This window comes from Streptomyces sp. NPDC002671, assembly GCF_053592475.1.
The window spans coordinates 113,884-169,854 of the sequence record NZ_JBSFVU010000021.1 but is presented as its reverse complement, the minus strand read 5'-3'; the positions used below and the strand labels follow the sequence as shown (position 1 = coordinate 169,854).

Sequence of the window (55,971 nt, the reverse complement as noted above, 5' to 3'; positions counted from 1 at the left end):
AGGGGTTCACCAGCTCGGGGTCGATGCCCAGCTGGTCGACGCACGCCAGTGCCTGCGCGGCGAACGCCTCGTTGAACTCGGCCTCCTGGAGGTCGCCGGTCGTCCAGCCGGCGCGGGCCAGCGCCTTGCGGGTCGCAGGCACCGGGCCGATGCCCATCACGTCCGGGTGCACGCCAGCCGAGGCGCCGGCGACGTACCGGCCGAGGGATTCGAGGCCCAGCTCGTTCAGCGCCTCCTCGCTGACCAGCAGCAGCCCGGCGGCGCCGTCGTTCATCGGCGAGGCGTTGCCCGCGGTGACCGTGCCGTCGGCGCGGAACACCGGCTTGAGGCGGGCCAGTTTCTCCAGCGAGGTGTCCTCGCGGACGCACTCGTCCTGCTCGACCACGACGCCGTCCGCCCGCTCCACGGGCAGGATTTCGTCGTCGAAGTGGCCGTTCTTGCGCGCTGCGGCGGCCAGTTGGTGGCTGCGCAGGGCGAACTCGTCCTGCCGGTCGCGGGAGATGCCGTAGCGCTCGGCGACCTCCTCGGCGGTCTCGCCCATGGACAGCAGGCCGTGCAGCTCCTTCATGGCCGGGTTGACCAGGCGCCAGCCGAGGCGGGTGTCGTACGTCTCGATGCGGTGGGGCAGGGCCTCGTCGGGGCGGGGCAGCACGAAGGGGGCGCGGCTCATCGACTCCGAGCCGCCCGCGATGACGATGTCGGCCTCGCCCGCCGCGATCGTACGGGCCGCGGTCGTGACCGCCTCCAGGCCGGAGGCGCACAGCCGGTTGACGGTGGCGCCGGGCACGGACTCGGGCAGTCCGGCGAGCAGGGCTGCCATGCGGGCGACGTTGCGGTTGTCCTCGCCGGCCTGGTTGGCCGCGCCCCAGTAGACGTCGTCGATCCGGGCGGGGTCGAGCGCGGGCACGTCGGCGACCAGGTGGCGGACCACGGTGGCCGCCAGATCGTCGGGACGCACGGTGGACAGGGCTCCGCGCAGCTTGCCGATGGGCGTGCGGCGGGCGGCTGCGAAGTGGACGGGACGCACGGCTTGGACTCCTGACCTACGACGCTGTGGATCAGCACAGACCTCAGTGGACACGGACCTCGGTGGACGCGGACCGGGTTGTCTTGGACCACGGTCGCACGGGACCGAATTAATTAGCACTGCTAGTTTTGGACTATAGACCGCCCACCCGCTCCCTGGGAAGATCTTCCCCGACGTTCACCCAGACACGCCGAGGCAGCCGGAGGAGACATGGCCGAGATCCGCGAGCACACCCTCGACGGCACCCGGGGGGCGATCGCCGTCCGGGAGTGGCCGCACGCCGGCCCCCGCTACCTGGCCCTGCTGGTGCACGGTTACGGCGAGCACGCGGGCCGGTACGACGGGCCGGCCGCCGTCCTCACCGGGCACGGGGCCGCCGTGTACGCGCCCGATCACACGGGGCACGGGAAGTCGGCCGGCGAACGGGTGGTGATCGAGGACTTCGAGGACGTCGTCACGGACGTCCACCGCGTGGCCGACCTGGCCCGCGCTGCCCACCCCGGCCTGCCGCTCGTCATGGTCGGCCACTCGATGGGCGGCCTGATCGCGTCGCGCTACGCCCAGCGGTACGGCGACGAGCTGACCGCGCTGGTGCTCTCCGGCCCGGTGATCGGCGCCTGGGAGCTGCCCGGCCGACTGCTCGCCCTGGACGAGATCCCGGACATCCCGATCAGCCCGGCCGCACTCTCCCGCGACCCGGCGGTGGGCGCCGCGTACGCCGCCGATCCGCTGGTCTGGCACGGGCCGATGAAGCGGCCGACGCTGGAGGCGTTCGCCCGCACTCTGGAGACCGTCGACAAGGGCGGTGACGTGGGCGCACTGCCGGTGCTGTGGCTGCACGGGGACGACGACCGGCTGGTGCCGCTGCCCGGGAGCCGGATCGGCGTGGAGCGGCTGAGCGGCGGCCGGCTGACCGAGCGGATCTTCACCGGGGCCCGGCACGAGGTGTTCCACGAGACGGACCGGGCGGCGGTCTTCGCGGAGCTGATCCGCTTCCTGGACGCGGCACTTCCGCGTTGACCGGGCACGCGGGAGCGGGGTGGCCGAATCCCGCCCGGGCCGGGCCGCGTGACCATGCCACACTGCTCCCCGTGCGCCCCGGGATTACGACTGGTTCCTCGGCGGCAAGGACAACTACCCCGTCGACGAGCAACTCGGCCGCCAGATAGCGGAGATCGACCAGGACGTCGTACGACAGGCGCGCGCCAACCGTGCCTTCATGCGCCGGGCCACCCGCGTGATGGCCGCGGGGCGGGGCATCCGCCAGTTCCTGGACGTCGGCAGCGGCATGACGGCCGACCTGGAGCCCTAGAAGGTGGCCAAGGGCGTCGCGGCGTACCGGGCGGGCGGCGTGACCCTGGTGGGCGGGCATGTCCTTCTTCCGGTCGGGGAGAGATACGGGTGAGGCGCGGGTACATGTACGGGGTCCGGTGTTCCTGACGGCACGACGACGGCGGACCACCGCACTGCGGAGCACCCACACGAGAAGGGCGGCGACGTGAGCGAGAGCCAACCCCCGGCGGATGCCTCGGCGAGGCTGGACACCTCCGTGGCACACAACGCGCGGGTGTGGAACTACTGGATCGGCGGCAAGGACAACTACGAGGTCGACCAGCAGGTCGGCGAGCACGTCGCCGGGATGTTCCCGGTGATCCGGGCGGTGGCCCGCGCGGACCGGGAATTCCTGCGGCGGGCGGTGCGGTACCTGGCCGCCGACCAGGGGATCCGGCAGTTCCTCGACATCGGCACGGGTCTGCCGACGGTCGACAACACGCACGAGATAGCGCAGCGCATCGCCCCCGAGTCACGGATCGTGTACGTCGACAACGACCCGATCGTGCTCGTCCACGCCCGTTCGCTGCTCACCAGCTCCCCCGAGGGCGTGACCGACTACGTCGACGCCGACGTGCGCGACCCGGACACCATCGTGCTGCGCGCCGCGGACACCCTGAACCTGACCCGGCCGGTCGGCGTGATGATGCTCGGCATCCTCAACTTCGTCCTCGACACGGACGAAGCCCGGGACATCGTGCGGCGGCTCATGGCGGCGGTGCCCTCCGGCAGCCACCTGGCGCTCACCCACCCCACCTACGACGCCGACGTCGGCGGCGAGGGCAACATCGCGGCGATGGAGTTCTGGAACGCCCACGCGACGCCGCCGATCTGCGCCCGCAGCCGGGACGAGATCGCCTCGTTCCTGGACGGGCTCGACCTGGTCGAGCCGGGCCTGGTGCCGTGCTCGCAGTGGCGCGCGGAGTCCGACGCGGCGGCGGTACCGCAGTTCGGCGCGGTGGCCGTGAAACCCTGACCCCGCCCGCCCCCGGCCGTCGAGGAGGGCCCTCGGCCGCCGGGGGCCCGTCGAGGAGGACGTATGACCACCCTTGCCGACCCCGTACCCGGCGGGCGCCCCGGCGACCTCGGCCGGGTCGCCGCGCTCAGCGCCGGTCTCGCCGCGCGCGGCGTCCGCGGGATCGTGCTCGCGTACGTGGACACCGCGGGCGTCGGCCGGGTGAAGACGATCCCGACGGCGCGGCTGGAGGCGGCGGTCTCCTGGGGTGTCGGGATGTCGCCGGTGTTCGACACGTTCCTCGCCGACGACTCCATCGTCACCACCGACGTCCTCGGCTCCCCGGACGGAGACCTGCGGCTCTATCCCGACCTCGACCGGCTGGTGGTCCTCGCGGCCCAGCCCGGCTGGGCCTGGGCGCCCGTCGACCGGATCACCCAGGAGGGCGAGCGGCACCCCGGCTGCGCCCGGACCTTTCTGCGCCGGATGGTCACGGACGCCGCCGAGCGGCACGGCCTCTCCTTCGAGGCGGCCATCGAGGTCGAATGGGTGCTCGGGCTCGGCTCGGCGCCCGCCGGGGAGTTCGTCCCGGCCTGCTCGGGACCGGCGTACGGCGCGACCCGGCAGGTCGAGCTGAGCGACCTGACCGCCGACCTGCTGGCCGCGTGCGCGGAGCAGGGCGTGGACGTCCGCCAGATCCATCCCGAGTACGCGGCGGGGCAGTTCGAGATCTCGGTGGGCGCGCTGGACCCGGTGGCGGCGGCCGACCTGAGCGTGCTGGTGCGCCAGACGATCCGGGCGGTCGCCCAGCGGCACGGCCTGCGGGTGTCCTTCGCGCCCGCCGTGTCCGCCGAGGGCGTCGGCAACGGCGGCCATCTGCACCTGTCCTGCCGGCGCGCCGGGGTCAACCTGCACGCCGGCGGCCCGGGCCGGTACGGCATGACGGCCGAGGCGGAGTCCTTCGTGGCCGGCGTGCTCGCGCATCTGCCCGCCCTGACCGCGGTCACCGCGCCGAGCCCGGCCAGCTATCTGCGGCTCAAGCCCTCGCAGTGGGCGGGGGTGTTCACCGCCTGGGGCCGGGAGACCCGCGAGGCCGCGCTGCGGATGGTGACCGGTTCGGCGGGCCGCCAGGACCGGGAGGCCAACATGGAGATCAAGCCGGTCGACCTGGCCGCCAACCCGTACCTGGCGCTCGGCTGCGTCATCGCCGCGGGACTCGACGGGCTGACGGCGGCGCTGCCGCTGCCCAAGGAGATCACCGGGGACCCGGCCCGCCTCGGCCCCGAGGAGGCGGCGGCCCTCGGGGTGCGGCGGCTGCCGGTGTCGTTGCCGGAGGCCGCCCGGGAGTTCCGCGCCGACCAGGTGCTGCGGGCCGCGCTGGGCCCGGTCCTGGCGGACGCGGTGAGCGCCGTACGGCTCGGGGAGGCCGCCGCGGTGGCGGGCCTCGACGACGCGCAGGTGGCGGCGGCCTACCGCTGGGTGTACTGACCATGGCCGCCGCACCGGGACCGGTCCACGAGGCCCTCGCCGCGCTGCCGCTGGTGGACCACCACTGCCACGGCGCCGTCACCGCCGATCTCGACCCCGACCAGTTCGAGTCGCTGATCACCGAGGGCGCGGCCTGGCCCGGGATCTCGCCCTTCGACAGCCCGGTCGGCACGGCCGTACGCCGGCACTGCGCACCCCTGCTGGACCTCCCCCGGCACGCGCCGCCCGCCGACTATCTGGCCCGGCGCGCCGCGCTCGGCTGGCAGGAGGTCAACCGGCGCTTCCTGACGGCGTCCGGCACGGAAGTCTTCTGCGTGGACACCGGCTACGCCCCGCTCCCGTTCACCTCCCCCGCCGAACTGGCCCGGGCCGCCGGGGCCGCCGCCTACGAGGTCGTCCGGCTGGAACAGGTCGCGGAGGCGGTGCTCGCGCGGGGTGTGGAGGCGGGCGAGTACCCGGCGGTGTTCCGGGCCGCCGCCGAGCAGGCCGTACGGCGGCCGGGCGTGGTGGCCGTGAAGTCGGTCGCCGCCTACCGCACCGGCTTCGTCCTGGACCCGGCCCGCCCCACGGAGGCCGAGGTGACCGAGGCGGCTCGGCGGTGGCTCGCGCACGGGAGCCGGCTGACCGACCCGGTGCTGGTACGGCACCTGCTGTGGACCGCCGTCGACCTCGGCCTGCCCCTGCAACTGCACACCGGCTTCGGCGACGCCGACGTACGGCTGCACCGCGCCGACCCCGCGCTGCTGACCGACTGGCTGCACCTGACCGCGGGCACGATCCCGGTCCTGCTGCTGCACTGCTGGCCGTACCAGCGTCAGGCCGCCTATCTGGCCGCGGTGTTCGAGCAGGTGTACCTGGACGTCGGGCTGGCCCTGCACTACACCGGCCCGGCCCGCGCGCGAGCGGTGCTGGAGGAGGCGCTGGAAATCACCCCGTACCGCAAGCTGCTGTACAGCTCCGACGCCTGTGGCGTGGCCGAATTCCACCACCTGGGTGCACTGTCCTTCCGGCAGGGACTGGCCGGACTGCTCCAAGCCCGGGTGGACGCCGACGAGTTGAGCCTGCCCGACGCCCTGCGCATCGCGGTCTGGGCGGGCGGCGACAACGCCCGCCGGCTCTACGGACCACCCCTATCCGATTCGGCCCGTCACTGAGCGGACGCCCCACCCGGAAAGTATGATCAAGCAATGTCTGACATGACCGAAACCACGCCCGGCTGGCTGACCACCGACGAGCTGGAAATGGCCAGGGCCCACATGCCGATCCTGTACGTCGAGGCCGTGCCCGTGCGCGTGGACGACAGCGGCGAAGTCACCAGCATCGGGCTGCTGTTGCGCATCGGCCCGGACGGAACGGTCAGCCGGACCCTGGTCTCCGGCCGCGTCCTGCACCACGAGCGGGTCCGCGACGCGCTGCTGCGCCACCTGGAGAAGGACCTCGGCCCGGTCGCCCTGCCGCGCATCCCGGCCTCCCTGCAGCCCTTCACCGTCGCGGAGTACTTCCCGACGGCGGGCATCACGCCCTACCACGACCCGCGCCAGCACGCGGTGTCCCTCGCCTACGTCGTGCCGGTGACCGGCGACTGCCGGCCCCGGCAGGACGCGCTGGACCTGGTGTGGTTCAGCCCGCAGGAGGCCGCCTCGGCGGCGCTGCAGAGCGAGATGCCAGGCGGGCACGGGGTGCTGCTGAAGCAGGCCCTCGCGCACGTCGGCGCGCTCTCCTGACACCCGCGCCCCCGCCACCGGTCAACTGATCTTGGTACCAGCCCTTCCGCGGCGCTGACCAGGGGTTTCCGGGAAGCGTTCAGGTTGCGGTCAGGCTCGCGGAGGGCTCGGGCAACACCTGCACCAGAGGCCCCAAAGCAATGGCAAAGGGGGCTGGGGAAAGGACAGTTGGCCGTGCGAGGGTGCGACTCATGAGCACAGAGCACGTCCTCGACCGACGGCCCCGCGGCCATGCCCGCGTCCGCGCCCGCGAGAGCGCGAACAAGGTACCGGAGGTCACCGTCTACTTCTGGATCATCAAGGTCCTCACCACCGGCATGGGCGAGACCGCGTCGGACTTCCTGGCCCACCTGTTCGGCCCGGTCCCGGCGGTCGGTCTCGGCGCCGTCGCCTTCACGGCCTCGCTGGTGCTCCAGTTCGCCGTGCGCCGGTACGTCGCCTGGATCTACTGGACGGCGATCGTCATGGTCAGCGTGTTCGGCACGATGGCCGCCGACGTGCTCCACGTGGGCCTGGGCGTCCCCTACGCCCTCTCCACCCCGCTCTTCATGACCGCCCTGGCGGCCGTCTTCGCCCTCTGGTACGCCAGCGAGCGGACCCTGTCGATCCACAGCATCCGCACCCGCCGCCGCGAGGTCTTCTACTGGGCGGCCGTGCTCGCCACCTTCGCGCTCGGCACCGCGGCGGGCGACCTCACCGCGACCGCCGGCCTGGGCTATCTGGGCTCGGTCGTCCTGTTCGCGGCGGCGATCTGCGTCCCGGCCCTCGCCCACCGGGCGGGCGCCCTCGGCGCGGTGGCCGCGTTCTGGACGGCGTACGTCATCACCCGCCCGCTCGGCGCCTCGATCGCCGACTGGATGGCCCTGCCCGGCTCCCGCGGCGGCCTGGGGTGGGGGCTCGGCCCGGTCACCCTGTCCTGGACGGTGGCGATCCTGGGCTTCGTCGCGTACCTGACGGCGTCACGCCGGGACACCGAGGCGGCATGATCGAGGGCCCTGCCTCACCACAGTGAAACAGGGCCCTCATCTGCAACGACGGAGAAAAAACTCCAGTCGGGACGACAGGATTTGAACCTGCGACCCCTTGACCCCCAGTCAAGTGCGCTACCAAGCTGCGCCACGTCCCGTTGCCGTTTGACCTGGGGTTTCCCCGGTCGAAACGCGCAGGGAAACAATACCGCACTCGGGTCGGTGGTCACGCCCCCTTATCGCCCGCCCGGCAGACCCAGCTCGGGGTGGGCGTCCAGGAGCCGCGGCGGGGCCGCCTGGCGCCAGGAGTCGACGAGGATGTCCCGCAGCTCGTCCTCGTCCTCCAGCGCGGCGAGCCGGGCTCGCACCCAGGCGAACTGGGCCTCGTGGTCGGCGATCCAGAACTTCTCCGGCTCGGCCATGACCAGTTCGTTGCGCTCCTCCTTCGGGCAGCGCACGGCGATGGACGTCTCGTCCTCGGGCAGGGTGGCGAACATCTTCCCCGCCACCCGGAACGTGGGCATGCTCCAGGCGATCTTCTCCGTGGTGTCCGGCAGGGACAGGGCGATACGGCGTACGTCTTCTGCGTCCGGCATGCCACGCACCGTAACCCGTGCCACTGACAGTCAGCCCTGGGCGGCCTGGCCCAGGGCCTCCAGCACCGGGCGGATCAGCGGATGCCCCTCGGCTCCGCGCCGGACGGCCGCGAAGACGCGGCGGGTGGGGGCCACGCCGTCGACCGGGCGGACGACCACGCCCGTGAGGTCCACGCCGCGCAGCGCGGAGCGGGGCACGAGGGCCACGCCCGCGTCGGCGGAGGCCAGGGCGATGACGGCACGGAAGTCGTCGGAGGAGTGTTCGAGGCTGGGCTGGAAGCCGGCGTTCTCGCAGGCGAGGACGACCACGTCGTGGCACGGGTTGCCCGGGTACGGGCCGATCCAGGGGTCCTTCGCCAGCTCGGCGAGCGGCACTTCGGGGGCGTCCGCGAGGCGGTGGCCGACCGGGACGACCGCGTCGAAGGGTTCGGCGTACAGCGGGACGTGGGTGAGCCGGGGGTCGTCGGCGGACGGTGCGCCCCGGTACTCGACGGCCACGGCCACGTCCACCTGCCGGTCCAGGACCATCGGCAGGCTGGCGTCGCCCTCGGCGTCCCGTACCCGGATACGTATGCCGGGCGAGATGGCGGCGAGCCGGGCCACGGCCGGGGCCACCACCTGGGCGATGCCGGTCGCGAAGGCCGCCACGGTGACCGTGCCCGCCTCCCCCGAGCCGTACGCGGCCAGCTCCGCCTCCGCGCGCTCCAGCTGGGCGAGGACCGCGTTGGTGTGGCTGAGCAGGATCTCGCCGGCCGGGGTGAGCCGGACGCCCTTGGCGCCGCGCTCGACCAGGCGGTGGCCGGTCTCCTGCTCCAGGGCCGTCAGCTGCTGCGAGACGGCCGAGGGGGTGAGATAGAGCGCGGCAGCAGCCGCGGTCACCGTACGGTGGTCGGCCACCGCACGGAGGATGTGGAGCCGCCGCGCTTCGATCATGGGTGAATTATCGCAAGCCGGACGGGTTGGTCAGCCCTCCAGCTCGGCGCGGGCCGCGACGAAGGCGTCCACGGCACGGTTGACGTCGTCCGTCGAGTGCGCGGCGGACAGCTGGACGCGGATGCGGGCCTGGCCCTGCGGGACGACCGGGTAGGAGAAGCCGATCACGTAGACGCCCCGCTCCAGCAGCAGCTCGGCCATGCGGGCCGCCTTCGCCGCGTCGCCGATCATGACGGGCGCGATGGCGTGGTCACCGGGGAGGATGTCGAAGCCCTCGTCGGTCATCCGGCGGCGGAACAGGGCGGTGTTCTCGTTCAGGCGCACGCGCAGGTCGTCGGCCGCCTCCAGCAGGTCGAGGACCTTGAGCGAGGCCGCCGCGATGACCGGGGCGAGCGTGTTCGAGAAGAGGTACGGCCGCGAGCGCTGGCGCAGCAGCGCGACGATCTCGGCGCGGGCGGCCACGTAGCCGCCGGAGGCGCCGCCGAGGGCCTTGCCGAGGGTGCCGGTGATGATGTCGACGCGGTCCATCACGCCGTGCAGCTCGGGGGTGCCGCGGCCGGTGGGGCCGACGAAGCCTACGGCGTGCGAGTCGTCGACCATGACCATGGCGTCGTAGCGGTCGGCGAGGTCGCAGATCTCGGCGAGCGGGGCGACGTAGCCGTCCATGGAGAAGACGCCGTCGGTGACGATCAGCTTGCGCCGGACGCCGCCCTCCGTCGCCTCCTTGAGCTTGGCCTCCAGGTCCGCCATGTCGCGGTTGGCGTAGCGGAAGCGGCGGGCCTTGGACAGGCGGATGCCGTCGATGATGGAGGCGTGGTTGAGGGCGTCGGAGATCACCGCGTCCTCCTCGCCGAGCAGCGTCTCGAAGACACCGCCGTTGGCGTCGAAGCAGGAGGAGTACAGGATCGTGTCCTCCTGGCCGAGGAAGGCCGCGAGGCGGGACTCCAGCTCCTTGTGCACCTCCTGGGTGCCGCAGATGAAGCGCACGGAGGCCATGCCGTAGCCCCAGCGGTCCAGGGCCTCGTGGGCGGCGGCGATCACCTCGGGGTGGTCGGCGAGGCCGAGGTAGTTGTTGGCGCAGAAGTTGAGGACCTCGCCGGGACGGCCGCCGGCGGTGACGTTGACGGTCGCGGACTGCGGGGTGTCGATGACGCGCTCGGGCTTGTGCAGTCCGGCGGCGCGGATCTCGTCGAGGGTGACGCGCAGGTCGTCACGGACAGAGGCGAACATGAGGGGCTCCATCAAGTACGGGGGCGAGTGGACCGGAGGGGCTTGTGCGCCCCGGAGGCGAACCGAGCCTGAAGATCAGACGGTCCAGTCGAGGATGACCTTGCCGCCCTTGCCGCTGGCGGCGTCGGCGAAGGCCGCCTCGTAGTCGCGGTAGTCGTAGCGGCCGGTGATCACGGGGGCGAGGTCGAGGCCGCCCTCCAGCAGCACCGACATGGCGTACCAGGTCTCGAACATCTCGCGGCCGTAGATGCCCTTGATGGTGATCATCGAGGTGACGACGCTGGCCCAGTCGACCGCGAACTCCTCGGCCGGCAGGCCGAGCATGGCGATCCGGCCGCCGTGCGTCATGTTGGCGATCATGTCGCGCATGGCCTCGGGCCGGCCGGACATCTCCAGGCCGATGTCGAAGCCCTCGCGCAGGCCCAGCTCCCGCTGTCCGTCGGCGATCGAGGTCCGCGAGACGTTCAGGGCGAGGCTCACGCCGATCTTGCGGGCCAGGTCCAGGCGCTCCTCGCTGACGTCGGTGATGACGACGTTACGGGCGCCCGCGTGCCGGGCCACGGCGGCGGCCATCAGGCCGATGGGGCCCGCGCCGGTGATCAGGACGTCCTCGCCGACCAGCGGGAAGGACAGCGCGGTGTGCACGGCGTTGCCGAACGGGTCGAAGATCGCGGCGACGTCGAGGTCGACGGGGACGCGGTGCACCCAGACGTTGGACGCGGGCAGCGCGACGTACTCCGCGAAGGCGCCGTCGCGGCCGACGCCGAGGCCGATGGTGGCCCGGCACAGATGACGGCGGCCGGCCAGGCAGTTGCGGCACTTGCCGCACACCAGGTGGCCCTCGCCGCTGACCCGGTCGCCGATCCGGATCTCCGTGACGTCACGCCCGACCTCGACGACCTGCCCGACGAACTCGTGGCCCACCACGAGCGGGGTGCGGATCGCCTGCTGGGCCCAGCCGTCCCAGGCACGGATGTGCAGGTCGGTGCCGCAGATACCGGTCCGCATGACCTTGATCAGCACATCGCCGGGACCGATCTCGGGCTCCGGGACGTCCGTGAGCCAGAGCCCTGGCTCCGCCTTCTCCTTGACCAGCGCCTTCAACGCTACGGCTCCTGTGGGTGAGGTCCCGGGACGCGGGCATGGCGAAGCAGCCCGCACCGGGGAAGAGGAGTGGAATCACTACGCAATCTGCCGTATGCGCGGGCCGGAATCCATCGAGCTTTTCTTAACCGTCGCCTCAGCTTTCCTTCACGCCTCCCGTTTCCCCAGGCAGCAGGCCGCCCTTCGATTCACAGGGGCAGCCCGCCCTCGGCGCTTCGTTCGAGTCGTACGACGAGATCGGCAGCGAGTGTCTTGACGGTGTCCAGGACGTTCCTCCCCCACGCCCTGGGCGCCCTGTCGGCCACACACACGGTGCCGAGCGCCATGCCGGAGCTGTCGATGAGCGGGGCACCCAGGTACGCGTGGATGCCGTAGTCGTCCACGACCGGATTCCCGGCGAACCTCGGGTAGTCACGGACGTCCTCCAGCACCAAGGCCTTGCGGCGGACCACCACATGGGGGCAGAACCCATGCGCGCGCGGGAGGACCCGGCCCACCTCGGCGCTGCTGCCGTCCGCCCGGACGGCCGGGGTGGCGGGGGTGACGAGGCCCGCGAAGAACTGGTGTTCCTCGCCGATGAAGTTGACCATTCCGTACGGCGCTCCGACCAGCCGGGCGAGGTGGTCGGCGAAGGCGTCGAGCGCGGGTTCGGGCCGGTCCACCAGGCCGAGTCGGCGCAGCCGGTGGACGCGGGCGGGGGCTTCCTTGTCCTCGGGGGTGAGCAGCAGACCCCTGACCGGCCGGGGCGGCTCGTAGCTCATGGCCGTACTCCGTCTGGCCCTGGTCCGCTGTCTGGTCGTGCTCTGTCTGGCCATGTTCCGTCGCTGTGGACGTTTCTCATAGGGCGGCTCCGTGGGCAGTGTGGCCGGATCACATGTGGGCGCCATGGCTGGGCGCGGGCTCAGGGGTGTGGGCGAGGAGGTGATGGACGAGGGTGAGCAGGGTCTGCACGCCGGAGCTGGAGATGCGCGCGTCACAGTGGACGACCGGGACCTCCGGGTCGAGGTCGATGGCGGCACGCACCTCGTCGGGGTCGTAACGGTGGGCGCCATCGAACTCGTTGACGGCGATGACGAAGGCGAGGCCGCGCTCCTCGAAGAAGTCCACGGCGGCGAAGCAGTCCGCCAGGCGCCGGGTGTCGGCGAGGATCACCGCGCCGAGCGCGCCCTCGGACAGCTCGTCCCACATGAACCAGAACCGCTCCTGGCCGGGCGTGCCGAACAGGTACAGCACGTGTTGCGGATCGAGGGTGATCCGGCCGAAGTCCATGGCCACCGTCGTCTCGACCTTGTTCTCGATGCCGTCGAGACTGTCCGTCGCCGCGCTGACCGTGGTGAGCAGCTCCTCCGTGCTCAGCGGGGCGATCTCGCTGACCGCGCCCACGAAGGTCGTCTTACCGACCCCGAACCCGCCCGCCACGAGAATCTTGAGCGCGGTGGGGAACGGGTCAGAGCTGTCGTCGTAGTCCATCGAGCACTGCCTCCAGCAGGGACCGGTCAGTCGGGTTGTGGTGGTACGCGGGCGGCTTGGTGGTGAGCGCCCCGCAGTCGACGAGGTCCGAGAGCAGCACCTTGGTGACCACCGCCGGCAGTTTGAGCTGCGCGGCGGCCTCAGCGACCGAGACGGGCGCCCGGCACAGGTCGAGTGCCTGGACGTGCTCGGGGCCGAGGTAGCCGAGCGGGGTGACGCCGGTGGCCATCACCTGGGACATCAGGTCGAGGGCGATGCTGGGCTCGGTACGGCCGTTGCTGACCGTGAACGGGCGCACCAGGCGGCCGGCGGCGTCGTCCAGCCAGGGCCCGTCGCCGGCTGCGGCGGCCCTCAAGGCCTCATCGCCGTGGGTTCGACGGCGTGCTGCCGGGGCGCGGTCATCAGGTAGGGGCGGACGCTCTTGACGAGCATCGCCATCTCGTAGCCGAGGACGGCCGCGTCGGCCTCGCGGCCGGCGAGGACGGCGAGGCAGGTGCCCGAGCCGGCGGTGGTGACGAACAGCAGCGTCGAGTCGAGTTCGACGACGACCTGCCGTACGTCCCCGCCGTCGCCGAACCGGACGCCCGCGCTGCGGCCGAGGGAGTACAGGCCGGAGGCCAGGGCCGCCATGTGGTCGGCGCTGTCGGGATCGAGTCCGTGTACGGACTTCACCAGTCCGTCGCAGGACAGGAGAACCGCGCTGCTGGTGTGCGGTACCCGCTGCACGAGGCCGCTCAGCAGCCAGTCGAGGTCGGATGCGTGGGTGGTCGGCGCATCGCTCGCCATGGTGGATCGACTCCTTGGGGTACGAAGGTCTGCCGGAGCGCGGGGGACGGGGGTGGGACGGGACAGGGTGGTCATCCGGCCGGTGCGCTCCCGTCGGGTCGGCCGGTGCCGTGGCTGTCGTGGGACGGCGGCACATGGGCATAGGGCTCCGCTATGGCGGCCGGATCCATATGTCCCGCACCCTCAAAAGCCGTTGACTCCTCGTGGGCCGACTCCAACTGCTGCTGGGCCTCCGCGAGTCCGATCCCGCGCTGGAAGGCGGCCATCAGTCCGGGGTCGTGGCCCGCGACGGTGTCGCCGTCCTGGCGCGGGGCGGGGCCGCCGCGGAGCTGGGGCACGAGGTGCTCCTGGGCGCGGCGGCGCGGCAGTCGGGGCTTCTCCAGGGTGCCGTGCACCGTCTCGCCGCGCGGGCTGGGCAGGATGCCCGCGTTCGCCTCGACGGCGGCCCGGTGCTCGGGACCGATACCGGGTACGGCCTGGGCGGGGGTGCGCCGGTCGTCATGGGCACCGCGCACGGGCAACGGCGCCGGCGCCTCTTCGCGCGGTCGCGGCGCGTCGACGGAGGCGTACGGCTGCTGGGGCCGGCGGTGCGGCTGCTCGTGCTCCTGCGGTCGCTGATGCTGTTGCGGCTGCTGGTGCTCGCGGGACGGCGGTGTCGGCGACGCGGCCGACAGGGCTCCGGCCTCGGCCCCCTCCCCGGCGGCGGAGCCCGGTGCCCCCGGCTCACCCGGCGCCGTACCCAACAGCGCCTGCGGGACCACGAGTACGGCCTGCACACCGCCGTAGATGTTGGTCTGGAGCCGCACGGTGATGCCGTGCCGCCGGGCGAGTTGGGAGACGACGTACAGGCCGATGCGGCCGTCGGCGAGCAGCCGCGCGACGTTCACCTGGTCGGGGTCTGCGAGCAGGTCGTTCATCCTGCTCTGCTCGCCGACGGGCATGCCGAGCCCGCGGTCCTCGACCTCCACGGCGAGCCCGGAGGTGACGAGGTTGGCGCGCAGCAGCACTTGGGTGTGCGGGGCGGAGAACACCGTGGCGTTCTCCACGAGTTCGGCGAGCAAGTGGATGAAGTCGGCGACGGCGTGCCCGCGCAGCTCGCCGTCCACGGGCGGCACCAGCTTCACCCGGGAGTACTGCTCGACCTCGGCGATGGCGGAGCGCAGCACCTCGGTCATGCTGACCGGGTTGCTCCACTGCCGCCGCGAGACGGCACCGCCGAGCACGGCGAGGTTCTCGGCGTGCCGCCGGATGCGGGTGGCGAGGTGGTCCACGTGGAAGAGGCCCTTGAGCAGGTCGGGGTCCTCGATCTCGTGCTCCAGCTCGTCGAGGATCGAGATCTCCCGGTGCACGAGGGACTGAAGCCGGCGTGCGAGGTTGACGAAGACTTCGAGTTTCTGCTCGCTGCCCGTCTGGCTGGAGAGCTGGGCGGCCTGGACGACGGCGGTGACGGCGCCGTCGTGCGCGCGGGCCAGGTCGGCGGCGAGGAGTTCGAAGTCGTCGGCGTCCTCGGGCGGGCGGCGGCGGGTCTTCCGTTGCGGCGGGGTCTGCCCCTTGCGCAGCGCGTCGACGAGTTCGTGCAGGTCGGCCTCGCCGCGGGCGGTGCCACGGCGCAGCGCGTCGATGCGGTCGCTCACCGAGCGGGCGGCGCGGTCGGCGGCCACGGCGGCGATGAGGATGCCCGCGACGGTCACCGTCACCGCTCCGGCGAGCACGGCCCACAGGGCAGGGCCGGTGCGTGCGCCGGTGGAGCGGACGCTGAACAGGACGGCCGCGCCTGCGCTGAGCGCGACGGCGACCGGCGGGAGCACGGCGAGCCGCATGAGCTGCGGCCGTATGTGCGTCTCGGGCAGTGCGGGAGCGGTTCGGGCGACCGGCCGCCCGTGTCGGCCGCCTTCTCGGCGGTCGGCTCGGGTGGCCGGTGCACGGAGCTGAGACATCTACGTCCTCGTACTGGTCCGTCGGGCCGGTTTTGTTCGCGCGGCGTACGAAGTGGTCACGCGCGGCGGACACTCACAGTAGTTGCCTGAGCATCATGTGCGGTGGGCAGTTGACAAACTCCCCCGGGGAGCATCCCGCTCTGGTATTAAGCCTCGCACTACAGACCGATAACAGCGCCGTATTGCCCGGACAAAGGAAAAGCGATTCGGTCCAACTCGATCAGAAACAGCCAGGAACGGGCGGAGGGCCGAGGCACACCACGGCGTGCGCGCCGGCCCTCGGCAGAAGCGGCGAAAGAACGGGACGAGCACCGAGCGAGCTCCGATCCGTTCTCGAACGCCCCTCCAGAATTTCCAGCCATGAAATTCCGTCGGGATCACCCTTTCTCCAGGGCACCTGAGCACCGCACGTCGCCGCCCTGGCCTCCGTCACCTTCCGTCACAGACAGCCGGCCCTCGCCCATGCGTCTGCGAGAATCGAAGGCCGTTCTCGAAGCGCCGTAGTACGCGGTGCCCGTCGCCCAACAGGAGCACGCACGGTGTCGTCACAGCACGGAGTCCCCTCTCCCACCGGCCAGGACCGCAAGGACCTGCAGGCCGACTGCGCCGACTGCTTCGGCCTGTGCTGCGCGGCCCTGCCCTTCGCCCGCTCGGCCGACTTCGCCGTCAACAAGCCCGCCGGGCAGCCGTGTTCGAACCTCCAGCCGGACTTCCGGTGTGGCATCCACGCACAGCTGCGCGACAAGGGCTACCCCGGCTGCACCGTCTTCGACTGCTTCGGCGCCGGGCAGAAGGTGTCCCAGGTCACCTTCGGCGGCACCGACTGGCGCCAGGCGCCGAAGACGGCGCGCTCCATGTTCGAGGTCTTCCCCGTCATGCGGCAGCTGCACGAGCTGCTCTGGTACGTCACCGAGGCCCTGGACCTCGGACCGGCCCGCCCCGTCCACAAGGAGCTGCGGCGGGCGCTGGCCCACATCGACAGCCTGACCCGCGGCAGCGCCGAGTCGATCACCGGGCTGGACGTGAACGCGCTGCGCGGCGAGGTCAACACGCTGCTGCTGAAGTCCAGCGAGCTCGTCCGGGCCCAGGTCCCGGGCCGCAAGAAGAACCACCGCGGAGCCGATCTGATCGGCGCGAAGCTGTCCGGCGCCGACCTCAGGGGCGCGAGCCTGCGCGGTGCCCTGCTCGTCGCCGCCGACCTCAGCGGGGCCGATCTGCGCGACGCCGACCTGATCGGGGCCGACCTGCGCGACGCCGACCTGAGCGGCGCCCGCCTGACCGGCGCCCTCTTCCTCACCCAGGCGCAGCTGAACGCCGCCAAGGGCGACGCGGCGACCGAGTTGCCTGCCGCGCTCGGCCGCCCCGCGCACTGGCGTGCATGAGTGAATCACCTACGCACCTCTGTCTATTGACTGACCATCACGTATTCGCACGGTGATACGATCACCGCGCACGTGGGCGGGCGGATGAGCTCAAGACACCTCCGACTTCGAGGGGCGGTTCGAGCGGCCTCCCGATGCGGGTGGTCCGCCGGTCCGCCCGCGTTGACGGGAATTCAGCAACTGGCCGTCGGTCGCCTGAAGAGAGTCTTATGACGGATTACGTACAGAACCCTGTGCTCTGGGCTCTGTTGGTCCTCGTTCTTGCCGCCATCGCCGTCATCGTCCGCCAGCGCAGGGCGGCTCGGAGCTTGCGACAGGAGTTCGACGGGCTCAGGACCCACTACTCCAACCTGGAGAACCACTACACACAGTCCGTGGAGGCGGCCCAGGAGCAGGCCGAGGAGGGGACGAAGACCGTCCTCAAGTCCGCCATGCGGACGCTTCAGGGCCTCGCCGCCGAGCAGCAGCTGATCATCTCCCGGCTGCAGAACAAGTACGGCGAGTCCGCCATGCTCCAGGACCTGCTCGAAATCGACCACACCAACTCGCAGTTCGGCCGGCGCGCGCAGTCGATCGCCGTCCTCTGCGACGGCTGGCTGGGCCGGCAGCGCGACGTCGCCTCGGTGTACGACGTGGTCCGCAGCGCCCAGGGCAGGATCCGTCACTTCCGGCGCGTGGAGATCCTCTCCCGGGTCGACTTCGGCATCACCAGCCGGGCCGTCGAACCGGTGGCGCTGACGCTCGCCGAGCTCCTCGACAACGCCACCAGCTACTCGAGCCCGGACACCGTCGTCGAGATCAACGCCCGGACCGTGCCCAAGGGCATCTGCATCGTCGTCGACGACGCCGGTGTCGGCATGAACGACGAGGAGCGGGCCCGGGCCGAGAAGCTCCTGTCCAGCAACCGGGTCTCGGGCGTCTCCGGGCTCGGCAACCCGCCGCAGTTCGGTTTCGCGGTGATCGGCGTGCTGTGCGAGCGCTTCGGCTTCGAAGTGTCGGTGGACTCCTCCTCCCCGTACGGAGGCGTGCGCGCCGTGGTGCTGCTGCCGCACGACCTGCTCACCGGCGTGCCGGAGCAGAAGACGCCGGCGCCGGCCGTGGCCGACACCGCCGTACCGCATCAGACCGCTGTACTGCAGCAGAGCGGACCCGAAACCGTGTCGGAGACCTCCCCGACCGCCGACGGCCTGCCGAAACGGCGCCGCAAGCGGCCGATGACCATCGTGCCGAGCAGTGCGCCGTCCGCGCAGGCTCCGGGCCGCTCCGGCGCGGAGGCGGCGGCGATCATGGGCGCCTTCCAGCGGGGCACGCGGTCCGGCCGGGCCGCGGATCCAGACGCCGTGGACCGGACAAGCAGCACACCTGGCGCAAGCAGCGAAGGACATGAGGTTTCGTGAACGACGATCTGTCATGGATGCTCGACAGCGCCCTGGAGATTCCCGGGGCCCTGCACGCTGTCCTGATATCCGCCGACGGTCTGTTGATGGCCCGGTCGAAGGACTACGACAAGGACAATGCGGACCGGGTCGCCGCCGCGATGAGCGGGGTGCAGTCGCTCAGCCGCTCGCTCGGGTTCTTCTGTGAGGACCCGCGCGCACGGTGGCGGCAGACCCTGGTCGAGTTCGACGGCGGCTGGGTCTTCCTGATCTCCGCGGGCGAGGGCGCCTACCTCGCTGTCTCCGCCGCCCCGGACGTCGACATGGCGGACATCACCTTCCGGATGCAGCAGCTCGTCGGCCAGCTCGGCAAGGTGCTGATGACGCCGCCGCGCGAGAACCTCGGCGCGCGCTCATGACCGGCCGCGACGAGTGGGCGTCCGAGTCCGCGGAATTAGTGCGACCGTACGTCATCACCAAAGGGCGCGACCTGCCCGACGAGGAGCAGCTCTCCCTGATCACGCTGGTGACGGCGGCGCCGGAGGAACGGCAGCTGCCGACCCGGCTGTCACCCGAGGAGCAGCGGCTGCTGGACATCTGCTCCGCCGGCTACCTCACGGTGGCCGAGATCGCGGGGCACACCCGGCTGCCGCTGGGCGTGGTGAAGATCGTCCTCGCCTCCCTCGCCGAAGGCGGCTACCTCATCACCCGCCCGCCGGTGGAGCGCGCCGCCCTCACCGACAAGGAGATCCTGGAGGAGGTACTCAATGGTCTCCGCGCCAAGTTTGGCTGAACAGCTCTACGTTCGCGACGGAGCGACGCAGATCCCGGTGAAGATCCTCGTCGTCGGGCACTTCGCGGTGGGCAAGACCACGTTCATCGGGTCGATCTCCGAGATCGAGCCGTTGTCGACCGAGGAGACGATGACGCGCGCCGCGGAGCACGTCGACGATCTCAAGGGGGTCCGGAGCAAGACCACCACCACGGTGGCCATGGACTTCGGACGCCTGACCATCAGCGACCGCATCGTGCTGTACCTGTTTGGGACCCCCGGCCAGAACAGGTTCGTGCAGATGTGGGAGGACCTCGCCCGCGGCGCCCTCGGGGCACTGATCCTCATCGACCCCGAGCGCCTCGCGGACTCCTTCGCGGTCATCGACCTGATCGAGCAGTACGGACTCGACTACGCCATCGCCGTCAACCGTTTCGACGGCACACCCCTGCGCGGCGAAGCGGCTCTGCGTGAGGCACTGGATCTGCTCGACGACACCCCCGTCGTCACCTGCGACGCACGCGACGAGAAGTCGTCCGCCGCAGCACTGACCACCCTCGTCCGCTTTTTGCTGGACCGTGCCCAACAGGAGCAGTAAGCCCCCATGGACGCTCAGACCCCCGCTCCGGTGCCCCCGCCCGGATGCCCTGCCCACGCCTTCGGCGGCCGGATTCCGCTGTACGGAGCGGAGTTCGCGGCTGACCCCCAGGCGTACTACGCCTATCTGCGCCACTACGGGCCGACCGCGCCCGTGGAACTCGCTCCGGGCGTGGACGCCACCCTCGTCACCGACTACCCGACCGCGCTGCAACTGCTCCAGGACAACGGCTCCTTCCGCAAGGACGCGCGTCGCTGGCGGGCCTTCACCGAAGGCCGGATTCCGCCGGACAGCCCGGTCGCACCCCTCCTTGCGTACCGTCCGAACTGCATGTTCAGTGACGGCGCCGAGCATCTGAGGCTGCGCCAGGCGATCACCGACAGCATGGCCCGCGTCGACTCGCACCAGCTGAGCCGGACCACCGAGCAGATCTCCAACTACCTCATCGCCCAGTTCGGCCCGCGCGGTTCGGCCGATCTGCTCGGCGACTACGCCAAGCAGCTGCCGCTGTTCGTGTTCAACCAGCTCTTCGGCTGCCCGGCGGACATCGGCGACCGCGTCCTGTTCGGCATCTCCGGGATGTTCGACGGCATCAACGCGGAGAAGGCCACCGAGGTGCTCTTCGGAGCCGTGGGGGAACTGGTCGCCCTCAAGCGGTCCCGGCCCGGCGACGACGTCACCTCGTGGCTGATGCAGCACCAGGCACGGCTGACGGACGAGGAGATGGTGCACCAGCTCGCGCTGCTCCTCGGCGCGGGCGCGGAGCCGCTGCGCAACCTCATCGGCAACACTCTGCACCGGCTGCTCACCGACGACCGCTACGCCGACGGGGGCGGCCTGATCGAGGAAGCCCTCGACGACACACTGTGGGACAACCCGCCCATGGCGAACTACGCGCCGCACTACCCGGCCGCCGACATGGAGTTCGCGGGGCAGAAAGTGCAGGCAGGCGAGCTCATGCTGGTCAGCTTCGCCGCGGCCAACACCGGCCCGGCGCTGGCGGCCTCGCGTCAGGCCGGCAGCAACCGGTCCCACCTGGCGTGGAGCGCGGGCCCGCACGGCTGCCCGTCCAAGGAGCCGGCGCGGCAGATCACTGTCACCGCCATCGAGAACCTGCTGAACCAGCTGCCGGACGTGGAACTCGCCGTCCCGGAGGACAGCCTGATCTGGCGCCCCGGCCCCTTCAACCGGGCCCTGGCCACTCTGCCCGCGCGTTTCACCCCCGTCCACTCGGCCCGGCGGACCGGTGTGCAGGCCACTCCGGAGGCGCCGGTGCGTCAGGAACATCCGGGCGAGGCCGCCAAGGCCGAAGGCAAGGGACTCTGGAGCCAGTTCCTGAACTGGCTGACGAAATAGCCCGCCCGCGCACTCAGCCCCCAGGAACGGTTGACGACCAGCACAGGTGCGCGTGAAGCCCATGCCATCGTGAAGTGATCCACACATCATCCGCCACTTCCTCACCACTGCATGACGGTTCTACCGCGGGGGTACTGATCCCCGCGGTATCCGTGTTGCGTACGAGGAAAAGGAGTTGTTGTGGACCACATATCCACCGGGCAGGTATCTTCCTGCGCCCCCCTGATCGCGGCGGGGGGCCGGTGACCGGCTCGCTCTTCGACGCCCCGCGGCATCCGGGAGCCGGTACGCTCGGCGGATTCACGGCGGACCAGCTGCTGCGCCTGTGCGAGGTCGTGGGGCTGGGTCCGGCCGACGCGGAGACGTACGCGCACACCCTGGTCGCGACGCTGGGTCCCGCCGCCGAACGGCCGCTTGACCTGCCGCCTCCCACCCCTAGCTTCCTCTCCGACGACCATACGCCGGTGGAGTTCTCCCTCTCCTTCACCGTCGGCAAGCCCCCGGCGCTGCGCGTGCTGCTGGAACCGGGCTGTGGCGCGGCCAGCCTGGCGGAGAACGGACGAGTCGGCCTGGACGTCCTCCGCGCGATGGCCCGGCGCTGGCACTTCTCCACCGACCGGCTGGACGAACTGGCGGATCTCTTCTTCCCGTCCACGCCCCACGGCACCTTCGCGCTGTGGTGCGCGCTGGAGTTGCGGCCCGGCGGCGTACCCAAGGTCAAGGTGTATCTGAATCCGGCCGCGTCAGGGGCGGAACGTTCCGCCGAGACGGTACGGCAGGCGCTGCGCCGGCTCGGCCACCGGCGGGCGTACGCGGCGCTGCCGGAGGCCGACGGCTGTCCGTTCCTCGCCCTGGACCTGGGCGACTGGGCGGTGCCACGGGTGAAGGTGTACCTCCGGCACCTCGGCCTGTCTGCCGCCGAGGCGGGCGGCCTGTCCCGGATGGGCCCGGGCCCCGGAAAGAGCGAGATCCGTGAGTTCTTCCGCATCGCCTCCGGGTACGTTGACGCCGACGACGAGCGGGGCCTGCCGCTCGACCGACGGCCGGGCCTGACCTGCCATGCCCTGACCGAGACCGGCCCGCCCAGCGGCTTCACCGTCCACATCCCGGTGCGCGACTACGCCCGCCACGACGGGGAAGCCCTCGAACGCGCCGGGACCCTGCTCCGTCACTACGGCATGGACACCACCCCGCTCCTCGGGGCCCTGTCCGCCCTCACCACGCGGCGGCTGTCGGACGGCGTGGGCCTCATCGCCTACTTGGCGCTGGCCCATCAGCAAGGCTGTCCGCCGCGGGTGACCGCCTACGTCTCCTCGGAGGCGTACGCCGTCAGGCCGCCGGCCGCCGTGCCGGCCCTCGGGCTCGCAGCAGCGCACTAGCCGCTTACCGGCCGCGGCCCGTGAGCAGGAGGCTCCTGGTGGACGTCCACCAGGAGCTTCCTGTAGGCCGACAGGGCCTAAGCGTCCTGCAGCTCCCGCATCTCCCGCAGATAGGGGCCGACGTCGACCTGGATGGACGTGCCGCCCTCCGCCGTGCCGTACCGTCCGGCGATGCCGTTCAGGTACGCGGCGATCTCCTCGCGCATGACGTCCGTGGACGGCAGGACGGCCTCGCCGGCAACGATCCGGGCGACCCAGCTCGACTGGGCCTCCACGAGGCGGGTGATCGAGCCCATCGGGCGGACCAGGCCGATGAAGTGCAGGCCGGGATGATCGGGGGCGACGACCCGTCGGTACAGCTCGACCGCTCCCCGCGGCCCGGCCGGACACCCGGCGGGCAGGAACGGGAAGGACATGCGGTAGCCGGTGCAGTAGACGATCGCGTCGGCCTCCTCCGACGTCCCGTCGGTGAAGACGACCCGTCGTCCGTCGAGGAAGTCGATCGCCGGCCTGGGGTGCACGGCGCCGTGGCGTATTCGGCTGAGGAGTTCGTCCGAGATGGTGACCGGAGAGGAGAAGAGCGGATGGTCGGGCTCGGGCAGGCCGTAGTCGGCGAGTCTGCCCCGGGCGACGAGCAGGGCCTGCTCGCAAAAGCGGATCTGCTCGGCGAACGACATGCTGGTGAACCAGGGCGCTTCGGCCATCTCGTCGACCGACATGCCGTAGAGCTGCTTGGGAACGATGTGCAGTCCCCGGCGCACCGAGAGCACGGTCCGCGCAGCGTGCCGGGAGAGGTCCGCGGCGATGTCCACCGCGGACGCGCCGAGGCCCACGACGACGACTCGCTGCCCGCTGAAGTCGCTGCCGTCGCGGTAGTCGAGCGCGTGCAGAATCGTGCCGGTGAACGCGTCGGAACCCGGCGGCGCCGGTTTCGGCAGCGCCGGCTCCGTGTTGTGGCCGGAGGCGACGACCACATGCGCGAAACGCCGGGACGTCATCGCCCCGCCCGCGTCCCGGCTGACGACCGTCCATGACAGGTCGGGCTCCTGACGCACCGAGACCACTTCTGTGCCGAGCTCGATGCGGTCCAGCACCCCGGCCCACTCCGCGAAGGACCGCAGATAGGCGGCGACGTCGCTGTGCCGGGGGTAAAGGGGAAAGGCGTCGGGCATCGGGAAGCCTCTGTAACCCGTGAGGTGCTTCGCGGTGTTCAGATGCAGCGACAGATAGCCGGGCCCGGTCTCTCCGGCCTGCGGCTGACGCCAGATTCCTCCGACGTCCACCGCCCGCTCCAGACAGACGAACTCGATCCCGCTTTCCGCGAGAGCGTGCGCAGCCGCCAGTCCCGACAGGCCCGCACCGATCACGCACACACTCAACGTTGCCCCCACACCACAGAAACCCTCCGTTCTGAACAGTCCTTGACTTCCCAGCCGGCCCACGCCTCACACCAGCAACACGGACTCAGGGCACGGATCACATCGACGGGGACACGGTGCGCCACCAGGGGTCCATGGGCAGCTGCCCGGCCGGCTCGAAGGGCTCGCGGGCGACTGATGTCGCAGCGCCGACGGCTCGCCGGGCTGCAGTTGCGTCCTGACCGCGGGCACCGCACGCTGCCCGTATGTACCAGACTTCGGATGCCGGCGTACTGCCCGTTCTGGTGACGGGCGCGGCGGGCAGTGTCGGCGCCGTCGGGCGGTCCGTGGTCGAAGGCCTCCGGCAGCGGGGCCTGCCCGTCCGGGCCATGGTGCGGCGCGATGACGAGCGGGCGCAGGCGCTGCGCGCGACCGGTGCCGAGGTCGTCGTCGGAGACCTGACGCGTGCGGGCGACATCGCCGACGCCCTGACCGGCTGCGGACGCATGTACTTCGGGATGGGCGTGTCGGCGCAGTATCTGGAGGCTGCTGCGACGGCGGCGGCCGTAGCGCGCGCGTGCGGGCGCCTGGAAGCGTTCGTGAACATGTCGCAGCTGACGGTCTCCGAGATGGACCTCACCAGCACCTCCGAGTCGGTGCAGCAGCGGGAGCAGTGGCTGGTCGAGCAGGTCCTCGACTGGTCAGGCCTGCCCGTCGTCCAGATCAGGCCCACCGTGTTCATGGAGAACCCGCTCTTCCGCGTCGGCTTCTCCTCGATCGCAAGCGACGGCACCATCAGACTGCCCTTCGGTCAGGCGAAGACCTCCCCGGTGGCGGCCGGCGACGTCGCCGCGGTCGTGGAGGAGATCCTGGCCGACCCGGCCCCGCACATCGGCCGGATCTACGAGCTGACCGGCCCCCGCTCGGAGGACATCGCCGCCATGGCCGCGGAGGTCTCCACAGCTCTTGGCCGACCGGTCAGCTACACCGACGTCCCACTGCAGGAATGGATCGACGACGATCTCAGGCCGCTGGGGCTGCCGGAGCACGTCTTCCAGCACATCTCCACCATGGCTCGCCTTCATGCGGAGAATCGCTATGACCGCAAGGCGGACGGGGTCGAGCAGGTCACCGGGCGGCCTCCTTCGGGGGTGGCGGATTACGTCCGCAAGAACCCCGGCCTGTTCACCCGCTGAACTTCCCACGCCGGAGCCGCCCGGAAAGGACCCGGCCCATGAGTGACGAACCACCCATCCGGACGTGCGGGTCCGCGAGATCGAACCGTGGCGCGAGGCCGGGCAGACCTGGCGGCGCGCCGCCGAGTCTTCCGCCGCAACCCCGACAACAGCGTCAACCTCAACCTCCCTTCCATCACGCCCGACATCCACGACGTCGAACTCGTCCGCTCTGACGACGAACAGGCACAGCCATGACCGTGGACACCGCCGTCATCGACCACCCCGCCCGGCGGCTCGTTGTGGCGCTCCCCCATCGCCGAACGCATGTTCCGCCACGACCCGTCGGTCATGCTGCACGCACCACTGCGGACCCTGCTCTACGCCGACCCCGACGGCGACACCAAACTCGCCGTCGACCAGCCCAGCCTGCTGTTCGCCAGCTACGGCAACCCGCGGATCGCCGACGTCGGCCGCGAACTCGACGCCCTCCTGGCCCAGCTGATCACTCTCCTCGGCGGAGACGTACCTCCCCAACTGTGACTCCGGATCGACAGACTCCAGCCTCAGACTTGAGCCATGCCGCCGTCGACGCTCAGGTCCATGCCTGCGCAGAAGCTGCTCTCGTCGGATGCCAGGAAGAGGGCGGCCTCGGCGACTTCCCCGGGGCGTCCCAGGCGTCCGAGGGGGATGACCGATGCGAAGGCAGCTCTGATCGCGTCCGCGCCTTCCTTGGAGTCTGCTTGGCTGTCCATGATCGGGGTGTCGATCGGACCGGGGCTGAGGGTGTTGACCCGGATGCCGCGGTCCCCCAGCTCCTTGGTCCACGTGCGGGCGTAGGAGTGCTCGGCGGCTTTGGTGGCGCTGTACGTGGTGTACCCGGCGACGCCGGTGTAGGCGGCGATCGATCCGACGAGGATGATCGAGCCGCCGTCTTTCATCAGGGGCAGCGCTCCTTGGGCGGTGAAGAGGGTGCCGCGGGCGTTGAGGTCGAAGGTACGGGCGAAGCTCTCCTCGGTGATCTGGCCGAACTCCTGCGGTTCGGCCAGACCCGAGTTGGCGACGACGACGTCGATCTTCCCCTTCTCCCTCTCGATGGCCTGGCAGAGCCGGCCGAGGTCGGCGGGGACAGTGACGTCGCCCTGAACTGCGGTGACGTTCCTACCGATCTCGTCCTTCGCCTTGTCCAGTTCGGGCCGGCGCCGCCCGGTGATGAACACGTAGGCACCTTCCTCCACGAACCTCTGCGCGATCGCGAATCCGATACCGCTGCTGCCGCCGGTGACGAGGGCAACCTTGCCGTCCAGTCTGTTCATGACTGTGACCATTCACGTGTGAGTCGTGGGAGATCCGGTATCCGCTCCCCGCTGTACCGCCGCGGGATGGCGGTGTGGTCGTCGAACGCGCGCGCAGACGGCAGTGCGCCGAGGATGGCAGTGTGCCGACAAGGATTCTGCTCGAAGGACGCCCGGGCGTGGGCAAGACGACCGCCATGCGGCGGCTCGCGGTGCTGCTGCGCAATCGCGAGGCGGTCGGCTTCACCACGGAGGAGATCCGGGAGGCCGGCGCCCGGGTCGGTTTCGCCCTGGAGACACTGACGGGCCGGCGGGCGGTCCTCGCCCACACGGACTTCCCGGGCCCGACTCGTGTCGGGCGGTACGGGGTCGACCTGAGCGTCATGGAACGGCTGGCCGTCCCCTCGATCCAGCCGATGGCGGCACCCGGGCGGCTCGTTCTCATCGACGAACTCGGCCGGATGGAGCTGGCCTGCACCCCGTTCCGGGACGCGGTCCAGGCGTTGTTCGACTCGGACGCGGACATCGTCGCCACGGTTCACGCGCACCGCGACCCCTTCACCGACGCCCTCGGACGGCGGCCCGACGTCGAGGTCGTCCACCTCACCCCGGCCAACCGGGACAACCTGCCCGAGGCACTCGCGGCCCGGCTGGAACGCAGGCCCTCATGAACCGTCCTGGGCCTGAAAACCGGCTCCCACGCCCTCTGGAGGCAGGGTTCACAGCCCGTGCCGGTCGAGGATGCTCATCAGCTTGCGCCTCCGCTTCAGCTCCGCCCGCAGGGCAACGAGGTAGGCGGTGAACTCGGCCTCGGTGCCCAGCGCCTGGTGGCAGTCACGGGCGTTGAGCAGCAACTGCGCCATGCGGTCGTAGACGCGGTCCCCGGTCGGCTCCTTCAGCGGTTCGATCAATCGCAGGTACACCGCGAGTGCATCGGCCGGGCGCCTCTCGCGCGAGAGGTCGGCGAGCCGCTGCCACTGCCGGTCGTCGGCACGGTCGGCCGCCTCCCGCCAGGCGGCATCCAGATCGCCGTCATCCAGCAGCGCGTCAATCAGCACAGCGCCGCGGTACCAGCCGCCGCGCTCCCCGCGGGCGTCGTGCCGCAGGGCCGCGAGCGCCGCCTCCCGCTCCGTCTCCCAGCAGCCTGCGTCCCGCGCGACGCTGCGCAGCTGCTGGTAGGCGGCGAGCGAGCGCTCCGCCCGGAAGCGGTCCCGGCGGACCGCGACCGCGTCGGCCGTCCGGCCCGCCCGCACGTAGCGGGCGCACACGTAGTCGGCCAGACGGCCGTCGACGTGAGCCTCGGACACGGTGTCCCGCAGCCCGCGCTCCGCCCACGCCAGCGCCTCGTCCTCGCGACCCGCAGCGTCCAGCTCCTCGGCGATGCGCAGATGCGTGGCGCCGGACGGAATCAAGTCCTTCGCATACAGAGCGACCAGCGCGTCCACATCGCCCTCCGCCCTGACCAGGCGCTCCATCAGATACCGCTCCGCCCAGCCGTGCGGGCTGCGCCGCCGCGCCTCGGCCGCCAGCTGCCGCATGCGGGCCAGCCCGGCCGGCCCCAGGACACGGGCGTAGTCGAGCGGATCGAGGTCCGTCGCGTCATTCCAGTCGCCGAGCACATGGCCGACCAGCCACTCGGCCAGCCGCCCGGGATCCGGCCGCGCCGTTCGGCACGCCTCCAGGTGGGCCTCGGCCACCACGGCAACGGCCTGCCCGACCACGCCGTCCGAGTCGTCGATCTCCGCGTAGGCCTCGCCGAGCGCCCGGATCGCCTCCTCGGCCAGGCCGACCGCCCGCGCCGCCTGCCCACCGGCGGTCAGGGCGCGCAGTGCGTCCGCCGCCTCCGCGACCTGCCGCGCGTACCCGGGGGCATCGGCGTACTCGACGTACCCGTACCGGGCGAACCGCCGCGGATCGATCAGCGCCATAAGGCGCTCCCGGACCGTGTCGAGGTCAGAGCGCGCGGCTGCGGCCCGCAGCTCCAGCCTCCGCCTCAGCTCCCGGTCACCAGCGACCAGTTCCCGCACCAGCGCGAGGAGTTCGGCTTGGGTCAGCGCCGTGAGCCAGATCTCAAAGCCGGCGGCTCGCATCCGGGCGGCGGCCCGCTGACGCGGAATCGCCTCCGACTGCCGCAGCACGGTCAGACCCACCGCCACGCAGTGCTTGCAGAAGTTGCCCTCCTGCCCGTACGGGCAGTCGCACCACCCGGAGACTCCGACGCCCTCGCCGAGGGTGAGCTGCACCTCGTAGACACCTGTGCCGTGTACGACGGCGGTGACCGACCCGTCGCCCACCTCCAGGCCACTCACCGCGTCCAGATACCCCAGCCCTCGATCGAAGGACCGAGCCCCGGCCAGGGCCCGCAGATCGTCCTCGCCGAAACCCACTGCTTTCCATGCCACACCGGCATTCAACCGCTCCCGCAGAGTGGCGGGTGCGAGATCCGCCGACCTCACCAGAAACGCCGGAGTGCTACATCGCGCGGTCGCGCTCTGCACCGGGACACCGGCTCAACATCTCTGTGATCCGGCCGATTTCATGCTCGCTCGATGTCACACCTCGCCTGCGAAGTCGAGATCGTCCTCTCGGGCCTCGGCAGCAGCCTGTACGGGCTGGGGCCGAAGCCACGGGCGGGCGACGGACGGGGACGCGGCGCGCCACCAGGGGGCCGTGGGCAGCTGCCCGGCCGGCTCGAAGGGCTCGCCGGGCCGGGGCAGCGCCACCGCCTGGCCGGCCGCCTCCGCGGCGTCCTTGGTCCACTCCCCCGGCTCGGCCCAGGCGTGCGGGGCGAGGTTGAAGGTGCCCCAGTGGATGGGCAGCAGCGCGCCGTGCGGGGCTCCGCCCTGGAGGTCGAGGTGGGCGCGCAGGCCCTCCTCCGGGGTCATGTGGATGTCGGGCCAGAAGTCGCTGTACGCCCCGATCTGGATCATCGTGGCGTCGAACGGACCGTGCGCGGCGCCGATGTCCCGGAAGCCGTCGAAGTACCCGGTGTCGCCGCTGTGGTAGATCCGGTGCTCGTCACCGGCCACGGCCCAGGACGCCCAGAGGGTGTGCTGGGTGTTGCGCAGGCCGCGTCCGCAGAAGTGGCGGGCCGGGGCCGCGGTGAGGGTGAGGCCGCCGACCCGGGTCGACTCGTGCCAGTCCAGTTCGCGCAGCCGGTCCGCCGAAACGCCCCAGTGCTCCAGGTGCGCACCGACCCCGAGCGGCACGGCGAACACGGTGTCGGTACCGGCCAGCTCCTTGATCGTGGGCATGTCCAGGTGGTCGTAGTGGTCGTGCGAGATGACGACGACGTCGACCGGGCCGAGCGCGGCCAGCGGCAGCGGCACCGGGTGCAGCCGCTTGGGCCCGGCGAACGGGAACGGGGAGCAGCGCTCACCCCATACGGGGTCGAACAGGACGCGGTGGCCGTCGATCTCCGCGAGCACGCTGGAGTGGCCCATCCAGGTCACCCGCAGCCCCGTGGCGGGCGGCTTGGCGAGGTCGGCGAGGGTCGTGGGGTGCACCGGGACGGTCCCCTTGGGGGCGCGCAGGGGCCGCGTGTCCTTGTCGAAGAAGACCTTCGCGAACTCCAGCATGGAGCCGGAGGGCCGGGTGCGGGCGAGGCCGCCCGGGTTCTGGAAGACGCCGTCCTTGAAGTGGGGGGAGCGGCGGATGCGCGCCAGGCGTTCCCCGCCGGGGTCCGCGCCGAAGGCCGCGGGCCGCAGCATGCTGAGCCCGGGGCTCTGGGAACGCAAACCGGTCACGGTACCTCCAGGTGGCGTCGCTCGGGTGGAGTCGCTGAGGCCCTCCATTATGGTCGGCCCCTCCGACAGACCGGGGGCCCCGGGGGTCGGTACGGTTCCGCGGGGCCCTACCGGATATCCGTTCAGCACATCGAGAAGGCGAAGCGGACCCGGGATACCGACTCTCGGTTCAGGAGCTGCTGCGGGACGCGGTGCGCTGGTACGCGCCCACGGGCCAGGCCAAGGGCTGGCGGCGGCGCGGCGGGCGGGAGCACACCGCACTCGAAGGTTCGCGGCCCGCACACGTGGAAGTGCCCTGTGCCGAAGCACCCGCCGCCGACTCACGTGGTTGCACCCCGCGCCGAGAGGCCTCACGGCCCCGCGCGCACGGCCGCGCCCCGCACCGAAAAGCTCTCGGTACGGGGCACGGGCCCCCGCCGTCGGCTCAGGCCACCGAAGCGATCCGGGTCTTGATGTCGTCCGGCGACAGCGTGCCCTTCGCCGTGACGTGGTCGCCGGAGGATTCGCCGCGCAGACGGCGGCCGATCCACGGGACGAGGTACTCGCGGGCCCAGTGGACGTCGTCGCGGCGGATGTCGAGCGTGCCGCGGGGCGGGAGCGGCGGCCAGGGCTGCTCCGGGTCGGCGGGGACGTCGAGGCCGAGAGACTGGCCGGCGCGCAGCGCCACCCGTGTGTGCCCCTCCGGAGAGAGGTGGAGCCGGTCGTCGTCCCAGGCCCGGCGGTCCTGGACGGACTTGAGGGACCACAGGTCGATCACGGGGCAGCCGTACCGGTCGGCGATGGCACGGACGTGCCCGTTGTAGGTGGCGATCTTGCCCCGCAGGTGCTTGAGCAAGGGAACGCCACGCGTGTCGAAGCCGGTCGTCACCAGCACCGTGCCCGCGGCCTCCGCGAGCCGGGCCACGGCCCGCTCGAACCGCTCGGCCACCTCGTCCGGGTCGGTGCCGGGCCGGATGATGTCATTGCCGCCCGCGCAGAAGGAGACGAGGTCCGGGGCCAGTTCCACGGCCTTCGGGAGCTGGTCGGCCACGATCTGGTCGAGCAGTTTTCCGCGCACAGCAAGGTTCGTGTACGCGAAGTCGCCCTCGGGCTGCCGGTCGGCGAGCAGGACCGCGAACCGGTCGGCCCAGCCGACGAACGCCCCGTCCGGGCCGGGGTCGCCGACGCCCTCGGTGAAGCTGTCCCCCACCGCCACGTACGACCCGATCACTGATCTTTTGTCATTCTTCGAATCGTCTGCCACGTCGGACCATGATTCCCCTTGGGATGTGACCTACGCGACCGTAGGCGGGGGTTGACGAACGGTGAGATGAGCCACGCTCATATCGTTGTCCGATCCGGAATACAACGCCTGTCCACGGTGTTGAAAGTGCGATCTACCGGATGCGGCGCAGACGGACAACCGTCGCATCCAGGTCGCCCCGCAGTCCGGTGCGCAGCCCGTGATGCAGGAGCACCGCACCTCGGTGCACTTCGCCCGTTTCACAGCATTCATACGACGCCGTCGGATCCAGCCCGCGCAGCCGCACCGTCGGTACGGGTTCGCCGTAGCTCTGCGCCCGGAGGCAGGCGAGGACCACGGCCTCGTCGCCGAGGACGTACTGGACGGCACTGAGACCGCCCGTCGGGGGCCGCAGCCGGTAGAGGTCGCCACGCTGGACCAGCGGGCGGATCTCCTTGTAGAGGGCCACCCACTTCCCGGCCTCGGCCAGCTCCTCCTCCGTCCACTCGGTGAGGTCGCCGCCGACGCCGAGGACGCCGGCCATCGAGCTGACAAAACGGAACCGCAGCGGACTGACACGCCCGTTGAGCTGGGTGTTCGGGCTGTCGGTGACCCAGGCGGCCATCACACGCGCGGGGTGGATCTGGCTGAAGCCGTGCTGGATGGCGAGGCGGTCGACGGGGTCGGTGTTGTCGGAGGTCCACACCTGGTCGGTACGGCTGATCACCCCGAGGTCGATCCGGCCGCCGCCGCCCGAGCAGGACTCGAAGGCGACCCCGGGGTGGGCCGCGCGCAGCCGGTCCAGCAGGGCATACAGGGCGCGGACATGGTCGACCCACAGGCGCTGCGGGTACGGCTCCCCGAGCCAGCCCGCGTCGGTGAAGCAGCGGTTGAAGTCCCACTTCACGTAGTCGACGGGGGCGCTGGACAGGACGGCGTCCAGCTGCCCCCAGAGATAGTCCCGGACGTCCTCGCGGGCCAGGTTGAGCACGAGCTGGTTGCGAAATTCCGTCCGCTTTCGTCCCGGTTGGTACTGCACCCAGTCGGGGTGGGCGCGGTACAGCTCGCTGTCCGGGTTGACCATCTCGGGCTCGACCCAGATGCCGAACTGCATACCGAGGCCGTGCACCTGGTCGGCGAGGGGCTTGAGGCCCTGCGGGAACCGGTCGGGGTTGGGCGTCCAGTCGCCGAGTCCGGCGCGGTCACTGGTGCGGGCGCCGAACCAGCCGTCGTCGACGACGAACAGCTCGACGCCGATCGCGGCGGCCCGCCGGGCGAGGGCGGCCTGCTGCTCCTCGGAGATGTCGAAGTTCGTCGCCTCCCAGGAGTTGAAGAGCACCGGCCGGTCCCGGTCCGCGTCCGGGACCACGTACGCGCGCTGGTACGCGTGCCAGGCGCGGCTCGCGCTGCCGAAGCCGCCGTCGGACCAGAGGCCCGCGAAGACCGGGCTCGTGTACGACTCCGCCGCCTCCAGCATCAGCAGGCCCGAGTCGTCGTGGCCGGCGCCGCCGGTGATCTGCACACGCGCGTCGGGGAGTTGGGCGACCGCGATGCGCCAGGTGCCGGACCAGGCGAGCGCGCAGCCGTAGACCTCGCCATGCTCCTCGCCGGCGTCGGTGTCGAGCGCGACCCAGGGCAGGTGCTGGTGGCCGGTGTGGCCGCGCCGGCTGCCGATGACCTTCTCGCCGTAGGTGAGGGGGGCGGCGGTGAGCCGGGACTCGGCGGCCCAGCGGCCGTGCAGCTGGGACAGCCGCCAGCCCTCGCGGTCCGGCAGGGTCCAGGTGGCCGCGTCGGCGCGCAGCAGCTCCACGCGCGCGTGCCCGCCGTTCGCCACGGTCACCCAGCGCTCCACGACGTCCCCGCGCATCCGGTAGTGCAGGGTGACGGCCAGGCCGTCGTCCTCGAAGCGGAGCCGCAGCTCGGTGCCTTCTCCGTCGCCTTCGGTGTCGTACGACACATAGCGCCACTCGGTGCCGCGCCGCTCCTCGGTGCGCACGGACAGGGCGGGGCGGACGAAGCGGGGGCCGCCCTCGACGGGGTACTCCTCGCGGCCGTCGAGCGGGGACTCGAAGGGCCGGTAGCCGGGCAGCGGGTCGGCCGCCAGGGCCTCGGCGTCCACGAGGGCGATCCGTGGCCCCCAGTGGAGGTGCAGGAGTTCGTCCCGCGGCGTGAGATGCAGGGCATAGCTGCTGGTCGGCCCCGACAGGAGCCACGTACGTCCGTCTTCGGCGATATCCACTATCGAGACCTCACAGGTGTCAACAGTTCCGCTCAAGTGCCAACATCATCACGGGCCGCGACCCCCGCTGGCAATGCCTGTGGATAACTGAATGCCCGAGGAAACCGATGTCGTATCGTCGTCAGAGCGCCCGTCGACGAACAGCGGCGGCGGGGCCGACCGGGAGGAGCCCCCGTGACCCAGCAGGTCCCGTCGACCGAGCCCGAACTGGCCGGGATTCGCAACTTCCGTGACGTGGGTGGACTGCCGACCGTGGACGGTCGCCGGGTGCGGCAGGGAGTGCTGTTCCGCAGCGGGCACCTCGCCCACGCGACCGACGAGGACGCGGCCTTCCTCTCCTCCCTGGGCCTGCACACGATCTTCGACTTCCGCAACGCGGCCGACCAGAAGCTGGAGGGCCCGGACGTCGAGCTGCCCGGCGTGCGGAACGTGAACCTGCCGCTGAGCGACCCGGCGGACGGCGCCGAGTTCTGGAAGATGGTCCGCGACGGCGACATCGAGCAACTGCGCGGCATCCTCGGCGAGGGCAAGGCGGCGGGCCGGATGATCGCCTCCTACCGGATGATCGTGAGGGACCGCACCGCCGAGCACTCCCGGGTGCTGCACGCGATCGCCGAGGACAGCGTGCCCGCGCTGATGCACTGCGCGGCGGGCAAGGACCGCGCGGGTATCTCCATAGCCGTCACGCTCCTCGCCGTGGGCGTGGAGCGCGAGGCGATCGTCACCGACTACCTGGAGTCCAACGCCAAGCACCGCCGCTACAAGGTGCGGCGCAACGGGGATGCCACGACGGCGTACACCCCCGAGGTGATGGAGCTGCTCAGCCCGCTCTTCGACGCGCGGGCCGAGTACCTGGCGGCGGCCTTCGAGAGCATCGACGAGGCCTGGGGCGGCGTCGACACCTACCTGGAGCGGGGCCTCGGCCTCACGCCCGAGACGCGTGAGCGGCTGCGCGAGCGCCTGCTGGACTGACGGACGGACCGACGGTCCCGCCCCCGCCTAGCCCTTGCCGCCGACCGCGAACAGCAGGTAGAGGAAGGCGGCGAAGATGTGGCCGACGGCGATGTAGATGATCAGCCGCACCCACAGGGCGCGGGGGAACTTTTCCTCAAGGTTGGTCATGGCAGCTCTCCGGTCGACGGGCCCAGGCACAGGGTGGCTGTGGGGCTCTGCAGCAGGGTGTGGAGGAACAGCAGCTCGACGCCGTCCGGGTCCGCGGCGGCGAGCCGGTGCGGGGTGAGCGAGTCGAAGTGCGCGCTGTCGCCGGGCGCGAGCAGGTGCACGGTGTCGCCGAGGCGCAACCGCAGCCGCCCCTTGAGGACGTACAGCCATTCCTCGCCGGGGTGGACGCGCACGATGTCGCCCTGCGTGCCGTACGGCACGCGCACGCGCAGGGCCTGCATGCCCCGGCCGGGCGCCCCGGCCTGGAAGTACGTCCAGCCGCCCGCCGGGGTCGGCTCCATGTCCGCGGCGCGCACGATCGCGTCCCGGTCGGCGACCGTCTCCCCGAGCAGCTCGGAGACGGTCGTACCGTAGATACGGGCGAGCGCGAGCAGCATCGGCAGCGAGGGCTGGCGCTGCCCGGTCTCCAGCCGGGAGAGGTGGGCGGGCGAGAGCCCGGCGGAGGAGGCGGCGGCCTCCAGGGTGAGGCCGGCGCGCCGGCGCAGGGCACGCAGCTGCGGCGCCACGGCGGGCAGGTCGTTGCCCTGGCCCGGCGGTGGCACGGCGTCTGAGGCGTTCATGCCTCCATTGAGCCGCAGTATTGCCTCACTGGCAATTTTCTTGCCTCAGAGGCAAAAACTGACCGGCACAGCTCAGCGGCCGGTGTCAGCGGTTGGCCACCGCCTGCTTGATCAGGGTCTTGCCGAAGTCCCACAGCAGCCCGCCGCCACTGTGCGCGTCGTCCATGACCTGGGTGAAGGCGTCTACGAACCGGTTCACGTCCGCCTCGTCCACGACCAGCGGCGGAATCAGCTTGATCACCTCCAGGTGGTCGCCGGAGACCTGGGTGAGGATCCGGTGGCGTTGCAGCAGCGGGACGACGACCATCTGCGCGAACAGGCCCTTGCGGGCGGCCTGGAGCATGGTCCAGCGGCTGCGCAGCTTGAGCGAGGAGGGCCTGCCGAACTCGATGCCGATCATCAGGCCCCGGCCTCGCACATCCGCGAGCAGCTCGTACTTGTCGATCAGCGCGGTCAGGCGGGATTTCAGCAGCTCGCCGGTCGTCCGCACCCCGGCGACGATCTCCTCGTTCTCCATCACCGACAGGACGGCCAGGCCGGCGGCCATCGCCTGCGCGTTGGACCCGAAGCTCGCCGAGTGGACGAGGACGCGGTCCATGGACGAGTAGACCTTCTTGAAGATCCAGTCCTTGCCGAGCGTGGCGCCCACGGGGACGTAGCCGCCGGAGAGCGCCTTGGCCACGCACACCAGGTCCGGTTCGACGCCTTCCTCGTGCTGGTAGGCGTAGAAGTCACCGGTGCGGCCGAGGCCGGTCTGCACCTCGTCGGCGATGAGCAGCGCCTTGTGCTTGTGCAGCAGCTCCTGCGCGGCCCGCAGCCAGCCGGGCGGTGCCTCGTGCACACCCTTGCCCTGGATCGGCTCCACGATCAGGGCGGCCACGTCGCCCTTCTTCAGCTCCCTGGCCAGGGCGTCGAGATCGCCGAGCGGTACGGCGGTGTCGGGCAGCAGCGGGGCGAAGCCGTCCCGGAAGCCGTCCTCGCCGTTGACCGACAGGGAGCCCGTGGTCAGGCCGTGGAAGGCGTGGTCGCAGTACAGGACGCGCGGCTTGCCGGTGGCGTACCGGGCGAACTTCAGGGCGGTCTCGACGGCCTCCGTGCCGCTGTTGCCGAAGAACACCCGGTCCAGGTGCGGACTGTGGGCCAGCAGCCGCTCGGCGAGCAGGCCGGGCAGCGGCTGGCAGTCGAAGCGGGTCAGGTCGGCGAGGGAGGCGTCGAGGACGTCGTGCAGCGCCTTGCGGACGACCGGGTGGTGCCGGCCGAGGCCCATCACCCCGAACCCGGCGAGCATGTCCAGGTAGTCGTTGCCCTCGGCGTCGTAGAAGTGGGCGCCCTCCGCCCGCTCGTAGACCTTGTCGAAGCCGATGGTGTGCAGCATGCGAGGGAGCTGCGGGTTGAGGTATCTCGCATGCAGCTCGTAGCGCTCGGCTCCGCGCTCGGCGAGGAGGGCGCCGAGGTCGAACTCCGTGGTCATTCAGCTGTCTCCTTGACTGTGCCGTTGCCGTCGACGCGCCTGACGGCCAGGCTCGCGCCGATCCGTCCGGCGATCTCGACGGGCGTGAGGCCGATGTCGGCCAGTACCTCGCTGCGTTTGGCGTGCGCGAGGAACTGCTCCGGGATGCCGAACCGCCGTACCGGCACGTCCACGTCGGCGTCGCCGAGGGCCAGCGCCACGGCCGAACCGACGCCGCCCGCACGGCTGTTGTCCTCCACGACGGCCACCAGCCGGTGTCCGGCGGCCAGGCCCGGCAGCGCGGAGTCGACGGGCTTGACCCAACGGGGGTCCACGACCGTGCAGTTGATCCCCCGCGCCGCCAGCAGCTCGGCGGCCTGGAGGCACACCGGCGCCATCACGCCTACGGCCACCAGGAGCACGTCGGGGTGCTCGGCGCGGTGCAGGACGTCCATGCCACCGACCTGGCCGACCGCGGGGATCTGCGGGCCGGCGGACTCCTTCGGGAAGCGGACCAGGGTGGGCGCGTCGTCCACGGCGACGGCCTCGCGCAACTGGGCGCGCAGCTGGTCGGGGTCGCGCGGGGCGGCGATGCGCAGGCCCGGTACGACCTGGAGGACGGACAGGTCCCACATGCCGTTGTGGGAAGCCCCGTCCACACCGGTCACGCCGGCCCGGTCGAGGACGAAGGTGACCCCGCAGCGGTGCAGGGCCACGTCCATCAGGAGCTGGTCGAAGGCGCGGTTGAGGAAGGTGGCGTAGACGGCGACGACCGGGTGCAGCCCGCCGGTGGCGAGTCCGGCCGCGGAGACCGTCGCGTGCTGCTCGGCGATGCCCACGTCCCACACCCGGCCGGGGAAGCGTTCGGCGAACCTGCCGAGGCCCACCGGGTGCAGCATGGCCGCCGTGATGGCGACGACGTCCTCGCGTTCCTCCCCGATCCGCACCATCTCCTCACCGAACACCGAGGTCCAGGAAGGCCCGTTGGAAGGAGCGATCGGTTCGCAGGTCAGCGGGTCCATCACGCCGACGGTGTGGAAGTGGTCCTCCTCGTGGGCGAGGGCGGGCTCGTAGCCGCGGCCCTTGAGCGTGAGGCAGTGGACCAGGACCGGGCCGTGGAACCGCTTGGCGCGGCGCAGCGCCGACTCGACGGCCTTGATGTCGTGCCCGTCGATCGGGCCGACGTACTTCAGGCCCAGGTCCTCGAACATGCCCTGCGGGGCGAAGGCGTCCTTGAAGCCCTTCTTCGCGCCGTGCAGGGACTCGTAGACGGTGGTGCCGACGACGGGCGTGCGCAGCAGGACGTCCTTGCCCCAGGCGAGGACCTTCTCGTAGCTGTCGGTCGTACGCAGGGTCGCGAGGTGGTTGGCGAGGCCGCCGATGGTCGGGGCGTAGGACCGCTCGTTGTCGTTGACGACGATGATCAGCGGCCGGTTCTTGGCCGCCGCGATGTTGTTCAGGGCCTCCCAGGCCATGCCGCCGGTCAGCGCGCCGTCGCCGATGACCGCGACGACGTGGCCCTTCTCCCCCTGCACCTGATGGGCCTTGGCAAGGCCGTCGGCCCAGCCGAGCGCCGTGGAGGCGTGGCTGTTCTCGATGACGTCGTGCTCGGACTCCTCGCGCGAGGGATAGCCGGACAGACCGCCCTTGCCGCGCAGCTTGGAGAAGTCCTGACGGCCCGTCAGCAGCTTGTGGACATAGCTCTGGTGGCCGGTGTCCCACAGGATGCGGTCCACCGGTGACTCGAAGACCCGGTGGAGCGCGATGGAGAGTTCCACCACCCCCAGATTGGGCCCGAGGTGACCGCCGGTCCTGGCCACCGCCTGCACCAGGAACTCCCTGATTTCGTCGGACAGTTCGCGAAGTTCCGCCTCGGACAGCGCCTTCAGGTCGCGTGGTCCCCGGATGTTCTCCAGAATCGTCACGCTCGGGCCCCCTCTCGGTCCGTGCCTTGCCTCAACTCACTTGGGGCTCAATCCGCTTGGGCATCGACTCACCAACCAGCACCGGAGCTCCGCCCCCGACCGCCACCGGCCCGGCCCGGATCCGCCGCGAGACGCGTCGCGGCGCGATGGGCCGGGCCGGCACCCCGGGGAGTCCCGAGGGAACGGCGGTCATGACCTCAGTCCCGGCTCCCGGAGACGGTCTCGCGCATCGCCCGCAGCGACTCCTTCAGAGAGCCCATGGTGGCGAGGACGGCGGTGGGTTCGTAGCCGCAGTGCGCCATGCAGTTGGCGCAGCGCGGGTCCTTGCCGCGGCCGTACTTGTCCCAGTCGGTCTTCTCGATGAGTTCGCGGTACGTCGGCACGTACCCGTCGCTCATCAGGTAGCAGGGGCGCTGCCAGCCGAAGAGCGAGTAGTTCGGGATCGCCCAGGCGGTGCACGGGAAATCGATCCTGCCCTCCAGGAAGTCCAGGAAGAGCGGGGAGTGGTTGAGCCGCCAGCGCGCCCGGTTGCCGCCCGCGAAGGCCTTCTTGAACAGCTCCCGGGTCTGCTCGACGCCGAGGAAGTGCTCCTGGTCGGGTGCCTTCTCGTAGGCGTAGGCGGGCGAGATCATCATCTCGTCGACCTTCAGCTCGTCATTGAGGAAGTTGAGCACCTCGACGACCGTCTGCGGGGTGTCGGTGTTGAAGAAGGTCGAGTTGGTGGTCACCCGGAAGCCGCGCCGCTTGGCCTCCTTGATGGCCTCCACGGCCTCGTCGAACACACCCTCCTTCGCCACGGACTCGTCGTGCCGCTCGCGCAGCCCGTCGATGTGCACCGCGAAGGCGAAGTACGGGGAGGGCTTGAACTTGTCCATCTTCTTGCGCAGCAGCATGGCGTTGGTGCACAGGAAGACGTACTTCCTGCGCTCCACCAACTGGCGCACGATCTCGTCGATCTGAGGATGCATCAGCGGTTCGCCGCCGGCGATGGACACCATCGGCGCACCGGACTCCAGCACTGCGCCCACGGCCTGGGCCACCGGCATGCGCTGCTTGAGCACCCCTGCCGGATGCTGGATCTTGCCGCAGCCCTCGCACTTCAGGTTGCAGGCGAAAAGCGGCTCCAGCTCCACGATCAGCGGGAACTTGTCCCGCCTGCGGAGCTTCTGTTCAACCAGGTATGCAGCGACCTTGATGGACTGACGCAACGGCATGGCCATCTGGCTCACCTCCGGGGGAGCAGCAAAGAACGGTGCCATTCGAAAAAAGCGGGAAGGACAGAACGAAGAACGCGGAAAGCTGATATTCCACCGCGCACCGTGCCGATTCTGACGAGTTCATGTTCTGGAGCGTCCACGACCACCCGTACGGCCGCAACCGGGCGCTCGCCGGCGCGTACGGCACTCAGGAGCGTGGCCGCCGATTCCATGTCGACCGCGATCGCGCCGGTCGCGAGCAGCTCGGACCGCTCCGGGCCCCGCACCACATGGTCGGAGCCGGTGAGCGGGCCGGTGTGGACGGTGCGCCCGGGCAGGATGCGCACGAGTTCCTTGACCAGCAGCTCCGTGCCCACACAGGGCACGGTGCCGTGGGCGTCGCGGGTCTTCTCGGCGACGACCAGGTCGCCGGGGTGCATGCCGGGGGCGAGCCCGGCGCAGAACCCGGTGGCCAGCACGGCAGCGTCGGCCAGCGCCGGGTCGGCCAGCCGCCGGGTGAGGGAGCGTTCCGCCGCGCGGGGGCCCATGCCCGTGCGGAGGAAGGTGACCGGCCCGCCCGCGCCGCCCCGGTCGCCGGTGCGCAGGGCGAGGTGCTCGATGCCGAGCGCGCAGGCGATCAGCAGCGGGGCCGGGGCGGGCTGGGCGCTCATTCAGCTCCCTTGACCTCGGAGAGCGGCTTGCCGGAAAGCGGCCTCTCGGACACCGGCTTCCTGGCGAGGAGGTCGCGCTCGAAGGGGTCGCCGTGCAGGTACCGGCCGAGCGCGGTGAGCGGGAAGACCTGCCGGTAGAGGTGGTAGTTGATGGAGAAGTCCCAGGGGAAGCCGGTGCCCGTGAAGTACGGCTCGTCCCAGCTGCCGTCGGCCCGCTGGGTCTCGACCAGCCACCGGACGCCGCGCTCGACGGTCTTGGAGCCCTTCTCCCCCGCCGCGAGCAGCGCCATCAGTGCCCACGCGGTCTGCGAGGCGGTGGAGGCGCCGCGACCGCTCCACTCCTTGACGTACTTGTAGGAGCGCAGGTCCTCGCCCCAGCCTCCGTCGTCGTTCTGGACGCTCTCCAGCCAGGCCACCGCCCGCCGGATCGCCGGGTGGGAGCCGGGCAGGCCGGCCGCCGTGAGCGCGGGCACCACCGAGCCGGTGCCGTAGAGGTAGTTGACGCCCCAGCGGCCGAACCACGAGCCGTCCGGCTCCTGTTCGGCGAGCAGCCAGTCGATGCCCCGCCGGGTGCGCGGGTCGTGCGCGAGGCCCTCGGCGGCGAGCATCTCCACCACGTGCGCGGTGACGTCCGCGGACGGCGGGTCGATGACCTCGCCGAAGTCGCAGAACGGCAGCCGGTTCGGGAACGGGCTGGTGTTGTCGACGTCGAAGGCGCCCCACGCGCCGTTCCGCGACTGCATCCCGAGGTTCCAGCGCACCGCCCGGCCGATCGCCCCGTCCACGCGCTCCGGATCGTGGTGCCGGACCCGGCGCAGCGCGAGGCCGACCTCGGCGGTGTCGTCGATGTCGGGGTAGTTGTCGTTGTGGAACTCGAACGCCCAGCCGCCCGGCGGAAGTTGGGGGCGCTTCACGGCCCAGTCGCCGGGCCGGACGATCTCCTCGCCGAGCATCCAGTCGGCCGCCTTGACCAGTTGCGGGTGGTCGGCGGGCAGACCCGCGTCGACGAGCGCGATGGTGGCGAGGCAGGTGTCCCACACCGGGGACTGGCAGGCCTCGATCATCCGGGCGCCGTCCTCGCGCCACACGGCGAAACGGTCCAGCGACTCAAGTCCCGCGCGCATCACGGGGTGTTCGAGGTCGTAGCCGAGCAGGTGCAGGGCGATGACCGAGTACACGGCCGGCGGCTGGATGCCGCCCCAGCAGCCGTCGTTCTCCTGTCGCTCGATGATCCAGCGGGCGGCGGAGTTCATCGCGGCCCTGCGCAGCCCGCGCGGGGCGACCTTGCGCAGCTGGTGCAGCGCCTTGTCCAGGCGCTGGAAGGCACCGTCCCAACTGGCCGCGGAAGCAAGGGGCTTGGGCGGGTTGGGGTGCTCGGGGTCGGTGTGCAGCTCGTCCAGCGGGAAGGGTGCCGGGCGGACCGGGCGCTTGGCGGAGACGATGGTCAGCGGGACGATCGTCTGCCGGGCCCAGCACCCGAAGTCGTAGATGTTGAGGGGCATCCAGGAGGGGAACCAGATCAGCTCCGGCGGGAGTTCGGGCAGGTCCTCCCACTTCCACCAGCCGAACAGGGCGAGCCAGATCCGGGTGAAGACCCGGGCCGCGGCGATGCCGCCGCGCTCGCGGATCCAGGCCGAGGCCCGCGCCATGTGCGGGGCGTCGGGCGCGTCACCGGCCAGGCGCAGCGCGACGTACGCCTCGATGGTGGCGGACAGTTCGCCGGGTCCGCCGTAGAAGGTGGCCCAGGCGCCGTCCTCGCGCTGCTCGCCGCGGATGAACAGGGCGGCGGCCCTGGTCGTGGCCTCGTCGCGGATGCCCAGGAACTGACGCAGGAGCAGGTCCTCGGCGTCCATGGTGACGTTGGTCTCCAGGTCGCCCTTCCACCAGCCCTCGGCGTCCTGCCGCGCGAGCAGGAAGTCGGTGGCGCGCCGGGCGGCACGTGCGGCGGCTTCGGACACCCCGGCCGCCTCGGGGATCGTGATGTCGGTGTCGCTGGCCGCGGAAGCGTGTGGCGGCAGGGCCGCTCCGGTGCTTCCGTCGGTCGTCGCTGTCATGGCTTCCCCTTCGTGCAGTCGTGCGAGTCGTGCTGCTGCGGGTCCGCCGTCGGCCGGTGTCCGTCACCTCCGGACACCGGCCGGCGACTATGCGAGAGTCCTTCGACCGATGGTGCTCATCTCTTCCGCACGACGACGAAGTCGGCGAGCGCCACGAAGGAGGCCCGTACCCGGTCGGGCATGTCGACCGCGCCGAGGGCCTCGATCGCGACGGCGTGCTGACGGCGCGCCTCCTGCGCCGTCCACTCACGGCCGCCCGCCTGCTCGATGAGGGCGGCGCGGGCCGCGAACTCCTCCTCGGAGAAGTTCTCGAAGTCGCTGCTCTTCGCGTCGGCCGCGAGGATCTCCCCGAGCCGGTCGGAGGCGCTGCCGCCCGCCGCGAGCGCGGCCACCACCGGCAGGGACTTCTTGCGCTGGCGCAGGTCGCTCCAGGTCTGCTTGCCGGTGGCCACCGGGTCGCCCCAGATGCCGAGCAGGTCGTCGACGGCCTGGAAGGCGAGGCCGAGGTGGTAGCCGTACCTCTCCAGCGCGTCCGCGGTCCGGTCGTCCGCGCCGCCGAGGACGGCGCCGATGGACGAGGCGCTGGCGAGCAGCGCGCCGGTCTTGTTGCCCTCCATCTCCAGGCACTCCTCGACGCTGACGCGGTCGCGGTGCTCGTAGGAGATGTCCTGCGCCTGACCGTCGATCAGGGCGCGGGAGGCGGCGGTCAGCCGGCGGGTGGCACGGGCCGCCTCGGCGCTGCCGATCTCCAGCAGCAGCTCGTTGGCGAGGGCGAACAGGGCGTCGCCGACCAGGATGGCCTGGGCGGGGCCGTGCACCTTCCAGACGGTGTCGCGGTGCCGGCGCTGCTCGTCGCCGTCCATCAGGTCGTCGTGCAGCAGCGAGAAGTTGTGCACGAGTTCGACGGCGACGGCGCCCGGGACGCCGACCTCCGGCGCGGCGCCCGTGACCTCGGCGGAGAGCACCGCGAGGGCCGGGCGGACGGCCTTGCCGCCGTCGCCGTCGGCAGGGTTGCCGGCGGCGTCGATCCAGCCGAAGTGGTAGGCGGCGACAGTGTCTATCGGCGGCGCCAGGCGCTCGACGGCCGCACGCAGGACCGGTGTGGCCAGGGTCCGGCCGCGCTCCAGGAGCGCGAGCACGTCCACCGCGTCGGCGGCCGTCGAGGCCGGGGGCACAGCGGGCACAGTCTCTCCTCTTTCTGCGGTACCGGAGGTGCGGGGGCCCGCCGCGGTCTGCTGATCGAGCATCAGGCCGCCTCCTCGAAAGCCGGGAGTCGGCTGGGGCGGGGCCGGCCCAGGGCGGCGAGGGCGGCGTCGGCCGCGCTCACGCCGCTGCGGACCGCACTCTCCAAAGTCGCGGGCCACCCGGTGGCGGTCCACGCTCCGGCCAGGTACAGGCCGGGGGTCTTGGTGCGGGCGCCGGGCCGCAGCCGCCCGACGCCGGGGCTGGGGGCGAACGTCGCCGTGCGCTCCCGGGTCACGAAGAAGTCCTTCACCTCGGCGCCGCGCGTGCCCGGGATCAGCCGCTCCAGCTCGGGCAGGTAGCGCTCGCGGAGCGCGGCCACCGGCGCGTCGATGTCGCCGTGCGCGGCCGACTGGGACAGTGCCAGGTACTGCCCGGTGCGCAGTCCGGACGCGTCGGTGCGGTCGAAGACCCACTGCACGGGGGTGCCGAGGGCGGCGAAGAAGGGCCGGGCGAGCACCTTGCGGTCGTAGACGACGTGCACGTTGAGGATGGGCGCGGTGCCGATCTCCAGGAGCCGTTCGGGGGCGTCGAGGGCGCCGGGCGGCAGCAGGTCGTGGGCCTCGCGCTGCGGTACGGCGAGGACGACGGCGTCGGCGGCGAGCGTCTCGCCGGGAACCTGAACGCTCCAGGCCCCGTTTTCGTTGAGAGAGACGGAGGTGACGCGTGTACGGACCTCGGTACGCACGCCCGCGGAGTCGAGCGCCCTGCGGGCCAGCCGGTCGTGCAGTTCGCCCAGCGGGACGCGCGCGAAGCCGATGTCGGCCGCGCCCGGGTCGGACAGCAGACCGGTCTTGAACACCATCGCGGCGAGCCCCAGCGAGGAGTCGCCCGCGACCGCGTTGAGGCTGGCGATACCGACCAGGTTCCACAGGGCTTGGACGGCGCGCGCCGACTGGCCGTGCGCAGCGAGCCAGCTGCCGAAGTTCTGGGCGTCCAGGGCCGGATCGGCGAGGTCGAGCCGCTTGAGCGCGAGCGCGGCCCGGCCGACCGCGGCACGCTCGGCGAGCGAGAGGTGCGGGTAGAGGGCCAGGCTGCGCCCCAGGTGGAGGGGGACGGGCAGCGGGTCGCGGCTGATCCGGCCGAGCCGCCGCCCCTCGGGCTTGGCGGCGTCCACGACGGGTACGTTCAGGCGGTCCTGCAGCGGTGCCAGTGCCGCGCCCTCGATCCGGTCGAGGAACCAGCGGTAGGCGGTGCAGCAGCGCAGGTACACGTGCTGGCCGTTGTCGACGGTCAGCTCGCCGCGCTGGAAGGAGCAGGCGAGCCCGCCGAGCCTGGGCCTGCCTTCGAGGAGGGTGACCTTGACGCCCGCGTCGGCGAGTGCGAGCGCCGCGGTGATCCCGGCCAGCCCGCCGCCGACCACGACGGCACTGCGTCCCGCGGTCGCCTGGGTGTCGGCGAGCGCCCCCGCGGGGCGCGAACGGTCGCTCATCGCGTGTCCTTCCGTGCGTGCCGGCCATGCTGGTGGAACGGTGCACGAGCGGCCGGCCGAGACAGGGACGCCACGCCGCGGCACGGGGTTGCCTGCCGGGCCGGGCCGGTCGGACCGCCCGGGTCCACGGGGCCCATCAGGCACGCCTCCTGACGCTCTGCCGGGACACGTGCCGGGCGTCGAGGCCGGACAGGCCGCGCACGGCGACGTAGGCCTTCTCGCGTCCGGGCAGCGAGACCCGGCCGCGCAGCACGGCCTCCGGGTCGCGCTCGATGCGGTCGAGCAGCCGACGGTAGATGCCGGCCATGGCGGCCACACAAGCGCCGCTGCGCCGGTCGAGCATGGGCAGCAGCCGGTAGCCCTCGGCGAAGAGGGCGCGGGCCCGTCGCACTTCGAAGTGGACGAGGCCCGCGAAGTCGGAGCCCTCCGGTGGGGTCGGCCCGTGGAACCCGGCCGAGCAGCCGAACTTGGCCAGGTCGTCGGCGGGCAGGTAGGTACGGCCGCCCTCGGCGTCCTCGCGGATGTCCCTGAGGATGTTGGTCAGCTGCAGCGCGAGGCCGAGCGTGTCGGCGTACTCGGCGGCGCGCTCGGCGCCGCGCGCGCCCGGTTCCGTGCCGAACACGCCGAGTGAGAGCCGGCCGATGGCACCCGCGACACACCGGCAGTAGACCTTCAGGTCGTCCCAGGTCTCGTAGGTCTCCCCGCGCACGTCCATCTGGACGCCGTCGATCAGCTCGTCCAGGCCGTCGAGCGGGATCGGGAAGGCACGCGCGGCATGGTTGAGGGCGACGGCGACCGGGTCGATGTCGTCGTCCGCGACCACGCCCTCGCGCATGCGCGCGAGCAGCGCCCGGGTGTCATCGAGGCGCGCCTCCTTGGTGGCACGGGGCAGGTCGCCGTCGCCGATGTCGTCCACTCGCCGGGAGAACGCGTACAGCGCCGACATGGCGCGGCGCTTGGATGTCGGCAGCAGCCGGATGCCGTAGGCGAAGTTGCGGGCCTGCTGCCCGGTGACGGCCTCGCAGTAGCTGTAGGCGGCGAGTACCGGCGCGGACACGTACAGCGGAGAATCCACGGTCCGGATCACCCCTCTCCTCGCAGGATCACGCCCGCCTCACGCAGCAGCCGGCCCTTGCCGGGTCTGGGCGGGCCGGGAAGTACGTCGTATTCGGCGGCGGCGATCGCGCGGACCGCCGCCCTTCCCCCTGCCACGAACCCCGCGAGCAGCAGCCTGAGCCTGCCGTGGACGCTACCCACAAGGGGGGCGCCTTCATTCAGCAGATCCCAGGCGCGTTCCGCTTCGTACGCGACCAGGGCGCGCACCGATGCGCCCGCGGTTTCCGCGGCGAGGTCGCTTTCGCGGACGTGGAAGCGCTTCATGTCCTCGGCGGGGAGATAGATCCGGTCACGGCCGAGGTCCTCGGCGACGTCCTGGAGGTGCTCCACGATCTGCAGGGCGGTGCAGATCGCGTCGGACAGACGGATCCGTTCGGGGCTCGCGGGGCCGGTGACGGCGAGGACGAGGCGGCCGACGGGGTTGGCGGACAGTTCGCAGTAGGCGAGGAGGTCGTCGTAGGTCTCGTACCGGGTGACGAGCTGGTCCTGGCGGTTGGCGGCGATCAGGCCGAGGAAGGGCTCGGGGGTGAGGGAGCGGCGGCGGACGGTGGGCTGGAGGCGGCGCAGCAGGGGGTGGCGGGGGCTGCCGTCGAAGACGCGGCGCAGGTCGGCCTCGAAGGCGTCGAGGAGGAGCAGGCGGTCTTCGGCCTCGGCAGCCGACACGCCGAGGATGCGGGCGTCGGCCCCGCCGGGGGCCAGGTCGCCGTCGCCGATGTCGTCCACGAGGCGGGCGAAGCCGTAGACCGCCATGAGGTCGTCGCGCCAGGCCCTGGGCAGGAAGAACGGGGCCACGGGGAAGTTCTCGCTCGCGGCCTTGTCCAGTGTGGTGCGCTCCAAGCCGGGCGCCGTGGCGGTGCCCGTCACCGCGCGCTGCCCGGGGCGGGGACGGCGCGTGCTGCGTTGAGCTGGGGAGTTTCCGTAGCCATCGCCGTCACATCTCCCGTTCTACACTGCCGACCCAATACACACTATTTCGGACACGCCGCCCGGCAATCCGCGGGCCGACCCGGCCAGAGGTGACGCGCATTATGGCCCTACTTGCCGCTTTCCGGCACTGGTACAGCTTACGTTGTACAACGCACGGCGGTTCGCCGGGGTGTCCTGCACATCACAACAACACACCGATTGGCGTCAAGATTCCTTAAGCCAGACCGAGTTGACGATTCTTTTGCGGGTGTGGAGTCCCGCGGAAATCGTTCCGGACGGACCGTGGCCGAAACCGGTGGGGTCCCTTACTTGCCCGTGAACTTCTCGTACTCCTTGAGGACCTCTTCGGTGGGCCCGTCCATGCGGAGTTCGCCGCGTTCCAGCCACAGGACGCGGTTGCAGGTGTCGCGGATGGACTTGTTGTTGTGGCTGACCAGGAACACCGTGCCGGCTTCCTTGCGCAGTTCCCGGATGCGCTCCTCGGAGCGCTTCTGGAAGGAGCGGTCGCCGGTGGCCAGGGCTTCGTCGATCATGAGGACGTCGTGGTCCTTGGCGGCGGCGATGGAGAACCGCAGACGGGCGGCCATACCGGAGGAGTACGTGCGCATGGGCAGCGTGATGAAGTCGCCCTTCTCGTTGATCCCGGAGAAGTCGACGATGCTCTGGTAGCGCTCCCTGACCTGCTCGCGGGACATGCCCATGGCGAGGCCGCCGAGGATGACGTTGCGCTCGCCGGTGAGGTCGTTCATCAGGGCCGCGTTGACGCCGAGCAGGGACGGCTGGCCGTCGGTGTAGACCTTGCCCTTCTCCGCGGGCAGCAGGCCGGCGATGGCGCGCAGCAGGGTGGACTTGCCGGAGCCGTTGGAGCCGATGAGGCCGATGGCCTCTCCGCGATAGGCGACGAAGGACACACCGCGCACGGCGTGCACCTTGCGCACCCCGCGCTCTTCCCCCCGCTTGAGTATGCGGCTCAGTGCGGCGGTGGCGCTTCCCTTGCCGGACTTGGCGCCGTTGACCCGGTAGACGATGTGCAGGTCGTCCGCGATGACCGTCGGGCGCCGGTCCGCGCTCGCCTGGTTGTTCTGCTCAGCCACGGCCGTACCGCTCCTCAGCCTTCCAGAAGTACACGAAGCCACCGGCGAAGACGGCCACGGCCCAGAACAGGGCGATGGCCCACACGTGCGGCGGCAGGTTGGCGGCACCGTACCCGTCGATCAGCGCGAAGCGCATCAGGTCCATGTAGATCGCGGCCGGGTTGACCTGCAGCAGCCGCACCGCCCACTCGGGGCGGCCCTCCATCATCTTGCTGATGGAGAACATGACGCCGGAGGCGTACATCCAGGTGCGCAGCACGAACGGCATCAGCTGGGCGAGGTCCGGGGTCTTCGCGCCCATGCGCGCCACGATCAGCGCGAGCCCGGTGTTGAACAGGAACTGCAGCAGCAGGACCGGCACGATCAGCAGCCAGGACAGGCTCGGGTAGCTGCCGAAGCCGATCGCGAAGACGAACAGCACGGCCATCGAGAAGAGCAGCTGCTGGAGCTGCTGCAGCGCGAAGGAGATGGGCAGCGAGGCCCGCGGGAAGTGCAGGGCGCGCACCAGGCCCAGGTTGCCGGAGATCGCGCGGACGCCCGACATGAGCGAGCTCTGCGTGAAGGTGAAGACGAACACGCCCGTCACCAGGAACGGGATGTACACCTCCTTGGACATGCCCCGGCTGGCGTGCAGGATGACGCCGAAGATGAAGTAGTAGACGCCCGCGTTGAGCAGCGGGGTCGCCACCTGCCACAGCTGGCCGAGCTTGGCCTGGCTGTACTGCGCCGTCAGCTTCGCCTGGGAGAAGGCGAGGATGAAGTGGCGCCGCCCCCACAGCTGACGGACGTACTCCGCGAGCGAGGGCCGGGCTCCGCTCACGGCGAGCCCGTACTTGGCGGCGAGCTGCGCGGCCGTCAGTCCCTCGTCGGGCGAAGGGGCCGCGGTCACCGCGACCGTGCCGTCCTGGGTGGTCTCACTCACGGATGGAAACTTTCGTCTTCGGGTACGTCTGTGCGGGTCGTCTCGAGTGGCCGGCGGGGGTGGGCCGGCCGGGGCGGGCTCACGTCGAGCTTGTCAGATGACCGGGGGACGGCCCAGCCGCGTGAGCCGCCACACCGTGCGCCAGCGCATCGGGCGGCGGGGGCCGCAGGGCGTCGTCCAGCCCTCCTTGAAGCCGCCGAACCAGGCCCGCAGGGCCGGCCGGGAGGGGCGGCGCAGCAGGGTGAGCAGCATCCAGACCCCGAGGTAGACGGGGACCAGCAGGGCGGGGAGGTTGCGGCGGGCCAGCCAGACCCGGTTGCGGGCGACCATCCGGTGGTAGACCGCGTGCCGCGAGGGCGCGGTCGTCGGGTGGTACAGCACCATGTCGGACCGGTAGTCGATCATCCAGCCCGCGTCGAGGGCGCGCCAGGCCAGATCGGTCTCCTCATGGGCGTAGAAGAAGTCGTCCGGCAGGCCGCCGACCTCGGCGAAGACCTTGGTACGGACGGCGTTGGCGCCGCCCAGGAAGGTGGTGACCCGGGAGGAGCGCATCGGGTCGGAGGCACGCAGCCGGGGCACGTGCCGGCGCTGGGTCTCGCCCGTCTCCGGGTCGGCGATGCGGAAGCTGACGATGCCGAGGCTCGGGTCCGCGGCGAACGCCTCGCGGCACAGCTCGGCGGTGTCGTGGCGGGCCAGCAGGCCGTCGTCGTCGAGGAAGAGCAGAAGGTCGACGTCACGGCCGCCGGGCCCGAAGGCCTCTATGCCGACGTTACGGCCGCCGGGGATGCCCAGGTTCTCGGGCAGCTCGACCGTACGGACGCCCTCGGGGACGTCCGGGACGGGCGAGCCGTTGCCGACGACGACCACCTCGACCGGGTCGCCCTCCTGCTTGGCGACCGAGTCGATCAGGGCGCGCAGCTCCTCGGGACGGTTGCCCATGGTGATGATGACGGCGCCGGCCTTCATGCCGCTCACCTCAGCCTGCTGGAGGCGAGGATGGACACCAGGTGCAGCAGGGTCTGCAGCAGGGCGATGCCGGCGAGAACGGCCGTACCGAGGCGGGTGAAGAAGAGGTCACCGTGGATCTGGTCCGCGATCGCGAGGACCACGATCAGCAGCGAGGCCTCGATGCCGAGGATCAGCCGGTGGAACTTCAGCGCCGAGGCGGCCCGGCGGGCCAGCGCCATGCCGGAGGAGCGCGGCTCGGAGGCCGCCTCCTTCACGGGCGCCATCCCGGTCTGGTGCCGGGCGACGCCGACCAGGTCGGTCTCGGCCTTGATCAGGATGGCGCCGAGCGCGGCGAGCGTGCCGAGGAAGGCCCACAGCCAGTCGATCCGGCCGCTGCCCCACAGGTCGGCGGCGCGCAGGCCGAGCCCGACCAGGACGGCCGCGTCGGTGAGGTAGGCACCGACCCGGTCCAGGTAGACCCCGCCGAGCGAGTACTGCTTCCGCCAGCGGGCGATCTCGCCGTCGACGCAGTCCAGCAGCAGGTACAGCTGGGTGGCGACGACGCCGAGGACGGCGCCCCAGATCCCCGGCACCAGCAGGGCCGGGGCCGCGAGCACGCCGCAGACGGTCATCAGGTACGTGAGCTGGTTGGGCGTGACCCTGGTGTTCACCAGGTAGCGGTCGACGCGCAGGGACACCTCGCGCATGTAGAGGCGTCCCGCCCAGTGCTCACCGCTGCGCCGGTCCTTGACCCCCGCGGGGTGGACGACCGGACGGAGTTCAGCTACCGATGGCCTTGACATAGTCGGCGTAGATGTCCTTGATCTGGTTCGTCTTGAGGGCGAGGTGCTCGAGGATCGTGTACCGGCCGGGCCTGGTCTCCGGAGCGAACTCCACGGCGCGGACGAACTCGTCCACCGTGAAGCCGATCTCCTCCGGCAGCACCGGAAGCCCGTGCCGACGCAGCACCTCGGCCATGAACGCGGACTGCTCGTGGGCTCCGCGAAGGTACATCGCGAAGGCGGCCCCGAGCCCGCACTGCTCGCCGTGGCTCGCGGCGCGCTTGGGGAAGAGCAGGTCGAAGGCGTGGTTGATCTCGTGACAGGCGCCCGACGCGGGGCGTGAGTCGCCCGAGACCGACATCGCGACACCGGTGAGGACCAGCGCCTCGGCGAGCACCTGGAGGAAGTCGTTGTCCCCGATGCCGCCCGGGTGCCGGAGCACCGCCTCGCCGGCCTGGCGGGCCATGGCGGCGGCGAGTCCGTCGATCTTCTCGCCGTTGACGCGGTTGGCCAGCTCCCAGTCCGCGACCGCGGAGATGTTCGACACGGCGTCGCCGATGCCCGCGCGCACGAAGCGCGCCGGAGCCTCCCGGATGACGTCCAGGTCGATCACGACGGCGATCGGGTTCGGCACACCGTAGGAGCCGCGCCCGGCGTCGTTGTCGAGGGTGGCGACGGGCGAGCACAGGCCGTCGTGCGCGAGGTTCGTCGGCACGGCGACCAGGGGCAGGCCGACGCGGGCCGCGGCGAACTTGGCGCAGTCGATGATCTTGCCGCCGCCGAGGCCGACCACGGCGTCGTAGTGGTCTGCCTTCATCTCGCCGGCCAGCCGGATCGCGTCGTCCAGGGTGCCGCCGCCCACCTCGAACCAGGAGGCGCCCGGCAGGGACGGCGCGATGCGCTCGCGCAGCTTGGCGCCGGAGCCGCCGCTGACGGCGACGGCGAGCCGCCCGGAGTGCGAGATCCGCTGGTCGGCGAGGACGCTCGCCAGGTCGTCCAGGGCACCCGGGCGGATGTCCACGACGACCGGCGAGGGAATCAGCCGGGTCAGTACTGGCACGCGATCTCCCGTCCCCGGGCGAGGTCGTCGTGGTTGTCGATCTCGACCCACTGGACGTCGCCGATCGGCGCCACGTCGATCTTGAAGCCGCGGTTGACCAGCTCCTGGTAGCCGTGCTCGTAGAACTGCTGCGGGTCGGTCTCCCAGACCGTCTTCAGCGCGTCGGCCAGGTCGGGGGCGGCGTCGCCCTCGATCAGGGTGACGCCGATGTACTCGCCGGTCGCCTCGGCGGGGTCCATCAGCTTGGTGATCTTCGTCATGCCCTTGCCGGGGTCGACGACGACCTTCATCTCCTCGTCGGCCAGGTTCTTCACCGTGTCCAGGGCGAGGATGATCTTCTTGCCCTCGCCGCGCGCGGCCAGCAGCGTCTTCTCGACGGAGACCGGGTGCACGGTGTCGCCGTTGGCGAGGATCACGCCGTCCTTGAGGGCGTCCCGGCCGCACCACAGGGAGTAGGCGTTGTTCCACTCCTCGGCCTTGTCGTTGTCGATGAGCGTGATCTTGAGGCCGTACTTCTGCTCCAGGGCCTCCCTGCGCTCGTACACGGCTTCCTTGCGGTAGCCGACGATGATCGCGACCTCGGTCAGCCCCACCTCGGCGAAGTTGCCGAGGGTGAGGTCGAGCACCGTGAGCGAGTCCTCGGCGCCGTCGGGGCCCACAGGCACCAGCGCCTTGGGAAGGCTGTCGGTGTAGGGGCGCAGACGCCGTCCGGCGCCGGCCGCCAGCACGAGGCCGATCATGCGGTTTCTCCTTCGTCGTGTACGGCGGGCGCGCCGCCCTTGTGGGCAGCCACCCAGAAGCGGATGCTCTCGACGAGCACCACGAGGGCCACGTACACGGCGAGAACCGTGAGCGCGACCGTGAACTGCGAGGCGGTGAGCAGCGCAGCCAGGACGGTGACGAGCAGCGTCCGTCCCTCATGCCCCCCGATGGCGCGCACCAGCCAGGCCGGGCTCGCTCCGGCGTTGCCGCGGATGCGGTACACCGTGTCGTAGTGATGGTAGGCGACGGCGGCCACCAGGCCGAAAGCCGCAGGAAGGGCACCGTTTACCCCGGCTTTACTTGCGAGGGCGAGCACGGTGAGGTACTCGGCGGCCCGGAAGACGGGCGGGACCAGCCAGTCGAGGGCGCCCTTGAGGGGGCGGGCGACGGCGAGGGCCGAGGTCAGGAGGTAGACGAGGGCGCCGACGACCGGCAGCACGCCGCCGAAGCCGGTCAGGGCCGAGCAGGCCACGACGGCCGCGCCGCCGAGCAGGGCCGCGGCCGGTACGGCGAGACCGGGCAGTCCCTTCCCCAGTCCGCGCGTGAGGGCTTCGGTGAGGGGGCCGGAGTCGGCCAGGTCCGCCAGTGCCCGCGCCGCGCGGTCGGTCCGCCGGGCCTTGCGGGTCAGCGACCGCAGCACCCGGCCCGCGGTGGTGTAGGTCGCGGCGAAGGCGCAGCCCGTAAGGAGGGCGTAGAAGGTGATGCGCGGGGTGGTGGCCGCGGTGAGGACGGCCATCATCGCCCACCGCTCGCCTATCGGCAGCACTATCATCCGCCGCACCCAGACCGTCCAGCCGACGCTGTCGAGCCTGCCGGAGAGGGCGGCGGTGGGGCTGGTGTTGGCGGTGGCGTCGTGGTTGGCCTCGTTGAAGGAGAAGTCGACCACGTGCCGGCAGGTCTGGAGGATCATCGCGCCGAGGGCGAGGGCCCACACGTCGTCGCCACCGCGGGCCGCACCGAGCGCGAGTCCGGCGTAGTAGGCGTACTCCTTGGCCCGGTCGAAGGTGGCGTCCAGCCAGGCGCCGAGCGTGGAGTACTTCAGGGCGTAGCGGGCGAGCTGGCCGTCGGTGCAGTCCAGCACGAAGGACGCGATCAGCAGCACACCGGCCGCGACGAACCCGGCACGGGTGCCGGTGGCCGCGCAGCCCGCGGCTATCAGCGCGGTGAGCAGCGAGGCGGTGGTGACCTGGTTGGGGGTCAGGCCCCGGCGGGCGCACCAGCGGGCGATGTAGCGCGAGTACGGGCTGATGAAGAAGGTGGTGAAGAAGCCGTCGCGGGACTTCACGGCCGACTTCAGGCGTACGGCCTCCTCGTCGACGGCGGCCACGGCCTGCCGGGCCTCGTTGCGGCCCTGCGGGTCGGTGGGGACGGCGGCGGCCAGGCTGCCCAGCTCGGGGCGGTGCACGTCGCCGCCGTCGGCGTCGAGGGCGGTGACGATCCGGTCGGGGAGGCTGTCCACGGCGACGGCCGTGCCGCCGCCGGCGGAGGTCTCGCGGGCCATGGCCCGGGTCAGCGCCTGCCGGGCGGCCGGCTGGGCGGTGACGGCGCCGGGGAGCGCGGCGAGCGGGAAGCGCGGGTCGGTGAGGCCGAGGCGCAGCGCGTGCAGGTGGCCCACGAAGCGGGCGTCGACCAGGGCCACGCGCCGGTCACCGGGGACGGCCGCGAGCAGGGTCTCCGCCTCGGCGGCGTCGGCGGCCACGCGCACGTCGAAGCCGAGGGCCCGCAGATCGCTGTCCAGTGACGATCCGGGGACCGGCTGACCGGTGACGATGGCCGTCGACAACCGAACTCACTCCCTGGGTGCCGGCGCGCGGGCGCCGGTCTTCTGCATGGTGGGGCGCCCTTGCCAGCGGCACACCCGGGCGGCATGTCGGCAGAGGCTATCCGATGGCACAGAGCCCGTGTTCACCGGCCGTTCACGGCCCGGCCCACGGGGACTGCCCCGGCCTTTGCCGCGATCATCATCGGGGATCCGGGGCCCGCCTCACAAACCGCGGTCGCAGAGCCGGGCATCCCCGGGCATGAAGGACACAGGGGCCTTCGGGGCCGGGAGACGTACCGGTGAACCCTACGGCAAGACCATGCCGCCGACGCGTGTCCGGTGCGCGCGGCAGCGCCCTGACCTGCACATCGTTTACGCAGGTCAGGGGAGATGACAACGGTGTTCAGTGCCGCGTTGCCCGATACCCCCCACCCGTAGTTCACTGGCTACCGGAACGGCGACGGAAGGGCGGTTGTCATGGGGGCAGGGCACGACCACGGGCACGCGCACAGTCATGCGCCCGCCACGGGTACGGCCGCGGCTGCGTACCGCGGCCGGCTGCGGATCGCGCTGGGCATCACGCTCACGATCATGGTGGTGGAGATCGTCGGCGGACTCGTCGCGGACTCGCTCGCGCTGATCGCGGACGCGGCGCACATGGCGACCGACGCGGTGGGCCTCGGCATGGCGCTGCTCGCCATCCACTTCGCGAACCGCCCGCCGAGCACGAACCGCACCTTCGGCTACGCCCGCGCCGAGATCCTCGCCGCACTGGCGAACTGCCTGCTGCTGCTCGGGGTCGGCGGATACGTGCTGTTCGAGGCGGTCCAGCGGTTCGTCACGCCCGCGGAGACCGAGGGCGGCCTGATGATCTGGTTCGGCCTGTTCGGCCTGGTCGCCAACATGATCTCGCTCACCCTGCTGATGCGCGGGCAGAAGGAGAGCCTGAACGTGCGCGGCGCGTTCCTGGAAGTGGCCGCGGACGCGCTCGGCTCGGTGGCGGTGCTGATCTCGGCGTCCGTGATCCTGGCCACCGGCTGGCAGGCCGCCGACCCGGTCGCCTCGCTGGTCATCGGGCTGATGATCGTGCCGAGGACGCTGAAGCTGCTGCGCGAGACGCTGGACGTGCTGCTGGAGGCCGCGCCGAAGAACGTCGACATGGCCGAGGTGCGGGCGCACATCCTGGCGCTGGACGGCGTGGAGGACGTGCACGACCTGCACGCCTGGACGATCACCTCGGGGATGCCCGTGCTGTCGGCGCACGTGGTGGTCAGCGCGGAAGTGCTGAACGCCATCGGCCACGAGAAGATGCTGCACGAGCTGCAGGGCTGCCTGGGCGTCCACTTCGACGTGGAGCACTGCACCTTCCAGCTGGAGCCGAGCGGGCACGCGGAGCACGAGGCGAAGCTCTGCCACTGACGGTTTCCGGTGCGGCGGC

54 protein-coding genes, 1 tRNA gene and 2 pseudogenes (1 of these 57 only partly in view) are annotated in these 55,971 nt (G+C 71.4%); 20 read left to right on the top strand and 37 right to left on the bottom strand.

The features are described 5' to 3' along the window. On the bottom strand, nt 1–1,027 hold the 5' portion of the coding sequence (locus ACWD35_RS29820; protein ID WP_451354417.1) for a thiolase family protein. The gene continues 161 nt to the left of window position 1, outside the view; 1,027 of the gene's 1,188 nt are visible here — the first part of the coding sequence; the start codon lies at nt 1,025–1,027; its stop codon lies beyond the left edge, outside the window. A gap of 210 nt (nt 1,028–1,237) precedes the next feature. Here ACWD35_RS29820 and ACWD35_RS29815 point away from each other — a divergent pair, with 210 nt between their 5' ends. The 7 genes and pseudogenes from ACWD35_RS29815 to ACWD35_RS29785 all read left to right on the top strand — a co-directional run bounded on the left by ACWD35_RS29815 (nt 1,238) and on the right by ACWD35_RS29785 (nt 7,512). Next, the gene (locus ACWD35_RS29815; RefSeq protein ID WP_451354416.1) at nt 1,238–2,047 is read left to right on the top strand and encodes an alpha/beta hydrolase; all 810 of its coding nucleotides are present in this window, start codon (nt 1,238–1,240) and stop codon (nt 2,045–2,047) included. 67 nt (nt 2,048–2,114) lie between these two features. Beyond that, nucleotides 2,115–2,327, top strand: a pseudogene (locus ACWD35_RS29810) (SAM-dependent methyltransferase); the annotation flags it as partial. A 198-nt stretch (nt 2,328–2,525) separates the two neighbouring features. Continuing rightward, nucleotides 2,526–3,335 (top strand): SAM-dependent methyltransferase, encoded by an 810-nt coding sequence (locus ACWD35_RS29805; protein WP_451354415.1) that lies wholly within the window; start codon nt 2,526–2,528, stop codon nt 3,333–3,335. Nucleotides 3,336–3,398: 63 nt separating this feature from the next. Next, nucleotides 3,399–4,802 carry a glutamine synthetase gene (locus ACWD35_RS29800; protein WP_451354414.1) on the top strand — a complete coding sequence of 468 codons (1,404 nt, stop codon included), beginning with the start codon at nt 3,399–3,401 and terminating at the stop codon, nt 4,800–4,802. Between the two features lie 2 nt (nt 4,803–4,804). Further along, on the top strand, nt 4,805–5,956 hold the full coding sequence (locus ACWD35_RS29795) for an amidohydrolase family protein (protein ID WP_451354413.1): 1,152 nt from the start codon (nt 4,805–4,807) through the stop codon (nt 5,954–5,956). A 42-nt stretch (nt 5,957–5,998) separates the two neighbouring features. Further along, nucleotides 5,999–6,526: an NUDIX hydrolase family protein gene (locus ACWD35_RS29790; RefSeq protein WP_451354429.1), complete on the top strand. Its 528-nt coding sequence runs from the start codon at nt 5,999–6,001 to the stop codon at nt 6,524–6,526. 191 nt (nt 6,527–6,717) lie between these two features. Next, a complete protein-coding gene (locus ACWD35_RS29785; RefSeq protein WP_451354412.1) occupies nt 6,718–7,512 on the top strand; it encodes a COG4705 family protein in 795 nt (264 codons plus the stop codon). Between the two features lie 66 nt (nt 7,513–7,578). Here the strand turns inward: ACWD35_RS29785 and ACWD35_RS29780 are convergent. The 10 genes from ACWD35_RS29780 to ACWD35_RS29735 all read right to left on the bottom strand — a co-directional run bounded on the left by ACWD35_RS29780 (nt 7,579) and on the right by ACWD35_RS29735 (nt 15,550). After that, nucleotides 7,579–7,652 (bottom strand) — tRNA-Pro (locus ACWD35_RS29780). Nucleotides 7,653–7,730: 78 nt separating this feature from the next. After that, on the bottom strand, nt 7,731–8,090 hold the full coding sequence (locus tag ACWD35_RS29775) for an MmcQ/YjbR family DNA-binding protein (RefSeq protein WP_451354411.1): 360 nt from the start codon (nt 8,088–8,090) through the stop codon (nt 7,731–7,733). 30 nt (nt 8,091–8,120) lie between these two features. Then, nucleotides 8,121–9,023 (bottom strand): LysR family transcriptional regulator, encoded by a 903-nt coding sequence (locus ACWD35_RS29770; RefSeq protein ID WP_451354410.1) that lies wholly within the window; start codon nt 9,021–9,023, stop codon nt 8,121–8,123. A gap of 30 nt (nt 9,024–9,053) precedes the next feature. Further along, nucleotides 9,054–10,253, bottom strand: a complete 1,200-nt coding sequence (locus tag ACWD35_RS29765) for a glycine C-acetyltransferase (protein ID WP_451354409.1) — start codon at nt 10,251–10,253, stop codon at nt 9,054–9,056. A 75-nt stretch (nt 10,254–10,328) separates the two neighbouring features. Then, complete coding sequence (tdh, locus tag ACWD35_RS29760; RefSeq protein WP_451354408.1) at nt 10,329–11,357, bottom strand: L-threonine 3-dehydrogenase; 1,029 nt, start codon at nt 11,355–11,357, stop codon at nt 10,329–10,331. A 188-nt stretch (nt 11,358–11,545) separates the two neighbouring features. Continuing rightward, nucleotides 11,546–12,118, bottom strand: coding sequence for a GAF domain-containing protein (locus tag ACWD35_RS29755; protein ID WP_451354407.1), 573 nt, complete (start codon nt 12,116–12,118; stop codon nt 11,546–11,548). A 109-nt stretch (nt 12,119–12,227) separates the two neighbouring features. Beyond that, a complete protein-coding gene (locus tag ACWD35_RS29750) occupies nt 12,228–12,827 on the bottom strand; it encodes a GTP-binding protein (RefSeq protein WP_451354406.1) in 600 nt (199 codons plus the stop codon). Beyond that, nucleotides 12,805–13,182, bottom strand: coding sequence for a DUF742 domain-containing protein (locus ACWD35_RS29745; RefSeq protein ID WP_451354405.1), 378 nt, complete (start codon nt 13,180–13,182; stop codon nt 12,805–12,807). The genes ACWD35_RS29750 and ACWD35_RS29745 overlap by 23 nt, the downstream gene beginning before the upstream one ends. Beyond that, nucleotides 13,179–13,613: a roadblock/LC7 domain-containing protein gene (locus tag ACWD35_RS29740; protein ID WP_451354404.1), complete on the bottom strand. Its 435-nt coding sequence runs from the start codon at nt 13,611–13,613 to the stop codon at nt 13,179–13,181. The genes ACWD35_RS29745 and ACWD35_RS29740 overlap by 4 nt, the downstream gene beginning before the upstream one ends. A gap of 71 nt (nt 13,614–13,684) precedes the next feature. Beyond that, nucleotides 13,685–15,550 (bottom strand): sensor histidine kinase, encoded by a 1,866-nt coding sequence (locus tag ACWD35_RS29735; protein ID WP_451354403.1) that lies wholly within the window; start codon nt 15,548–15,550, stop codon nt 13,685–13,687. 539 nt (nt 15,551–16,089) lie between these two features. On the opposite strand from ACWD35_RS29735, the gene ACWD35_RS29730 reads away from it, so the two are divergent. From ACWD35_RS29730 to ACWD35_RS29700, 7 genes are all read left to right on the top strand, one after another. Next, entirely contained in the window at nt 16,090–16,932 is an 843-nt protein-coding gene (locus tag ACWD35_RS29730; protein ID WP_451354402.1) for a pentapeptide repeat-containing protein, read from the top strand. A 209-nt stretch (nt 16,933–17,141) separates the two neighbouring features. Further along, nucleotides 17,142–18,329 (top strand): ATP-binding protein, encoded by a 1,188-nt coding sequence (locus ACWD35_RS29725; protein WP_451354401.1) that lies wholly within the window; start codon nt 17,142–17,144, stop codon nt 18,327–18,329. Continuing rightward, on the top strand, nt 18,326–18,727 hold the full coding sequence (locus tag ACWD35_RS29720) for a roadblock/LC7 domain-containing protein (RefSeq protein WP_451354400.1): 402 nt from the start codon (nt 18,326–18,328) through the stop codon (nt 18,725–18,727). Before ACWD35_RS29725 ends, ACWD35_RS29720 begins: the two co-directional genes overlap by 4 nt. Beyond that, on the top strand, nt 18,724–19,101 hold the full coding sequence (locus tag ACWD35_RS29715; protein WP_451354399.1) for a DUF742 domain-containing protein: 378 nt from the start codon (nt 18,724–18,726) through the stop codon (nt 19,099–19,101). Before ACWD35_RS29720 ends, ACWD35_RS29715 begins: the two co-directional genes overlap by 4 nt. Further along, complete coding sequence (locus ACWD35_RS29710) at nt 19,076–19,678, top strand: GTP-binding protein (protein ID WP_451354398.1); 603 nt, start codon at nt 19,076–19,078, stop codon at nt 19,676–19,678. The genes ACWD35_RS29715 and ACWD35_RS29710 overlap by 26 nt, the downstream gene beginning before the upstream one ends. Nucleotides 19,679–19,684: 6 nt before the next feature. Beyond that, on the top strand, nt 19,685–21,034 hold the full coding sequence (locus tag ACWD35_RS29705; RefSeq protein WP_451354397.1) for a cytochrome P450: 1,350 nt from the start codon (nt 19,685–19,687) through the stop codon (nt 21,032–21,034). Between the two features lie 242 nt (nt 21,035–21,276). Then, the gene (locus ACWD35_RS29700; protein WP_451354396.1) at nt 21,277–22,413 is read left to right on the top strand and encodes a tryptophan dimethylallyltransferase family protein; all 1,137 of its coding nucleotides are present in this window, start codon (nt 21,277–21,279) and stop codon (nt 22,411–22,413) included. 77 nt (nt 22,414–22,490) lie between these two features. On the opposite strand, the gene ACWD35_RS29695 is transcribed toward ACWD35_RS29700, so the two are convergent. Next, entirely contained in the window at nt 22,491–23,792 is a 1,302-nt protein-coding gene (locus ACWD35_RS29695) for a flavin-containing monooxygenase (protein WP_451354395.1), read from the bottom strand. 245 nt (nt 23,793–24,037) lie between these two features. On the opposite strand from ACWD35_RS29695, the gene ACWD35_RS29690 reads away from it, so the two are divergent. The 3 genes from ACWD35_RS29690 to ACWD35_RS29680 all read left to right on the top strand — a co-directional run bounded on the left by ACWD35_RS29690 (nt 24,038) and on the right by ACWD35_RS29680 (nt 25,489). Continuing rightward, complete coding sequence (locus ACWD35_RS29690; RefSeq protein WP_451354394.1) at nt 24,038–24,967, top strand: NmrA family NAD(P)-binding protein; 930 nt, start codon at nt 24,038–24,040, stop codon at nt 24,965–24,967. A gap of 87 nt (nt 24,968–25,054) precedes the next feature. Continuing rightward, nucleotides 25,055–25,204: a hypothetical protein gene (locus ACWD35_RS29685; protein WP_451354393.1), complete on the top strand. Its 150-nt coding sequence runs from the start codon at nt 25,055–25,057 to the stop codon at nt 25,202–25,204. A gap of 69 nt (nt 25,205–25,273) precedes the next feature. Continuing rightward, nucleotides 25,274–25,489 (top strand): hypothetical protein, encoded by a 216-nt coding sequence (locus tag ACWD35_RS29680; protein ID WP_451354392.1) that lies wholly within the window; start codon nt 25,274–25,276, stop codon nt 25,487–25,489. 23 nt (nt 25,490–25,512) lie between these two features. Here the strand turns inward: ACWD35_RS29680 and ACWD35_RS29675 are convergent, their stop codons facing one another. Continuing rightward, nucleotides 25,513–26,262 (bottom strand): SDR family NAD(P)-dependent oxidoreductase, encoded by a 750-nt coding sequence (locus ACWD35_RS29675; protein WP_451354391.1) that lies wholly within the window; start codon nt 26,260–26,262, stop codon nt 25,513–25,515. 74 nt (nt 26,263–26,336) lie between these two features. On the opposite strand from ACWD35_RS29675, the gene ACWD35_RS29670 reads away from it, so the two are divergent. Then, the gene (locus tag ACWD35_RS29670) at nt 26,337–26,912 is read left to right on the top strand and encodes an NTPase (RefSeq protein WP_451354390.1); all 576 of its coding nucleotides are present in this window, start codon (nt 26,337–26,339) and stop codon (nt 26,910–26,912) included. Nucleotides 26,913–26,960: 48 nt separating this feature from the next. Here ACWD35_RS29670 and ACWD35_RS29665 read toward each other — a convergent pair whose 3' ends face one another. From ACWD35_RS29665 to ACWD35_RS29650, 4 genes are all read right to left on the bottom strand, one after another. Next, nucleotides 26,961–28,643, bottom strand: a complete 1,683-nt coding sequence (locus tag ACWD35_RS29665) for an SWIM zinc finger family protein (protein ID WP_451354389.1) — start codon at nt 28,641–28,643, stop codon at nt 26,961–26,963. Nucleotides 28,644–28,793: 150 nt separating this feature from the next. Further along, nucleotides 28,794–29,987 (bottom strand): MBL fold metallo-hydrolase, encoded by a 1,194-nt coding sequence (locus ACWD35_RS29660; RefSeq protein WP_451354388.1) that lies wholly within the window; start codon nt 29,985–29,987, stop codon nt 28,794–28,796. 424 nt (nt 29,988–30,411) lie between these two features. Next, nucleotides 30,412–31,197, bottom strand: a complete 786-nt coding sequence (locus ACWD35_RS29655) for an SGNH/GDSL hydrolase family protein (RefSeq protein WP_451354387.1) — start codon at nt 31,195–31,197, stop codon at nt 30,412–30,414. A 166-nt stretch (nt 31,198–31,363) separates the two neighbouring features. Then, complete coding sequence (locus tag ACWD35_RS29650) at nt 31,364–33,451, bottom strand: alpha-galactosidase (protein ID WP_451354428.1); 2,088 nt, start codon at nt 33,449–33,451, stop codon at nt 31,364–31,366. 171 nt (nt 33,452–33,622) lie between these two features. Here ACWD35_RS29650 and ACWD35_RS29645 point away from each other — a divergent pair, with 171 nt between their 5' ends. Then, nucleotides 33,623–34,420 carry a tyrosine-protein phosphatase gene (locus ACWD35_RS29645; protein WP_451354386.1) on the top strand — a complete coding sequence of 266 codons (798 nt, stop codon included), beginning with the start codon at nt 33,623–33,625 and terminating at the stop codon, nt 34,418–34,420. Nucleotides 34,421–34,447: 27 nt separating this feature from the next. Here ACWD35_RS29645 and ACWD35_RS29640 read toward each other — a convergent pair whose 3' ends face one another. The 20 genes and pseudogenes from ACWD35_RS29640 to ACWD35_RS29545 form a co-directional block, all read right to left on the bottom strand. Next, nucleotides 34,448–34,570 (bottom strand): DUF6126 family protein, encoded by a 123-nt coding sequence (locus ACWD35_RS29640; protein WP_451354385.1) that lies wholly within the window; start codon nt 34,568–34,570, stop codon nt 34,448–34,450. Continuing rightward, nucleotides 34,567–35,190: a helix-turn-helix domain-containing protein gene (locus ACWD35_RS29635; RefSeq protein WP_451354384.1), complete on the bottom strand. Its 624-nt coding sequence runs from the start codon at nt 35,188–35,190 to the stop codon at nt 34,567–34,569. Before ACWD35_RS29635 ends, ACWD35_RS29640 begins: the two co-directional genes overlap by 4 nt. Before the next feature lie 85 nt (nt 35,191–35,275). Then, a complete protein-coding gene (locus ACWD35_RS29630) occupies nt 35,276–36,661 on the bottom strand; it encodes an aspartate aminotransferase family protein (protein WP_451354383.1) in 1,386 nt (461 codons plus the stop codon). Then, nucleotides 36,658–38,565 (bottom strand): 1-deoxy-D-xylulose-5-phosphate synthase, encoded by a 1,908-nt coding sequence (gene dxs, locus ACWD35_RS29625; RefSeq protein WP_451354382.1) that lies wholly within the window; start codon nt 38,563–38,565, stop codon nt 36,658–36,660. Before dxs ends, ACWD35_RS29630 begins: the two co-directional genes overlap by 4 nt. A 73-nt stretch (nt 38,566–38,638) precedes the next feature. Next, nucleotides 38,639–38,758 (bottom strand): annotated as a pseudogene (locus ACWD35_RS29620) (flavodoxin-dependent (E)-4-hydroxy-3-methylbut-2-enyl-diphosphate synthase); the annotation flags it as partial. A gap of 4 nt (nt 38,759–38,762) precedes the next feature. Next, nucleotides 38,763–39,785: an adenosyl-hopene transferase HpnH gene (gene hpnH / locus ACWD35_RS29615; protein ID WP_451354381.1), complete on the bottom strand. Its 1,023-nt coding sequence runs from the start codon at nt 39,783–39,785 to the stop codon at nt 38,763–38,765. A 5-nt stretch (nt 39,786–39,790) separates the two neighbouring features. Next, a complete protein-coding gene (locus tag ACWD35_RS29610) occupies nt 39,791–40,432 on the bottom strand; it encodes a phosphorylase family protein (RefSeq protein ID WP_451354380.1) in 642 nt (213 codons plus the stop codon). After that, nucleotides 40,429–42,486: a squalene--hopene cyclase gene (gene shc, locus ACWD35_RS29605; RefSeq protein WP_451354379.1), complete on the bottom strand. Its 2,058-nt coding sequence runs from the start codon at nt 42,484–42,486 to the stop codon at nt 40,429–40,431. Before shc ends, ACWD35_RS29610 begins: the two co-directional genes overlap by 4 nt. Nucleotides 42,487–42,602: 116 nt before the next feature. Further along, nucleotides 42,603–43,733, bottom strand: a complete 1,131-nt coding sequence (locus ACWD35_RS29600; protein WP_451354378.1) for a polyprenyl synthetase family protein — start codon at nt 43,731–43,733, stop codon at nt 42,603–42,605. Continuing rightward, nucleotides 43,733–45,160: a hydroxysqualene dehydroxylase HpnE gene (gene hpnE / locus ACWD35_RS29595; protein WP_451354377.1), complete on the bottom strand. Its 1,428-nt coding sequence runs from the start codon at nt 45,158–45,160 to the stop codon at nt 43,733–43,735. Before hpnE ends, ACWD35_RS29600 begins: the two co-directional genes overlap by 1 nt. Continuing rightward, nucleotides 45,157–45,297, bottom strand: coding sequence for a DUF6380 family protein (locus tag ACWD35_RS29590; protein ID WP_451354376.1), 141 nt, complete (start codon nt 45,295–45,297; stop codon nt 45,157–45,159). Before ACWD35_RS29590 ends, hpnE begins: the two co-directional genes overlap by 4 nt. Continuing rightward, on the bottom strand, nt 45,297–46,247 hold the full coding sequence (gene hpnD / locus ACWD35_RS29585; protein ID WP_451354375.1) for a presqualene diphosphate synthase HpnD: 951 nt from the start codon (nt 46,245–46,247) through the stop codon (nt 45,297–45,299). The genes ACWD35_RS29590 and hpnD overlap by 1 nt, the downstream gene beginning before the upstream one ends. Continuing rightward, nucleotides 46,244–47,140: a squalene synthase HpnC gene (gene hpnC / locus ACWD35_RS29580; RefSeq protein WP_451354374.1), complete on the bottom strand. Its 897-nt coding sequence runs from the start codon at nt 47,138–47,140 to the stop codon at nt 46,244–46,246. Before hpnC ends, hpnD begins: the two co-directional genes overlap by 4 nt. A gap of 368 nt (nt 47,141–47,508) precedes the next feature. Continuing rightward, nucleotides 47,509–48,297: an ABC transporter ATP-binding protein gene (locus ACWD35_RS29575; RefSeq protein WP_451354373.1), complete on the bottom strand. Its 789-nt coding sequence runs from the start codon at nt 48,295–48,297 to the stop codon at nt 47,509–47,511. Then, complete coding sequence (locus tag ACWD35_RS29570; protein WP_451354372.1) at nt 48,290–49,219, bottom strand: ABC transporter permease; 930 nt, start codon at nt 49,217–49,219, stop codon at nt 48,290–48,292. Before ACWD35_RS29570 ends, ACWD35_RS29575 begins: the two co-directional genes overlap by 8 nt. Nucleotides 49,220–49,312: 93 nt before the next feature. Beyond that, a complete protein-coding gene (locus ACWD35_RS29565) occupies nt 49,313–50,185 on the bottom strand; it encodes a glycosyltransferase family 2 protein (RefSeq protein WP_451354371.1) in 873 nt (290 codons plus the stop codon). Nucleotides 50,186–50,190: 5 nt separating this feature from the next. Further along, nucleotides 50,191–50,970 carry a CDP-alcohol phosphatidyltransferase family protein gene (locus ACWD35_RS29560; protein WP_451354370.1) on the bottom strand — a complete coding sequence of 260 codons (780 nt, stop codon included), beginning with the start codon at nt 50,968–50,970 and terminating at the stop codon, nt 50,191–50,193. Then, nucleotides 50,948–52,009: an iron-containing alcohol dehydrogenase family protein gene (locus ACWD35_RS29555; RefSeq protein WP_451354369.1), complete on the bottom strand. Its 1,062-nt coding sequence runs from the start codon at nt 52,007–52,009 to the stop codon at nt 50,948–50,950. The genes ACWD35_RS29560 and ACWD35_RS29555 overlap by 23 nt, the downstream gene beginning before the upstream one ends. Continuing rightward, a complete protein-coding gene (locus tag ACWD35_RS29550) occupies nt 51,997–52,749 on the bottom strand; it encodes a phosphocholine cytidylyltransferase family protein (protein WP_451354368.1) in 753 nt (250 codons plus the stop codon). The genes ACWD35_RS29555 and ACWD35_RS29550 overlap by 13 nt, the downstream gene beginning before the upstream one ends. Beyond that, nucleotides 52,746–54,554, bottom strand: a complete 1,809-nt coding sequence (locus tag ACWD35_RS29545; protein ID WP_451354367.1) for a DUF5941 domain-containing protein — start codon at nt 54,552–54,554, stop codon at nt 52,746–52,748. Before ACWD35_RS29545 ends, ACWD35_RS29550 begins: the two co-directional genes overlap by 4 nt. Nucleotides 54,555–55,010: 456 nt before the next feature. On the opposite strand from ACWD35_RS29545, the gene ACWD35_RS29540 reads away from it, so the two are divergent. Beyond that, nucleotides 55,011–55,952 carry a cation diffusion facilitator family transporter gene (locus ACWD35_RS29540; RefSeq protein WP_451354366.1) on the top strand — a complete coding sequence of 314 codons (942 nt, stop codon included), beginning with the start codon at nt 55,011–55,013 and terminating at the stop codon, nt 55,950–55,952. Nucleotides 55,953–55,971 lie beyond the last annotated feature (19 nt).

Bases quoted from the DNA above. Each gene is read 5' to 3' on its own strand.
- ACWD35_RS29815 (WP_451354416.1), top strand. From the start codon at position 1,238: ATGGCCGAGATCCGCGAGCACACCCTCGACGGCACCCGGGGGGCGATC.
- ACWD35_RS29800 (WP_451354414.1), top strand. From the start codon at position 3,399: ATGACCACCCTTGCCGACCCCGTACCCGGCGGGCGCCCCGGCGACCTC.
- ACWD35_RS29795 (WP_451354413.1), top strand. From the start codon at position 4,805: ATGGCCGCCGCACCGGGACCGGTCCACGAGGCCCTCGCCGCGCTGCCG.
- ACWD35_RS29790 (WP_451354429.1), top strand. From the start codon at position 5,999: ATGACCGAAACCACGCCCGGCTGGCTGACCACCGACGAGCTGGAAATG.
- ACWD35_RS29785 (WP_451354412.1), top strand. From the start codon at position 6,718: ATGAGCACAGAGCACGTCCTCGACCGACGGCCCCGCGGCCATGCCCGC.
- ACWD35_RS29775 (WP_451354411.1), bottom strand. From the start codon at position 8,090: ATGCCGGACGCAGAAGACGTACGCCGTATCGCCCTGTCCCTGCCGGAC.
- ACWD35_RS29770 (WP_451354410.1), bottom strand. From the start codon at position 9,023: ATGATCGAAGCGCGGCGGCTCCACATCCTCCGTGCGGTGGCCGACCAC.
- ACWD35_RS29765 (WP_451354409.1), bottom strand. From the start codon at position 10,253: ATGTTCGCCTCTGTCCGTGACGACCTGCGCGTCACCCTCGACGAGATC.
- ACWD35_RS29755 (WP_451354407.1), bottom strand. From the start codon at position 12,118: ATGAGCTACGAGCCGCCCCGGCCGGTCAGGGGTCTGCTGCTCACCCCC.
- ACWD35_RS29750 (WP_451354406.1), bottom strand. From the start codon at position 12,827: ATGGACTACGACGACAGCTCTGACCCGTTCCCCACCGCGCTCAAGATT.
- ACWD35_RS29740 (WP_451354404.1), bottom strand. From the start codon at position 13,613: ATGGCGAGCGATGCGCCGACCACCCACGCATCCGACCTCGACTGGCTG.
- ACWD35_RS29735 (WP_451354403.1), bottom strand. From the start codon at position 15,550: ATGTCTCAGCTCCGTGCACCGGCCACCCGAGCCGACCGCCGAGAAGGC.
- ACWD35_RS29725 (WP_451354401.1), top strand. From the start codon at position 17,142: ATGACGGATTACGTACAGAACCCTGTGCTCTGGGCTCTGTTGGTCCTC.
- ACWD35_RS29715 (WP_451354399.1), top strand. From the start codon at position 18,724: ATGACCGGCCGCGACGAGTGGGCGTCCGAGTCCGCGGAATTAGTGCGA.
- ACWD35_RS29710 (WP_451354398.1), top strand. From the start codon at position 19,076: ATGGTCTCCGCGCCAAGTTTGGCTGAACAGCTCTACGTTCGCGACGGA.
- ACWD35_RS29705 (WP_451354397.1), top strand. From the start codon at position 19,685: ATGGACGCTCAGACCCCCGCTCCGGTGCCCCCGCCCGGATGCCCTGCC.
- ACWD35_RS29690 (WP_451354394.1), top strand. From the start codon at position 24,038: ATGTACCAGACTTCGGATGCCGGCGTACTGCCCGTTCTGGTGACGGGC.
- ACWD35_RS29680 (WP_451354392.1), top strand. From the start codon at position 25,274: ATGTTCCGCCACGACCCGTCGGTCATGCTGCACGCACCACTGCGGACC.
- ACWD35_RS29675 (WP_451354391.1), bottom strand. From the start codon at position 26,262: ATGAACAGACTGGACGGCAAGGTTGCCCTCGTCACCGGCGGCAGCAGC.
- ACWD35_RS29640 (WP_451354385.1), bottom strand. From the start codon at position 34,570: ATGACCAACCTTGAGGAAAAGTTCCCCCGCGCCCTGTGGGTGCGGCTG.
- ACWD35_RS29635 (WP_451354384.1), bottom strand. From the start codon at position 35,190: ATGAACGCCTCAGACGCCGTGCCACCGCCGGGCCAGGGCAACGACCTG.
- ACWD35_RS29630 (WP_451354383.1), bottom strand. From the start codon at position 36,661: ATGACCACGGAGTTCGACCTCGGCGCCCTCCTCGCCGAGCGCGGAGCC.
- hpnH (WP_451354381.1), bottom strand. From the start codon at position 39,785: ATGGCCATGCCGTTGCGTCAGTCCATCAAGGTCGCTGCATACCTGGTT.
- ACWD35_RS29610 (WP_451354380.1), bottom strand. From the start codon at position 40,432: ATGAGCGCCCAGCCCGCCCCGGCCCCGCTGCTGATCGCCTGCGCGCTC.
- shc (WP_451354379.1), bottom strand. From the start codon at position 42,486: ATGACAGCGACGACCGACGGAAGCACCGGAGCGGCCCTGCCGCCACAC.
- ACWD35_RS29600 (WP_451354378.1), bottom strand. From the start codon at position 43,733: ATGCTCGATCAGCAGACCGCGGCGGGCCCCCGCACCTCCGGTACCGCA.
- hpnE (WP_451354377.1), bottom strand. From the start codon at position 45,160: ATGAGCGACCGTTCGCGCCCCGCGGGGGCGCTCGCCGACACCCAGGCG.
- ACWD35_RS29590 (WP_451354376.1), bottom strand. From the start codon at position 45,297: ATGGGCCCCGTGGACCCGGGCGGTCCGACCGGCCCGGCCCGGCAGGCA.
- ACWD35_RS29565 (WP_451354371.1), bottom strand. From the start codon at position 50,185: ATGAAGGCCGGCGCCGTCATCATCACCATGGGCAACCGTCCCGAGGAG.
- ACWD35_RS29560 (WP_451354370.1), bottom strand. From the start codon at position 50,970: ATGTCAAGGCCATCGGTAGCTGAACTCCGTCCGGTCGTCCACCCCGCG.
- ACWD35_RS29550 (WP_451354368.1), bottom strand. From the start codon at position 52,749: ATGATCGGCCTCGTGCTGGCGGCCGGCGCCGGACGGCGTCTGCGCCCC.
- ACWD35_RS29540 (WP_451354366.1), top strand. From the start codon at position 55,011: ATGGGGGCAGGGCACGACCACGGGCACGCGCACAGTCATGCGCCCGCC.